The 57,671-nt window shown below is 46.7% G+C and carries 39 protein-coding genes (1 of these 39 running past the window's edge); 15 read left to right on the top strand and 24 right to left on the bottom strand.

The annotated features are described in order from the left end of the window. Positions 1 to 95 precede the first annotated feature (95 nt). Both ACO08K_RS15455 and ACO08K_RS15450 read left to right on the top strand, forming a co-directional pair. Positions 96 to 1,193, top strand: a complete 1,098-nt coding sequence (locus ACO08K_RS15455; protein WP_421797303.1) for an aminopeptidase — start codon at positions 96 to 98, stop codon at positions 1,191 to 1,193. Between the two features lie 271 nt (positions 1,194 to 1,464). Beyond that, the gene (locus ACO08K_RS15450) at positions 1,465 to 2,187 is read left to right on the top strand and encodes a hypothetical protein (protein ID WP_320030138.1); all 723 of its coding nucleotides are present in this window, start codon (positions 1,465 to 1,467) and stop codon (positions 2,185 to 2,187) included. Between the two features lie 111 nt (positions 2,188 to 2,298). On the opposite strand, the gene ACO08K_RS15445 is transcribed toward ACO08K_RS15450, so the two are convergent. Continuing rightward, complete coding sequence (locus ACO08K_RS15445; protein ID WP_421797302.1) at positions 2,299 to 3,285, bottom strand: D-alanine--D-alanine ligase; 987 nt, start codon at positions 3,283 to 3,285, stop codon at positions 2,299 to 2,301. 61 nt (positions 3,286 to 3,346) lie between these two features. Next, positions 3,347 to 4,633: a serine hydroxymethyltransferase gene (gene glyA, locus ACO08K_RS15440; RefSeq protein WP_421797301.1), complete on the bottom strand. Its 1,287-nt coding sequence runs from the start codon at positions 4,631 to 4,633 to the stop codon at positions 3,347 to 3,349. Between the two features lie 194 nt (positions 4,634 to 4,827). On the opposite strand from glyA, the gene ACO08K_RS15435 reads away from it, so the two are divergent. The 6 genes from ACO08K_RS15435 to ACO08K_RS15410 all read left to right on the top strand — a co-directional run bounded on the left by ACO08K_RS15435 (position 4,828) and on the right by ACO08K_RS15410 (position 12,054). After that, positions 4,828 to 6,408: a fibronectin type III domain-containing protein gene (locus tag ACO08K_RS15435; RefSeq protein ID WP_421797300.1), complete on the top strand. Its 1,581-nt coding sequence runs from the start codon at positions 4,828 to 4,830 to the stop codon at positions 6,406 to 6,408. A 677-nt stretch (positions 6,409 to 7,085) separates the two neighbouring features. After that, positions 7,086 to 7,682: an adenylyl-sulfate kinase gene (gene cysC, locus ACO08K_RS15430; protein ID WP_421797299.1), complete on the top strand. Its 597-nt coding sequence runs from the start codon at positions 7,086 to 7,088 to the stop codon at positions 7,680 to 7,682. 133 nt (positions 7,683 to 7,815) lie between these two features. Continuing rightward, entirely contained in the window at positions 7,816 to 8,724 is a 909-nt protein-coding gene (gene cysD / locus ACO08K_RS15425) for a sulfate adenylyltransferase subunit CysD (protein WP_421797298.1), read from the top strand. Positions 8,725 to 8,854: 130 nt separating this feature from the next. Further along, on the top strand, positions 8,855 to 10,111 hold the full coding sequence (gene cysN, locus ACO08K_RS15420) for a sulfate adenylyltransferase subunit CysN (RefSeq protein ID WP_421797297.1): 1,257 nt from the start codon (positions 8,855 to 8,857) through the stop codon (positions 10,109 to 10,111). A gap of 133 nt (positions 10,112 to 10,244) precedes the next feature. Next, entirely contained in the window at positions 10,245 to 11,156 is a 912-nt protein-coding gene (locus ACO08K_RS15415; protein ID WP_421798316.1) for a pseudouridine-5'-phosphate glycosidase, read from the top strand. 37 nt (positions 11,157 to 11,193) lie between these two features. After that, positions 11,194 to 12,054: an ABC transporter permease gene (locus ACO08K_RS15410; RefSeq protein WP_421797296.1), complete on the top strand. Its 861-nt coding sequence runs from the start codon at positions 11,194 to 11,196 to the stop codon at positions 12,052 to 12,054. Positions 12,055 to 12,231: 177 nt separating this feature from the next. Here the strand turns inward: ACO08K_RS15410 and ACO08K_RS15405 are convergent, their stop codons facing one another. The 4 genes from ACO08K_RS15405 to ACO08K_RS15390 all read right to left on the bottom strand — a co-directional run bounded on the left by ACO08K_RS15405 (position 12,232) and on the right by ACO08K_RS15390 (position 16,301). Beyond that, positions 12,232 to 13,230 carry an META domain-containing protein gene (locus ACO08K_RS15405; RefSeq protein WP_421797295.1) on the bottom strand — a complete coding sequence of 333 codons (999 nt, stop codon included), beginning with the start codon at positions 13,228 to 13,230 and terminating at the stop codon, positions 12,232 to 12,234. A gap of 51 nt (positions 13,231 to 13,281) precedes the next feature. Beyond that, a complete protein-coding gene (locus ACO08K_RS15400) occupies positions 13,282 to 14,214 on the bottom strand; it encodes a universal stress protein (protein WP_421797294.1) in 933 nt (310 codons plus the stop codon). Between the two features lie 257 nt (positions 14,215 to 14,471). Further along, complete coding sequence (locus ACO08K_RS15395; RefSeq protein WP_421797293.1) at positions 14,472 to 15,374, bottom strand: TraB/GumN family protein; 903 nt, start codon at positions 15,372 to 15,374, stop codon at positions 14,472 to 14,474. Then, positions 15,375 to 16,301 carry a DUF3137 domain-containing protein gene (locus tag ACO08K_RS15390; protein ID WP_421797292.1) on the bottom strand — a complete coding sequence of 309 codons (927 nt, stop codon included), beginning with the start codon at positions 16,299 to 16,301 and terminating at the stop codon, positions 15,375 to 15,377. A gap of 109 nt (positions 16,302 to 16,410) precedes the next feature. Between ACO08K_RS15390 and ACO08K_RS15385 the strand changes: the two genes are divergently transcribed. Continuing rightward, a complete protein-coding gene (locus ACO08K_RS15385; protein WP_421797291.1) occupies positions 16,411 to 18,330 on the top strand; it encodes a serine hydrolase domain-containing protein in 1,920 nt (639 codons plus the stop codon). Between the two features lie 69 nt (positions 18,331 to 18,399). Here ACO08K_RS15385 and ACO08K_RS15380 read toward each other — a convergent pair whose 3' ends face one another. After that, positions 18,400 to 19,896: an OmpP1/FadL family transporter gene (locus ACO08K_RS15380; protein ID WP_421797290.1), complete on the bottom strand. Its 1,497-nt coding sequence runs from the start codon at positions 19,894 to 19,896 to the stop codon at positions 18,400 to 18,402. Positions 19,897 to 20,018: 122 nt separating this feature from the next. Then, positions 20,019 to 21,482 (bottom strand): hypothetical protein, encoded by a 1,464-nt coding sequence (locus tag ACO08K_RS15375; RefSeq protein ID WP_421797289.1) that lies wholly within the window; start codon positions 21,480 to 21,482, stop codon positions 20,019 to 20,021. A 177-nt stretch (positions 21,483 to 21,659) separates the two neighbouring features. Between ACO08K_RS15375 and proS the strand changes: the two genes are divergently transcribed. Continuing rightward, positions 21,660 to 23,129, top strand: coding sequence for a proline--tRNA ligase (proS, locus tag ACO08K_RS15370; protein WP_421797288.1), 1,470 nt, complete (start codon positions 21,660 to 21,662; stop codon positions 23,127 to 23,129). A 101-nt stretch (positions 23,130 to 23,230) separates the two neighbouring features. Here proS and ACO08K_RS15365 read toward each other — a convergent pair whose 3' ends face one another. The 6 genes from ACO08K_RS15365 to ACO08K_RS15340 form a co-directional block, all read right to left on the bottom strand. Further along, positions 23,231 to 24,280: a phosphotransferase enzyme family protein gene (locus ACO08K_RS15365; protein WP_421797287.1), complete on the bottom strand. Its 1,050-nt coding sequence runs from the start codon at positions 24,278 to 24,280 to the stop codon at positions 23,231 to 23,233. Positions 24,281 to 24,301: 21 nt separating this feature from the next. Next, the gene (locus ACO08K_RS15360; protein WP_421797286.1) at positions 24,302 to 25,204 is read right to left on the bottom strand and encodes a nucleotidyltransferase family protein; all 903 of its coding nucleotides are present in this window, start codon (positions 25,202 to 25,204) and stop codon (positions 24,302 to 24,304) included. Between the two features lie 69 nt (positions 25,205 to 25,273). After that, the gene (gene bcp / locus ACO08K_RS15355; protein ID WP_421797285.1) at positions 25,274 to 25,729 is read right to left on the bottom strand and encodes a thioredoxin-dependent thiol peroxidase; all 456 of its coding nucleotides are present in this window, start codon (positions 25,727 to 25,729) and stop codon (positions 25,274 to 25,276) included. Positions 25,730 to 25,821: 92 nt separating this feature from the next. Continuing rightward, positions 25,822 to 27,540, bottom strand: coding sequence for a M23 family metallopeptidase (locus ACO08K_RS15350; protein ID WP_421797284.1), 1,719 nt, complete (start codon positions 27,538 to 27,540; stop codon positions 25,822 to 25,824). Between the two features lie 133 nt (positions 27,541 to 27,673). Continuing rightward, positions 27,674 to 28,372, bottom strand: coding sequence for a leucyl/phenylalanyl-tRNA--protein transferase (aat, locus tag ACO08K_RS15345; protein WP_421797283.1), 699 nt, complete (start codon positions 28,370 to 28,372; stop codon positions 27,674 to 27,676). Positions 28,373 to 28,424: 52 nt separating this feature from the next. Then, positions 28,425 to 29,513, bottom strand: a complete 1,089-nt coding sequence (locus ACO08K_RS15340; RefSeq protein WP_421797282.1) for a COX15/CtaA family protein — start codon at positions 29,511 to 29,513, stop codon at positions 28,425 to 28,427. A gap of 570 nt (positions 29,514 to 30,083) precedes the next feature. Here ACO08K_RS15340 and ACO08K_RS15335 point away from each other — a divergent pair. Further along, positions 30,084 to 30,746: an SOS response-associated peptidase gene (locus ACO08K_RS15335; protein ID WP_421797281.1), complete on the top strand. Its 663-nt coding sequence runs from the start codon at positions 30,084 to 30,086 to the stop codon at positions 30,744 to 30,746. 185 nt (positions 30,747 to 30,931) lie between these two features. On the opposite strand, the gene ACO08K_RS15330 is transcribed toward ACO08K_RS15335, so the two are convergent. From ACO08K_RS15330 to ACO08K_RS15320, 3 genes are all read right to left on the bottom strand, one after another. Continuing rightward, the gene (locus ACO08K_RS15330; protein WP_421797280.1) at positions 30,932 to 32,185 is read right to left on the bottom strand and encodes an aminotransferase class I/II-fold pyridoxal phosphate-dependent enzyme; all 1,254 of its coding nucleotides are present in this window, start codon (positions 32,183 to 32,185) and stop codon (positions 30,932 to 30,934) included. Between the two features lie 242 nt (positions 32,186 to 32,427). Then, positions 32,428 to 33,528 carry a diphosphomevalonate/mevalonate 3,5-bisphosphate decarboxylase family protein gene (locus ACO08K_RS15325; protein WP_421797279.1) on the bottom strand — a complete coding sequence of 367 codons (1,101 nt, stop codon included), beginning with the start codon at positions 33,526 to 33,528 and terminating at the stop codon, positions 32,428 to 32,430. 178 nt (positions 33,529 to 33,706) lie between these two features. Then, entirely contained in the window at positions 33,707 to 36,070 is a 2,364-nt protein-coding gene (locus ACO08K_RS15320; protein WP_421797278.1) for a M1 family metallopeptidase, read from the bottom strand. A 328-nt stretch (positions 36,071 to 36,398) separates the two neighbouring features. On the opposite strand from ACO08K_RS15320, the gene tnpA reads away from it, so the two are divergent. Further along, a complete protein-coding gene (gene tnpA, locus ACO08K_RS15315; protein ID WP_421797277.1) occupies positions 36,399 to 36,845 on the top strand; it encodes an IS200/IS605 family transposase in 447 nt (148 codons plus the stop codon). Between the two features lie 193 nt (positions 36,846 to 37,038). Here the strand turns inward: tnpA and thrC are convergent, their stop codons facing one another. The 5 genes from thrC to ACO08K_RS15290 form a co-directional block, all read right to left on the bottom strand. Next, positions 37,039 to 38,355 carry a threonine synthase gene (gene thrC / locus ACO08K_RS15310; RefSeq protein ID WP_421797276.1) on the bottom strand — a complete coding sequence of 439 codons (1,317 nt, stop codon included), beginning with the start codon at positions 38,353 to 38,355 and terminating at the stop codon, positions 37,039 to 37,041. A 32-nt stretch (positions 38,356 to 38,387) separates the two neighbouring features. Continuing rightward, positions 38,388 to 39,317: a homoserine kinase gene (locus ACO08K_RS15305; RefSeq protein ID WP_421797275.1), complete on the bottom strand. Its 930-nt coding sequence runs from the start codon at positions 39,315 to 39,317 to the stop codon at positions 38,388 to 38,390. Positions 39,318 to 39,374: 57 nt separating this feature from the next. After that, a complete protein-coding gene (thrA, locus tag ACO08K_RS15300; protein ID WP_421797274.1) occupies positions 39,375 to 41,831 on the bottom strand; it encodes a bifunctional aspartate kinase/homoserine dehydrogenase I in 2,457 nt (818 codons plus the stop codon). 296 nt (positions 41,832 to 42,127) lie between these two features. Then, on the bottom strand, positions 42,128 to 43,381 hold the full coding sequence (locus ACO08K_RS15295; protein WP_421797273.1) for a serpin family protein: 1,254 nt from the start codon (positions 43,379 to 43,381) through the stop codon (positions 42,128 to 42,130). A 245-nt stretch (positions 43,382 to 43,626) separates the two neighbouring features. After that, positions 43,627 to 45,861, bottom strand: coding sequence for a DUF5682 family protein (locus ACO08K_RS15290; protein WP_421797272.1), 2,235 nt, complete (start codon positions 45,859 to 45,861; stop codon positions 43,627 to 43,629). Between the two features lie 71 nt (positions 45,862 to 45,932). Here ACO08K_RS15290 and ACO08K_RS15285 point away from each other — a divergent pair, with 71 nt between their 5' ends. The 3 genes from ACO08K_RS15285 to ACO08K_RS15275 all read left to right on the top strand — a co-directional run bounded on the left by ACO08K_RS15285 (position 45,933) and on the right by ACO08K_RS15275 (position 52,255). Beyond that, a complete protein-coding gene (locus ACO08K_RS15285; RefSeq protein ID WP_421797271.1) occupies positions 45,933 to 46,511 on the top strand; it encodes a hypothetical protein in 579 nt (192 codons plus the stop codon). A 192-nt stretch (positions 46,512 to 46,703) separates the two neighbouring features. Beyond that, the gene (locus ACO08K_RS15280) at positions 46,704 to 51,302 is read left to right on the top strand and encodes a DUF4062 domain-containing protein (protein ID WP_421797270.1); all 4,599 of its coding nucleotides are present in this window, start codon (positions 46,704 to 46,706) and stop codon (positions 51,300 to 51,302) included. 143 nt (positions 51,303 to 51,445) lie between these two features. Then, entirely contained in the window at positions 51,446 to 52,255 is an 810-nt protein-coding gene (locus ACO08K_RS15275) for a DUF3298 domain-containing protein (RefSeq protein WP_421797269.1), read from the top strand. Between the two features lie 47 nt (positions 52,256 to 52,302). Here ACO08K_RS15275 and ACO08K_RS15270 read toward each other — a convergent pair whose 3' ends face one another. Together ACO08K_RS15270 and ACO08K_RS15265 are read right to left on the bottom strand one after the other, a co-directional pair. Next, positions 52,303 to 54,960 carry a CHAT domain-containing protein gene (locus ACO08K_RS15270; protein ID WP_421797268.1) on the bottom strand — a complete coding sequence of 886 codons (2,658 nt, stop codon included), beginning with the start codon at positions 54,958 to 54,960 and terminating at the stop codon, positions 52,303 to 52,305. Positions 54,961 to 55,178: 218 nt separating this feature from the next. Further along, positions 55,179 to 57,671: the 3' portion of a tetratricopeptide repeat protein gene (locus tag ACO08K_RS15265; protein WP_421797267.1), read on the bottom strand. Its footprint extends 1,533 nt past the window's final position; the window shows 2,493 of its 4,026 coding nt (coding positions 1,534-4,026); the start codon falls outside the window, past its right edge — the gene reads right to left on this strand; the stop codon is at positions 55,179 to 55,181.

Genomic DNA, 57,671 nt, shown 5'->3' with positions numbered 1-57,671 from the left:
CAAATTTTTTGAGTTGATTAATGTCTTTGTAAGAAGAAGCCAGGGATTTGTATATTGTACTCAGCGAAAACTCTTAAAAAAACGTTAAGGAAAACATGAAGACGATTTTGGAAAAATATGCTGACCTACTGGTGCACTATTGTATGGAGATCAAGCCCGGCGACAAACTATTCATCAAGACCACCATTTTGGCGGAACCACTGGTGCGGGAAGTTTTTCGTTCGGCAATCCGGGCGGGCGCTACGGTGGATACTGAGTTGGAATTTCGGGAGCAAAACCGCATTTTTTTCCAGGAAGCCCAACCTGCACAGTTGAGCCGGGTTTCGCCCTTGTACCAATTGGCGATGGAAACTTATGACGCCTATCTGCACATTCGCGCCCCTTTTAACCTGGGTGAAAGCAACGGCAGTACCACCGAAAAAAACCAAATCTACCAACAGGCCTACCAAAAAGCCTCCGATGCATACTTCCGGCGCACGGCTACTCGCGAGCTCAAACGCAACCTTTGCCAATTCCCTACCCAGGCTAGCGCCCAAAAAGCGGGCTTATCCCTGGAAGAATATGAGCATTTTGTGTTCAACGCCTGTAAACTAAACGATCCCGATCCCATCGAAAGTTGGATCAAGGTGCGCCAAAATCAACAACGCATTGTGGATCACCTGAACAAAAGTTCGGAGATACATTATAAAGGTGATGGCATTGATTTGACCTTTTCTTGTCGTGGCCGCACCTGGATGAATTCGGACGGACAAACCAATATGCCCTCCGGTGAGGTCTATACTTCGCCAGTTGAAGATTCTGTTAACGGAATGGTACGGTTTTCGCTACCTGCTTTGTATGGCAACGATGAAGTGGAAGGTGCTACCCTTTACGTCAAAGATGGGTACATTGAAAAGTGGGAGGCTAGCAAAGGTATTGAAGTCCTAGATCGGGTCTTCAAAATTGAGGGAACCCGGCGTTTTGGGGAAGCAGCCATTGGCACCAATTACGATATCGACCGAATGACCAAAAATATTCTTTTTGATGAAAAAATCGGAGGGACAGTACATTTGGCTATCGGGCAGTCTTATTTACAAACAGGGGGTAAAAACCAATCCGCTGTGCACTGGGACATGATTACCGATATGCGCAAAGGGGGGGAGATTTTCACCGACGGGGAAAAAATTTACGAGAATGGGCACTTCACAATTTAAATGGAATTTTATCTTTGCCTTCCCAATGGGGGCGTCAAAAAATAAGTGCTCATTTTGTCAAAGGATTAGATAAACAAACGGTTCATTTTAAGTTTTCTATCTAATCCTTTGACTCAGGAAAAATGAGCACTTATTTTTGCCCCACTATATAGCAACTTTTCTGCTATTTTAGAGGTTATTTTGTAGCATGTTCGAACACTATCATCCATTTTGGAAACCATAACGCTGAAAAACATCATTCGAGATCACTTAACAAACTTAAACTGAAACCGTGAACAGAAGTATAGCATTCCTAGAACTAAAGTATGGCAACATCTATGGGGGTTATCCTAACTTTTACGCTATTAGCGAAATCGCACTACTGGTATTTGAGACAGGTACCAACAAGATTTTTCTAGAGAGTTGGATGAATGGAGCCCACGTAGACATCGTAAACGTCTATTCCAAAACAAACGAACTGGGCCATACAATAGGCCGCGCGAAAGAGGTGATCAACATGAAAACCAAACGTCGCAAGCCTTACGATGAAGAGTTTAAACTGGACGAAGAGCAGCTGAAAGATGAGTTCAAAAAGCTCCGCCCTTCCAAACTACCGATTAAGAACTTTTTGATTAAAAACTTCCGGAAGTACAAATTCCGCGATGTCATCGTTTTTGATGGCCGTCGGGATGTATTCCTGTGCGAGCGTTCAGGAGCCAATTTCTCTCGCTACAACGTAGTTGACATTCAAAAGGACCTTAATAAAGAAACAGATTACCTGTTTTCATTGAACAAACTTGCAGTGGTTTGTAACTTTGAAATGGATCAATCGTACCTACGCACCAACAACCTTGAATACTGGTTACACCCGATCGCTGCTCGCCAGATTGTCCCCAAATCCGCCGCATTTGATGCTGCGCGTTTGATGATGATTCACAATGAGTATATGTTCCACCATAGTGACTTTTTGATCAAAGCACAATTGGTGCTCAACCGTATTCAAACCACGAAGTAATTTTTGATTCTTGAATGATAGTGTTATCGAGGAGCCTCCCGCAGTGCACTGCGGGGGGCTTTCTTATTGGTGGGTTGGTTCGATCAAACAACCGAAGAGCAGGAAGGTTTTTTAACTATGGGTGGCATTAATAAATCGTCGTGCCAGCGCCTCATTCACCGCCGCATCCAACAACTCCGTGATACTCCACCCATGTGCCCGCGCCTGTTGGGGCACGATACTCTGTTCGGACATGCCCGGGATGGTATTCGCTTCCAGGAAAAAGAAGGTTTCGCCTACCTGGATGTAATCAAAACGGCAGATGCCCCGACAACCCAGTGCTTCGTAAATCAATTTGGTTTGGCTTTGTACCAGTGCAGTTTGTTCTGCGGTAAGCCGGGCTGGAGTGATCTCCTGGCTTTGGTTTTCGTATTTGGCTTTGAAGTCAAAAAACTCGTTGTGGGGTACAATTTCAGTGATGGGCAACACCACAACCTCGCCGTCGCGGCGCAACACCCCATTGGAGAACTCATTTCCCTTTAAAAAACCTTCCACCACAACCTCGTCATCGTATACAAAGGCGTGGTCAATGGCTCCGGCCAATTGATCGGGTGCACTGACCTTGGAAGCGCCGTAACTGCTGCCATTTTTATTGGGTTTCACAAAAACCGGTATACCCATAGCTTCCAGCTCAGCCCAATTGATGGCTTCCCCCTTGCGCAATACTTTTGAAGGCGCCATGGGAATGTTATGGCTGCGCAAAAAGTCCTTACAAGCTTGTTTGTTGAAGGTAATGGCACTGGCCATCACATCACAACCCGTATAGGGAATCCCCAACACCTCGAAATAACCTTGCAAACAGCCATCTTCAGCCGGGTGCCCGTGCAACATTTGGTACACCAAATCAAATTTGATGCTTCCATTCGGAGTAGGCAAACTAAAGTCGTTGAGATTAACTACCGCACCAGTCTGCTGCTCGCTAAATACGGTTCCATTCAACTCGATCACGTACTTTTCGTACTTCTGAGCATCAAGGTGTTTGAATACCGTTTGGGCACTTTTGAGGGAGACACTGCGCTCGGCGACATTGCCGCCAGTGAGGATGGCTACTTTTAGCATATTTTTTGGGTTCAGGGTTTTGGAGGCTTCAATATATGTTTTGAAGCCTCCAAAACGAAGATTAGGCAATCACACCTTGCTCAGCGTACAATGGGAAGTTCTCCATGTAAGCATTGATCTCATTGCGGGTAGCGCTAATGAGTGCTTCGTTTTTATAGTCGGTCAAAATCGCATCGATCCAATCGATAACTTTCAGACAGTCTGCTTCTTTAAAACCACGAGTCGTGATGGCGGCAGTACCTACCCGGATTCCGGAGGTTACCATCGGTGATTGGGTATCGAAAGGCACCATGTTTTTGTTCACCGTGATATCCGCACGAACCAGTGCGTTTTCTGCATCTTTACCGGTTACATTTTTAGAACGCAAATCCAGCAACATCAAGTGGTTGTCGGTTCCTCCGGAAATGACTTTGTAGCCTTTTTGCACAAAAGCAGCCGCCATAGCCTGGGCGTTTTTCATCACTTGTTGGCCGTATTCTTTAAATTCTGGTTGGAGTGCCTCCTGGAATGCAATGGCCTTAGCCGCAATGACGTGCTCCAATGGGCCGCCCTGCATGCCTGGGAATACTCCACTATTCAGAATGGCGGACATTTTGATTTTTTCACCCTTTTGGGTTGTGCGTCCCCAAGGGTTATCAAAGTTTTTACCCATCATGATGATGCCACCACGTGGACCACGCAGGGTTTTGTGGGTAGTTGACGTAACGATGTGGCAATGGTCCATTGGGTTGTTCAACAAACCAGCTGCGATCAACCCTGCTGGGTGTGCAATATCCGCCAGCAGCAATGCTCCTACCTTATCGGCAATGGCGCGGAAGCGGGCATAATCCCAATCCCGGGCATAAGCGGAAGCACCACAAACAATCAGCTTAGGTTGTACTTCCAGGGCGGTAGCTTCTACCTTGTCCATGTCGATCAAACCCGTCTCTTGCTCAACGCCGTAGAAATGAGCTTCATAAACCTTACCGGAATAATTGACCGGAGAACCATGAGAAAGGTGACCACCATGCGCCAGGTTGAAACCCAGAACCCGGTCACCAGGGCTCAAACAAGCCAAAAACACTGCTGCGTTGGCTTGTGCACCAGAGTGTGGCTGCACGTTGGCGTATTCGGCACCAAACAAACTGCACAAACGGTCGATGGCAATTTGTTCAATTTTGTCCACCACTTCACAACCGCCGTAATAGCGTTTGCCGGGGTAACCTTCGGCATACTTGTTGGTTAAGCAAGTGCCCATTGCATCCAGCACAGCCTGGCTGGTGAAGTTTTCGGAGGCAATAAGCTCTATGCCTTTCCGCTGGCGATCCAACTCATCATGAATCAGATCAAAAATTACCGTATCCTTCATGGTTATTGGCGGTTGTGATTGTTGGAAAGCGCACTGGAATCAGAGCTGGTCGGATTTTTCCAAAAACGCATCCAAAAATCAAATTCCATATAAATTGAATGCAAGAAATTGTCACATTGAATATTCAGCCGCAAAAGTACAATATCTTCGCTTTTGATTGCGATGAAATGTAGTGCAGATTTAAATTATTGTTTATGACCCGATTGGTTGTTTGTATTTGTATCCTGGTAAATGCTATTTCCCTGGAAGCTAAAGCCCTTCGTTTTCGTGCCATGTGGCGGGATGACCCTGCTACCTCTATGGTAATTGGCTGGGATCAGGTAAGTGGAAACGCCCCGATGATTCATTACGATGAAGTGGACAATGGCCTCAAAGCAGAAGCCTATCGAATCAAACGCAAGCCAGATCAGGTCGTGGTAGCGCGGGGTCTCAACAATCATTTTGCCCGTCTCTCTGGCCTCAAACCCAATACCAATTATTATTTCCTGATCAAAGACAGTGAAGGGCTAAGCCGGAGGTACACCTTCCGCACTGCGCCGAATGTACCGACCGAGCGCCTGGCCATCATTTCAGGTGGTGATTCGCGCAACAATCGGGAAGCACGCATCAGTGCCAATACCCTTGTGGCTAAAATTCGGCCTACTTTTATATTGTTCAACGGGGACATGACTGCTACTGATACAGGTCCTGAATGGGCACTTTGGCTCGACGATTGGCAACACACCATCGGCAGCGATGGGCGGATTTTTCCGGTTGTGGTGGCCCGGGGCAACCATGAGTTAGACAATCGTAGCCTCCAGGAAGTTTTTGACATCCCCTATCCCGAAGCTTATTACGCCTTTAGTTTTGGGGGAAATCTGTTGCGTCTACTTACCCTCAACTCCATGAGTGCCAGTGGTGGGGATCAAAAAACCTGGTTGGAACGCGAATTAACTGGAGCCAAGGGTTTCACCTGGCGCTTTGCTCAATACCACCACGCCATGCGCCCCCATACCACTGGAAAATCTGAAAGGGATGATTTGGTACAAAACTGGGCACCCCTGTTTTTGTATCATCAAGTGCAATTGGCCATGGAATCGGACACACACGTAGCCAAATGGACTTACCCCATTCGGGTATCACGGGAGGCGGGCAGTGATGAAAATTTCATTCGGGATGATGAACGGGGTACGGTTTATATAGGAGAGGGTTGCTGGGGTGCTCCCTTACGCGCCAGCGACGACAATAAAAAATGGACCCGCAATAGTGGGAGTTTCAACCACTTTAACCTGATTTATGTGGATCAGGAAAAAGTAGAAGTGCGGATGGTCATCACCGATCAGTTCCAGGGTGTGCAAGAAAGCAAAAGCCCTTTTGTTTTACCAGTAGGCATCAAACTTTGGGAGCCCAGCAATGGAAATGTGTTGACCATTTTGAATAAAAAAGCCAATTTATTACAAACTACCGCTGGCAATCGCCCTGCTGTCCCAGCCCTGAGCCCAGCCGAAGCCGCTGAGTCTGCCACCAATGACAAAGAGTGGGCAAAACTAGCTGCTTGCAGTGTTGATCCATTCAGCAATGAAGTCGCCATTCCTTTTACCTTGCCTAAAGCTGGCGAAGCACAAATCTGTGTGTACAATACCCTCAAAAAAGAAGTGGACAAACAAGTTTTTGCCAATCTACCCGCAGGGAAAACCACCAAAAAACTCAATTTAAATCAACTTAATGCTGGTCGTTACCTGATAGTCGTGCGTTCAGGAGGCCAATCTGTAGTATTTTACCAGTTTGTGAGGTAGTGCGTTTCGTAACATTTTCTGCTTTTCATCAAAAAAACAACCACTGATAATCAATTAAATATAGATTTTTTTATTGCGTTTTTTATATTTTTTAAAGTTACAAATGAAGTATTTTTTTTAAGCGAAAAAATTGCCATGTGTTGCACCTTTGTATCAAGAGGAAAACAGCATTGAAAATTCTTGTGAAGCCCGCACTATGCAAACACAGTCTACTAATCGAAACCTTCAACGGTTCCTCGTAAGGGTGATTACCGTTGACACGACAGTCATTTGATTGTCCAAGGGGGGGTCTTTGTGACCAAACCCAACCGGTCTTTCGCAAAAAGAGTTTTTGAGCAGGCAAATTTGATGAGATTTTGATTTATTATATTTTGGTGTGTTTCTAATTTCAAGCGGTTGAAAGTACGCCGGGGCTATTCCCCGGCTCACTTCTTTCTCATTTTTTATCCAATTCTCTACCTCTCCAATCTACTTTAACGAAAATTTTACAGCCTTTTTTACTGTCCCTTCGCACGGCCATTGTGTATAACTGCCACAAAATCCACAACTTAACAGTTTCTCTTTCAAGAATAAATGAATGAATGTCAATATGTTATCGCATAAAATTGTGGAAATTTCGCACAGAGTATATTATCTTCGCGCCGTTATTTACCCAAACGAATTGAAAATAATAGTCCTTGGCAGAGCATATTCATCCAATTTTTGATCAACTGCTCCAACGTTCGGAGCGGGAAGAACGCCTGCAACAACGCAGCAAGGTACTTTGGCTAACCGGATTGTCGGGCTCTGGCAAAAGTACAGTGGCCAAATACCTCGAAAGGGTGCTTTTTGCTGAAGGGTATCTCCCTCAGGTATTGGACGGTGACAACATCCGTTTTGGCATCAACAGCAACCTGAGTTTCAGCCCCGAAGATCGCCTGGAGAACATTCGGCGCATTGCCGAAATTTCCAAACTCTACCTCCACAGCGGCATCATTTGTATCAATTCCTTCATTAGCCCTACCCGTGAAATGCGCGACCTGGCCCGCAGTATTGTTGGCTCGGAAGATTTTATTGAAATATACATCAATGCACCCATTGAGGTTTGTGAAGCCCGCGATGTAAAAGGGTTGTACCAAAAAGCCCGTGCTGGCCTCATCAAGGGGTTCACGGGTATTGATGATCCTTACGAAGCCCCCGAAAAGCCTGAACTCGAAATTCGCACCGATCAAATGAGTATAGAAGACTCAGCACAGCGGATTGTAGAGTATTTGCGACCATTAGTGACTTATTAGAATGGTTGAGAAGTTGAGGGGTTGAGAAGTTGAGGCTACCGCAGAAACCTTACACAAGGATGATGTCAAAATCGCTGCGGTAGCCTCAACTTCTCAACTTCTCAACTCCTCAACTCCTCAACTCAAATAGAATATGGACTTTAACTACAACCTGAACCACCTCAAAGAACTGGAAGCAGAGTCGATTTTTGTGCTTCGCGAGGTGGCAGCTCAGTTTGAAAATCCAGTGTTGTTGTTTTCGGGAGGAAAAGACTCTATCCTGGTGACTTATCTGGCGATGAAGGCTTTTTACCCGGCGCGCATTCCCTTCCCTTTGTTGCACATCGACACCGGGCACAACTTCCAGGAAACCATTGATTACCGCGATCAGCTGGTTGAAAGAATTGGAGCTCGCCTCATTGTGGGCTCAGTACAAGATGCCATCGATCAAGGGAAAGTGGTAGAGGAAAAAGGTTACAATGCTAGCCGCAACTTCCTGCAGACTGCCGTTTTGCTGGAATCGCTGGAAAATGGCAAGTACGATGCGGCCATCGGTGGAGCCCGTCGGGATGAAGAAAAAGCCCGTGCCAAGGAGCGTTTTTTCTCTCACCGCGACGAATTTGGGCAATGGGACCCCAAAAATCAGCGCCCCGAGTTGTGGAATTTGTTCAACGGGAAAAAACATATTGGCGAGCATTTCCGGGTTTTCCCCATCTCCAACTGGACCGAATTGGACGTGTGGCAATACCTCTCCATGGAGGGGGTAGAATTACCAAGCATCTATTTCGCTCACGAGCGTGAGGTGTTTGAGCGCGATGGTTCACTTTTGGCGGCCTCTGAATTCATCCAACGCCGCCCAACGGAAATTCCTTTCACAACCACGGTGCGTTTCCGTACCATTGGTGACATCACCTGTACCGGGGCCGTACGTTCCCATGCCAGCAATCTTGACGAAGTAATTGATGAAATTGCCGCTTCCCGCGTAACTGAACGAGGCACCCGCGCCGACGACAAACGTTCAGAAACTGCAATGGAAGACCGCAAAAAACAAGGCTACTTTTAATAAAGTTTAGGAGTTTAGAAGTTGAGGAGTTGAGGTTACCGCCGTTGCCTGGACTTTGACCTTGTCCGGTTCGCTACTGTAGCCTCAACTTCTCAACTTCTAAACTTCTAAACCCCTCAACTCTATATCTATGGATTTCAAACACTCCGAATTGCTGCGCTTCACAACAGCCGGCAATGTAGATGATGGAAAAAGTACGCTCATTGGGCGTTTGTTATACGATTCCAAGTCGATTTTTGAAGATCAGCTCGAAGCGGTGCAAAAAGCCAGCGAACGCCGGGGAGAAGGAGAGGTCAATCTTGCCCTCCTGACCGACGGGCTAAAGGCCGAGCGCGAGCAAGGCATCACCATTGATGTGGCTTACCGGTATTTTTCTACCCCCAAGCGCAAGTTCATCATTGCCGACACTCCCGGGCATACCCAGTATACCCGCAACATGGTCACCGGAGCTTCTACAGCCAACGTGGCCCTGATCCTGGTGGATGCACGGACGGGCGTAGTGGAACAAACCCGCCGCCACTCCTTTATTGCTTCCTTGCTACAGATTCCTCACCTGGTGGTGTGCATCAACAAAATGGACCTCGTGGATTACAGCGAGGAGGTGTACAACAACATCAAGGAAGAATTTGAGAAGTTTTCGTACAAACTGGATGTCAAGGATGTACACTTCATTCCAATTTCGGCGCTGAAAGGCGACAACATCGTTGACCGTTCTCAAAATATGCCCTGGTATGGTGGCTCTACACTGCTGTACTACCTGGAAAATGTACACATCGGTAGCGATCACAACTTTATTGATGCCCGTTTCCCGGTGCAGTTTGTGATTCGCCCTAACAACGACGAATTTCACGATTACCGTGGCTATGCCGGACGGGTGGCTGCTGGTATTTTGAAAAAAGGAGACGATGTAACTTTGTTGCCATCAGGCTTTACCACCAAAATTGCCAAAATCGACTCCCATGCTGGTGAAGTAGCGGAAGCCTTCCCCCCTATGTCGGTTACGATACTTTTGGAAGATGACTACGACCTGAGCCGGGGCGACATGATCGTGCGCACCCACAACCAACCAACAGTTGCACAGGATTTGGAGGTGATGATTTGTTGGTTCAACGAACGCCCACTACAACTCAATGGCAAATATGCCATTTTGCATACTACCCAACAGGCGCGCTGTGTGGTCAAAGACATTCGTTACCGCCTGGATGTCAACAGCTTGCACCGTGACGTGGATGATAAAAACATCCGCATGAACGATATAGCCCGCATTGTTTTGCGTACCACTAAGCCGCTATTTTTTGACCCTTATCGCCGCAACCGGAATACGGGTAGCATTATTTTGGTGGATGAAGGTACGAACGAAACAGTAGCCGCTGGGATGATTATTTAATGTGCCAATAGGGTTAATTTGCGGATAAGTGTATGGGTTGTATTAATAAATCGACTCATTACCCCATTAGCAAATTAACCCTATTACACTTAGTTTGGAATATTGTTACTTTTGTTGCCAAACTAGTGTACCGATTATGATTCCGTACCTCGATCTATCGCCTGAAGTCTCTTCCGCCCTACGCTCCAAGCAGCCCGTGGTTGCACTGGAGAGTACCATCATCTCGCACGGGATGCCTTACCCGCGCAATGTGGAGACGGCATTGAAGGTGGAAGAAGTTGTACGCAAACACGGTGCCATTCCTGCCACCATCGCCGTGATCAATGGCCGGATGAAAGCTGGCCTGAATAAACAAGAAATCAATAAGTTGGGCCAAATGGGAACCGATGTGCTGAAAGTCAGCCGCCGGGATCTACCCGTTGTGATTGCCCAGGGCTTCAATGGTGCTACTACCGTGGCTGCCACCATGATTATTGCTGATTTAGCTGGCATTGCGATATTTGCTACCGGAGGCATCGGTGGGGTACACCGGGGCGCATCCGAAAGTATGGATGTATCCGCCGACTTACAAGAACTGGCTCGAACCAATGTTGCAGTGGTCTGTGCTGGCGCTAAATCTATTCTCGATCTGGGCCTTACCCTCGAATACCTGGAAACGCAAGGGGTGCCTGTTCTAGGCTACCGCACCCAGGAATTCCCTGCTTTTTATACCCGCAACAGTGGTTTCAAAGTAGATCAATCACTGGAAACAGCCAAAGAGTTGGCCAATATCCTGACCATTAAATGGCAATTGGGTATGAAAGGTGGTGCCGTCATAGCTAATCCCATCCCTGAAAAATTTCAGCTGGAATACGCGCCGATGGAACAGGCCATTCAAATAGCTTTAGACCTGGCGCAGAAAAAAAACATCAAAGGCAAAGAAATCACCCCTTTTTTGCTGGCTACCATTGAGGAAATCACCGGAGGCAAAAGCCTTGACGCGAATATTGAACTGGTGCTGAACAATGCGAAGTTAGCTGCAAAAATTGCGAAACATTTAAGGTAAATACAATTTGAAGACCAACTAAAAGGTTAATGGGCTTATGGACACCTCTACTACTACTACTGACCACTGGGACATTGTCATTACCCCAAAAAAATCAATCTTCGAGCTAAACCTGCTCGAGGTATGGAATTATCGGGATTTGCTTACCCTGTTTGTGCGGCGAGACATTGTGGCCCAGTACAAACAAACCATTCTGGGGCCCCTCTGGTATTTCATTCAGCCGATGCTGACTACCATTATGTTTACCGTAGTGTTTGGCAATTTGGCAGGTATCTCTACTGATGGTATTCCACCCATGTTGTTTTATCTGGCGGGCATTACCAACTGGAATTATTTTGCTGAATGTCTCAATAAAACGAGTACTACCTTTCGCGACAATCAAAACCTATTTGGTAAAGTATATTTTCCCCGTCTGGTCGTACCCTTGAGTATCGTGGTGTCCAATTTGGTGCGCTATGGCATTCAAATGATCTTGTTTGTGGCTTTTTACCTGTACTTCCTCTGGCAAGGCAAAGGCATTGCGCCCAATTCAGCGGCTTTCTTGTTTCCCTTTCTGGTTATATTGCTGGCAGGCTTGGGCCTGGGTTTCGGCCTGATCATTACTGCATTGACAACCAAATACCGCGACCTGGTATTTTTGGTGCAATTCGGTGTACAGCTTGCCATGTATGCCACTCCGGTGATTTATCCACTCAGTAAAATCCCGGCAGATTACCAGTGGATTGCACTCGCCAATCCGATGACTTCATTGATCGAAACCTTTAAATACGGCTTGCTCGGGCAGGGTACTTTTTCCTGGTGGGGATTGGGATACAGCACGGTTTTCACGGTGGTAGTGATGCTGTTGGGCACGGCAATTTTTAATCGGACGGAGCGGACCTTTATGGACACTGTGTAAAACACATCAAATTTTTAGGATACTACCAAAGCAACATATTTTTAGCACAAAGGAAAAAAAGAGGACACAAAGAACACAAAGTTAGACGTTGACGACGCTTCGCTTTGTGTCCTTTGTGTCCTCTCTTTTTTTCCTTTGTGCTATTTAAATTCAAGATGGCTGAAGCCTGTGCTACTCTTACCTCAAATTCGCCATAGGATAATCCTCTGGCTTCAACTTCGTCCCCAAGGAAGGTTGAAAGGAACCATCCGCTGCCTGTACAAATACCCGCAATACATCCTGGGCAATCCCCCCTTGTGGCGCACTGATTTGGCGTACAATCACCTCAATTTTTCCGTCGTTGTTCAGGTCTTTAAGCCAGGCATCCTGCTGGATGTTGACCGATGGTTCGTCGTTGGCCAGGGCGAGGGGCATTTCAACCATCATTTTACCTTCTCTCAGCCGGTACATGGTGATGGAATTTGAGCCTTTATTCCCGGGAACCCGGAGGATGTACAAATCACCTATTTTGCCAATGGCGTAGGCGCCGAGACGATAGGCTTGCTGGAATACTGAGGCACTGGTGGGGTCAAACAGGTTGTACATGTTGAACTCAACCGTCTCGCCAATAAAAGGATAAGCATCAATATTTGTTCCCTTTAAAATGCTGAACAAGTGCATTTGGTTGGGTGCCAGGTTGGGAAACAAACGGAGCAATTGATCCATATCAGCCGTTTCCTGGTTCTGAATATCGGCAATGCTGGCGATGGTTTTCTTTTCGAAATGCAATTTGATGCCATTTTTGCAATTAATGGTCAGCAACTCGCCAGCTACCTCACATTCGTTAGCCTGTTTGACCGCACTCACAAAGCGGGCATCCCAATTTTCATTGTCGCAATATTTTTCGGTTGCCACCACATCACCTACGGTAAGTTTGCCGTCATCGAGGGTATAGGGCGCCGAGTAGGAATTACAGGAAGCATTGCCGGTCAACTTACCTTCCAAAAAGGCCAAGTTGATTTTTAACCCAGGAGGGGTGGTTTCTTTTTTCCCAGACTGTTCGATCATGTAAAACTCCCAGTCCGTTCCATCCAGGTCAACCTGGGTTATCGCCGCTTTGGATTTTTCGTTTTTACAAGCTACGCTTGAAAAAATCAGCATCAACAAACCAAGCGTGTACAAAAATATAGGGCGCATAGCGTCAATTTTTGACACAAATGTAGAGCTTAGGAGGGAAACCCCCAAACGCTATTTAACCACTAGAGTTGGAATGTTTTGATTCAGCATCAGCAGTTTTTCGGTCACACTGCCCAAAAGTAACAACTCAACTTTGGAATGTCCTTTGGCACCCAATACGATCAAATCTGCCTTTTTGTCTTCGCAATACTGGAGCAAGTAAGCGCCAACATTGCCATAACCTTGTTCAATCAGGTCAATTTCAATCGCCTCATCTTTGGCATAGGTGTTGATAAAATCCTGAAAAGCAGCTTTGCGATCCTCTTCCATCACCACCTTGAGCGCTTCGTAAGAATTGCGCACTTTGTACGAGAATACGGCTGGCAACTCAAATACATTCACACAAATGATTTTGGCTTTTTCCACGAGTTGTTTATTGAGTGCAATTGCTGCTTTCAATGCCCGTAAGGAGTAGGGTGAAAAATCGACCGGGACTACAATGGTTTTGAGTTGAGCTTTACTTTGCTCAGGTACGATTAGGGAATTACCAGTGGATTTCCGCACCAAATTACGCGCCAGAATGCCGTGATTCCCTGTTCCAGATCGCTGGCCTACTACCAGCAAATCGGCACCGGAAAGCCGGGCTTCCTGGAGTACTTCTTCCAGTGGATTTCCTTGCCGGGTGGAGTAATGCACTTTGGGGCCATCGTTTTCATCCAGGTATTTGAGCACTTCTTGTTCCATGTTTTTTTGCACCTCATCCTGGTGCTGAAAATTGTCAAACAAGTGCTTCATGTTTTGATTGAGGTCGGTCACATACAAATCTACTTTGGGCAGTACATGCACAAAGGTGAGTGCCTTGAGGGGCAATGCTTGCGCCATGAATTGCATATAACGCAATACACTTTCATCCGCTTTGCCCATTTCCAAAGCGGCCAGCAAATAATTGAGTTCAAAAGCGCTGTTTGCTGATTGTACACTTTCTACGGCAGTGGTAGTAGACATGGCTGCGTGTTTTAAGGAACCTGAACTGGTTTCAAGCTCCAAATTACCCGCAGAAAAAAAATCGGGCATTGAGTGATGTCAAACCTTAGCTTGATTTTTCTCAGTACTACACACCAAAATCGGAGAAAGATTGATCAGTTTTAGATTTGGCAGGAGAATCTGGCGCGGTAGAGACGCACGGCCGTGCTTTTTTGACATAAAATCCGATTCAGAGTGCACGGCCGTGCTCGTATAGAGAGACGCACGGCCGTGCGTCTCTACTTGACCGGTTCCACGGTATACCCAGCGGCCCTCAGCAGTGCAATTACCCCTTGAGCGCCCCCTAGATGCCCGGCACCCACCGCAAAAAAAGTGGCTTTGTCCTGCATCATTTTTTCCATAACGGGTATCCATTTTCGATTGCGGTTGACGAGGAGGAGGTCATTGTAGTTGTTGGTAGCATCATCTTCCCCCATCATGGTTTGCATGGATTGGATGTCCTGTTTTTTGTACAAATCGACCAATTGGTCAAATTGCGTGTCGCTGGCATCCGAACCGGATTTGATGCTCTCCAACAACATTTGTGCCTGGGCCCGATAAGGAATGCTGTCGAACATACTCATTTGAAAAGCGGCCGTTTCGAGTCCCTCTACTGGCTTTTTTTGAGACTGTGCCATCTCCAAAAACTCCATTTCGTAGGAAACAATGTCTTCTTTTTTTCCACCATCTCCCCCCGTCATGGCGCTGGGATCCAGAGCCGAAAGAAACATGGGTTTGATGCGGTTCAAAAATAACATGGGCAAACCAGCTTTATCAAAATGGTCTTTAACCAGTTCATATTCCTCCTTGCTGAATAAGTCTTGCAGTGTAGTATCGTTTTTCATAAACGATTGCATCAGCAGAGGTAACAGCGACATAATGTCACTCATTTCTTCCATGTCGATTTCAAACGCTACCTGTTTGGCCCGGTCAAAAGACTTTTTGGTACCATCGGTGAGAAAAAAATCCTTTTTGCCAATCATGTGAATGGTGCCGTACAAAAAGGAGGCCTGATTCAAGCCTTTACCTTTGATCTCCCAAATCAGGGATTTTTCCTGAGGGATCAGTTCCATATTTTTTTGGGCATATCCCGACAGGATCAAACCCAAAACCAAAACAACAGCGGTGAATATTCTTTTCATTTAATGCGTTTTATCAAAATCTTCAACTATTGCCAATAAGAGGGACACATCCTCCAAAAAACTACGGATTAGCTCAAAACTTAAGTTGGAGCGAAAAATGTAAGGTTCCATCACGTTGCGGGGCTCCGTAACCGCAAGAAAAATGTGTTTACCCAAAAATGAAAAATACAACTCTTTGCCGGTGGCCTGACAGTAGGCAACAATGGCTTCCTGCATGGGTTCGGAAAGAATGCCCGCCACATGGGTATTGAGTGAGGCATAGGTCACAAACATTTCCTGGAAGGGCTCATACAGAATTTCATCATCCATGTTATGGGCGTTCAACCAAGTAAATTCTTTAATTGAACGCAAAAAGTAATGCTTTAAATGCCTGGGCCAACAGGCCACTTGCCCGTAGGTCTCCTCCGGAAAAATGGCGTGTAAAAAAATTCCTTTGAATACGTTTTGTAAGCCCGTTCCAATGGTCGCATTTTCCTCCACCAACAATTCACACATTTCAAAATCCATTTCACCCACCCGTCCTTCGATGAAATCTTCTCCCTCAAAAACTACTGGTGTACAGGCAAAAAGTTTACTCGCAAAAAACGTTCCCTTGTCCAGTGATTTTTCCGGTTCGTAGGTCAACTGGCCAATATTGGGCTCTTCTTGCAAAAAGTTGAGCACCAATTTCATCACGTGCGGTTTGAAAGTCTGTAAAAATTTACGAATCCGATAACTCAAAAAAATCAGGTAGAACACAATGGGAATGGCCAGCACCATGGTGAACAGCAAAATATTGACATAGAACTCAAACAACACTACGGCAAGCAGCAATATCCCCGAAAAAATCAACAAACGCAAGAGGCGAACCCGCTTGCGCTCCATACGCATGAGTTCGGGGTGAATGGTATGATTGTAATAAATCCGAAATTTATCAAGTTGTCGCATACAAAATAAACAAGCTCCAAAATACCAAAGCTAATTAAAAACCCACAACTTCTCAAGCCCTCTTCTTCTCAAGTCTTTTGTACTTTTGCCTTCAAAACCCAAACGAACAATGCACTACCTTCATTATTTCCCTAAAATCGCCTTCCTGATTTGTTGGATTGTGCTGAGCTCCTTGCAAAGCCATGCACAGTTGCGGCTCTTTGGCAGAGACAGTAGCCTGTTTTATCGCCTGGATACGGTGATCGAACAACAACGCAGCGAACAAGAGATCATCGGTATGGCCGTCACGGTGGTAAAGGATGAAAAAATTATTTACAATAAAGGTTTTGGTTACTCCGATTGGGAAAACCTCAAGCCAGTTACCAGTGAATCTGTTTTTCGTTGGGCTTCCATGTCTAAATCCCTCACGGCTTTGCTGGCTTTTAAACTCCAGGAAGAAAAACTGGTAGACCTGGAAAGTTCTGTCTCCACCTATTTGCCGGAGTACCCTTATCCCATGGTCAAACTCAAATACTTGCTGCAAAACCGCAGTGGCCTCGGGCATTACACCGAAATGACTCGTTTGTATCCTGACTGGAGCAAACGATTGTTGAATTATCCCTCTCGCGACACCTTTAATGCCAAAGCAACCGTCGACATTTTCCGGGAAGCGCCGCTGGATTTTCAGCCAGGTGAACGTTTTTTATACTCTACTTTTGGATTTATCCTGGCGGGCGCCACTTTGGATCAAATTGGCCGCAACAGTTTGGGTGTTGGGTACCTGGGCCTGGTCAATGAATTGATTCGCAAGCCCTTTGGAATGACTACGCTGGAGCCTGATTACATCTTCAACAACAATCCCAACGAGGTTTCAGGCTATTACCTGGATGGCGATTGTGACATCCAAACCCGTAAGGACGACGATGTGAGCTGGAAATTGTCGGGGGGTGGTTTTCAATCTACCATTGGCGATTTGGGCAATTACATCATTGCATTGATGCAGCGTAAACTGCTGAAAAAAGAAAGCTATGAACTCTTGTGGAGCAAACAACCCGATGCGGATTATGCCTATGGTTTTGATGTACGCGGTGAAGGTAAAGACCTGCGGGTAGGCCATGCGGGCAGCCAAAACAAAACCCGGACCATCTTCATCATGTACCCTGAAAAAAAGATTGGTGTAGGGGTTATGTGCAATTCCGAATGGGCCGAACCCGAACTCATCGCACTAAAAGTGCTCAAAGAAATGGGCATCGAGCCTGAAGAGGAAAAAGAATATGTGCGCAATTGCAATACCAAAAACAAGTCGAACTACCGCTACCTCGGCATCTGGCAAGAAGGCCCAAAACACCAAATGGTTCGAAAAGGGTACGGCTCGCGCCAGTTTCAAGCCGAAGTCAAACACCTCAGTAAATATGGCTACAACCTGGTGGATGCCGACGCCTACCTCGACAAAAAAAATGTACGGCGTTGGGATGCCATTTTCCAACAACACGTCCCTACCTCCCAATTTATCGCCCATCAAAACCTCGACAGTTTTCAGCTAAAAGTCAATGCTTTCGCCAAAACGGGATGGCACCTGATTGACCTAGAAACCTACATCGCCAGCAATCAACGCTTATGGTCAGGCGTCGTGACCCAAAACGAAAACAAAGCAACCCTGGTAACTGAACTAGAAGCCGAAGCTTTTCAGAAAAAATACGAAGAGCTGAATCGAAAAAACCTGCGCTTGATTGATTTTAAAACCTACTGGACTGGTCAAAAACGACTTTGGGCTGGGGTGTTTACCCCCGGTTTTGATAGTCACGCTTTTTTCCGCTCCCTTTCGCAGGATGCCTTTTTTACCAAAAATGCGGAGTTGAATAAGCAAGGTTTGCAATTAGCCGACATCGAAATTTACACCCTAAACGGGCGGGAATACTGGTCGGGCGTATGGCGGCAAGAAAAAGAACTTTTTGAAATCCTGAGAGACACCAATTACTGCACCCAAGAGCGCAAGGGCAAAGCTGTTGCCAAAAAGGGGATGGAATTGGTAGATTGGGAAAGGTATTGAGAAAAAGTTGAGAAGGTTGAGAAGTCGCTCGCGGTAGCCTCAACTTTCTCAACCTTCTCAACAAAAAAATTAAAACTTCACGCCCAAGGTAAACACCACGTTGCCTATAGTATACTTATTCTCCACTTCCTGCAAGGGCGCATTTGTGGTGATGTATGGGTAATAAGTCTCCGTAATGGTGCTGTGCCGATAAGCCATATCCAGGAAAAACTCATCTTTGCGGTAACCAATCCCGGCGCTGATCACCGTACTCCGGGTATCATCATTCTGGAAAACCGAAGGCAAAATGCCATAACCTGCCCGGAAGCGCAGTGCATCAAACACCAGCTCGCCACCAATGCGCACATTGGTCACGGGGCGGAGTTGTCCTCGAATTTTATCGTTGATTTCGTCCTGTGCTTCGGGGTACTCATCATAGCCAAATTTGTTGTTGGCATAATCGACGTGTTCCACTTCGGTGCTGATGAAACCTCTTTTACCCACTATCAACCCAGCCCCCAAAAAGATTCGCCAAGGTGTAGATTGGGTATATTCAAAAGTCCCTTCCCTAGTGGCTTCAGATCCTAAAAAAGCCCCTTGTTCCCGACGGTCTTCGTAATAATTGTTTTCCAGATTGTTGGTATAATCGTCGTTGAAGGCATAAACCGTTGGGGTATGCAAGGCTGCTGACAAGCGTAATACTTGGTTGGGTTTGATCAAGATCCCAATCTTGCCATTGATGCCCGTACCTGAGGTTCTCAACTGCTCACTGTATCTCAAGTCGCTGAAATAAGGTATCGCCCCACCCGCAGCGGTGCTATCGTCCCGCTCGGTGTAAATTTTTTCTACAGAGTAATTTGCCATGGGAACTCCTAATGAGATACCAAAGGCAAATTTATCGTTGTAGTTTCCCGCAAATGAAAAGCTGACCTCGGACAAAGAACCCCGACTGAACATGGTCTGCCCCCGACTCAAATTTGCTTTAGGATTTAAGTCGTAATCTACATCGTAAATGCCATCTGCTGGATCGAAGTCATAAATCGAACTGACCTCATTGGCCAATCCTGTTTCAAAACCATCTACTCCTTCTCCACCGTTGGCCAATTCTTGAAAACGTTGGGACAAAGACCCTTGGGAACGGCCTTGAAAAGTAAAGGCCCGGTTAAAGTTAGCCAGGTGATTGACGGCAATGCCAAAATTGAGGTTGGTCCAATTGGCAGATAAAGGCTTGGTTGCAAAAACAACACCGAAATTGTGCAAGTTAAATGCAGTCCGGGTATCTGACAAAGCAGCATTACCTTTGCCACTCAACAACCTTGAGCTGGTGTTGGTAGACAAAACGGCGGGAGTTATGGTGTATTCCGAACGCCGGAACATAGCCAACCCTGCCGGGTTACTCACCAAAGCCGACATGTCTGCCCCAATGGAACCCATGGTGTTGCCTACCCCGACATTGCGTGCAGTGCCTCCTACTTCAAATTGGGAATAACGAACTGCATCGCCTACGTTTTGAGCGAAGAGCCCAGTGGTCATTAGCGAAAAGATCACACTCCACGCTACATTGCGGGTTTGCGAATTACATTTCATACATCTCTTTTTTAAAAACGAGGATAAAAAAAGGTGGACACCAGCTAACCCGATCTCCACCTCCATATTATAAGGTGTACCTGAACCAATTTCTAGTGGTTCAATACTTCTTTAGGTTTGTATCAATTTTGGCGACCTCCCGAAGAAGAACTCCGACCTCCCGAAGAAGAGGAACCAGAAGAACCAGAGCTACTTGGGCTTGGGTTGGAACCACCAGCACTTGGCCGACTACCACCGCCATCAAAGCTGCGTGGGGCAGAGCTAGAGCCAGAATTGTTGAACCCACTGGAGCGACCAGAGTCATAGCTAGGTCTTGAGTAACCACTACCACTGTTTGAAGGGCTGCTGTTCCGTGGAGCACTGTAGGTGTCGGTACTGCGGCTGCGCTCATAAGAACGATCCGGGGTGTAAGTCCGCGAACGCTCCAAAGAGCTGTTGTCCGTTGAACGTGGAGCAGGCTCGTATGAACGTGGCCGGCTATTGTATGGATCCTGCGTAGTGTTTGGGCGCAGGTTCTGGCGATCGTCCGTGTAAGTACGAGCACCGTTGTTGCCGTTATCGATCCGACGGCCACCGCTGAATGGATCAGCTGTTTCTGGGCGACGGGTTTCGTTGCTCGGGCGGTTGAGGTTTTCGCGGGCATCGCGGTAACGATCGGTGGTGTTTGGTGTACCAAGGACTTCACGGTTTGGATCCGTATTCACTCTTGGGTTCCCATTACCAGGTACCGTACGATCACGATCGTAGCTAGGAGCTTCATCCAATTTGCGGCCACCGCTATAGTCTGGGCGAACTGTTCCAGGATTCGACTTGATGTCTGAATCGGTGAAACGAGGTGAACGACCATTTGGATTGTCGATGCCTGGTTGGGTACCAACCCCGCCGCCGCCTGTACGGGGGCCGTAATAAACGTTGCGGTTGTTGTCGTTGTTCTGATTGTTGGTGTAATAGTTGATGTTGTTGTAATAGTAGTTGTTGCCCCAGGTAGGCGTATTGAACCAGCTATTACCCCAATAAGAACCACCAAAACCATTGCCGAAAGAGTTCCAATTGTTGAAACCAAAGCTGTTCCAACGACCGAAGCCAAAGGACAAACCAGGGTTACTCCACATGCAATATGGGTCGTAATTCCCCCAGGAGTTCCAACTGTTAAAGCGATTGAACCGGTTCCAGCCACCATAAGCCCAACCGTTCCAGCGGTTGAATCGGTTGAAACGATTGAATCCGTAATACCCAAATGGATCATCGTAAATCAAGACCGTTACACCAGGACGTGCAAATGCATCGTAATAGTAGGCATCTACATAGATGGGGTCAAAATAATTGAACCCAGCATAAGGCCGGTGAAAACGGCGGATACGGGACGTGTAGTAGTAATCATATTCCTCGTCGTCGTAGTTCTCATCATAAGTGTACTCCTCGGTTTGAGCGGGAGTAGTTTTGGGTTGAACCTGACGACGTTCTGTGTAGGTGCGGTTGTTGTTTCGTTCAGGATCATAGTACACATCGTCGTATTGAGCGAGTGCAGCAGTAGCGCTAACCCCAAAGAGTAACAGCAACATGGTAAGTTTCATCAGCAATTTCATATTTAAAAGTTTTGCTTGCGGAATTATTGATGTCATAGTCACGTTATTTACAACATCGAAATTATTACTTTTGCGCCACACTTGTTGTTAAAAGAATGATAAAGTGTAGCTTGCACGGCGTTAAAGTTTATTTTTTGACGCTTTAACAAGTGTTAAGATACAAATTTTTGGCAAAATATGGCAAAAGAGATTACTTCCAGGGCTGAGAATTATTCCGACTGGTACATCGACATCGTAAAACGAGCCAATCTGGCCGACAATTCAGCGGTTCGCGGCTGTATGGTCATCAAGCCTCATGGCTTTGCAATTTGGGAAAACATTCGGGATCAACTGGACAAAATGTTCAAAGAAACCGGACACGTCAATGCTTATTTTCCCTTGTTCATCCCCAAAAGTTTTTTGAGTAAAGAAGCCCAACACGTGGATGGCTTTGCTAAAGAATGTGCAGTCGTAACCCACCACCGCCTCATGAATGCGCCGGATGGCAGCGGTGTAGTGGTAGACCCTACGGCCAAATTGGAAGAAGAGCTGATTGTACGCCCTACTTCTGAAACCATCATTTGGGATACTTACCGCACCTGGATCAACTCTTACCGCGACCTGCCCTTGCTGATCAACCAATGGGCCAACGTGGTGCGTTGGGAAATGCGGACCCGCTTGTTTTTGCGGACCACCGAATTTTTATGGCAAGAAGGGCATACCGCACATGCCACCAAAGCGGAAGCCGAAGAAGAGACACTGCGCATCCTGGACATCTACGCCACTTTCGCCGAGGAGTACATGGCAATGCCAGTGATTCGGGGCATCAAAACCGCCAACGAACGTTTTGCCGGAGCAGAAGAAACCTACTGCATCGAGGCTTTGATGCAAGATGGTAAGGCTCTGCAAGCAGGTACTTCCCACTTCTTGGGTCAGAATTTTGCCAAGGCATTTGATGTCAAATTCTCGAATGAAAACAACCAACAGGAATTTGTTTGGGCTACTTCCTGGGGGGTATCAACTCGTCTGATGGGGGGCTTGATCATGACGCACTCCGACGACGATGGCTTAGTGATCCCACCAAAACTTGCACCTACGCAGGTGGTGATCATCCCAATCCCTAAACCTACTCCTGCCATCGATGAGGTGGCTAAAAAAGTAATGGCGGGTTTGAAAGCCAAAGGCGTTCGGGTCAAATACGATACTGACTTAAAAACACGCCCAGGCTTTAAGTTTGCAGAGCATGAATTGCATGGTATTCCGATTCGTTTGGCTATTGGCGAACGCGATTTGGCCAATGGACAGGTCGAAGTAGCCCGCCGCGATACCAAGGAAAAAATGCAACAGCCACTGGAAGGCATTGAGCAGTACATTGAAGATCTGTTGGTGGAAATTCAGGCCAATCTTTTCAATCGTGCCAAAGCCATGCGGGATGCCAATATCACCAGAGTTGAGACCTTCGAAGAGTTTGAAGCTGTTATCAACCGCGATATTCCAGGGTTCATTTCTGCGCACTGGGACGGTACTACCGAAACGGAAGAAAAAATCAAAGAATTGACCAAAGCAACCATCCGTTGTATTCCATTGGATGCTGTAGCTGAAGATGGCGTCTGTGTTTTGACAGGCAAGCCTTCACAGCGGCGGGTATTGTTTGCCAAGGCTTATTAAGATAAACCCGAAAGGGTCAAATTATTTTGCCACAAAGGCACTAAGACTCCATGGGGCTTAGTGCCTTTGTTTTTTTGTGGCTATTCTTTACGAATCGTGGTTTAGCAATACCGCTTCAAAATCGCCTGCAATTCATCCTCTCGCTTTTGGATAGACTGGTACAAAGCCTGTTGATTCCGCGCCCGCACCAAATTGTGCTCGGCGTAACGCACCTTGTAATACACATCCCCGTTGAGGTAATCACCTAAAAAGCGCATCATTTGTTCGAGGATGATCCAAAAAGCGCCTTGCAAAAGATGGTCTTTTTCAACCGGGGTCAAGGCGGATTGAATTTTGGGCACAAAACCACTCGCCAAACCTTCAAACAAAGGCAAAACCACTTCCACTTTATTCACATCCGCTTCGTCTTCCGAAAAAGTAGGCGTCATACTGCGCACCATATCTCCAAAATCCGACAAAATGCTACCCGCCTGGATAGTATCCCAATCAATCACTGCTATGGCCTCGCCACTATGGGCATCAAAAAGCACATTGGCAATTTTGGGGTCATTGTGTACAACCCTTAAGGGCAAACCCAGATCATGAATGTGTTGAAAAACCCTCGCTTCTTTTTGCACAAAGGCTACCTCATCGCGCACTTCAGCAAGGCGCCCCGCCGCATCTTGTTCAACTGCTTTTTGGAACTGTTGAAAGCGGCTCAAGCTATCATGAAACCCAGGTAGGGTATCCTGCACCAATTGTGGATCGAGGTCGGCCAGGCCATTTAAAAAGGTGCCCACTGCAGCCGCCGCTTGTTGGGCTTGTTGGGGATTTTCGGCATGTTCGACTGCAACACTGCCCGCCAAATAATCCACAGCACGCCAACAGTTTCCTTCTTCGTCAAATAAATAGCCCTGCCCATCAATGCCGGGAAGCAAACCTGGCAATTCCAGATTGAGATTTTTGCTGCGCAAATGCGCCAAAACCACCCGGTAATTGTGCATTATCCGATCCGGATAGGGAAAAACGATGGTATTGATGCGTTGCAACACCAGTTTTTCACCTTGCACTGAAGTACCAAGCCAAGTGTCATTGATGTTGCCGCTGCCGAGTGGCGCGAGTTGAAGGCCCTCCGGAAAACCGAAGTAGTCAAAAACGGTGGAGAATGGCATGTTGCGATCGATTGGATGGGCCTACGCCCACAATTGTTCTGGATAACGCCCTTCGGCAATAAATTGCTGGAAGGCTCGGGATACGGTACCTCGATCTTCCTGATAGGTTACTCCGTACCAAAGGTCTTGGCTTGGCAGTAAACTGACCTTCAGCCCCTGGTGGTTCATCATGTTGTTGACCGCGGTGGGAATGTAAAATTCAGCCTTGGGTTTTTCCCAATTGTCCTGGACAAACTGCACAAAATCCTTGCGCAACGATTCAAATATGCTGGGATGAAAGCCCCAAAAATTCATGGATACATAGGTCTCGTCCGGCAAGGCTACTTTTTGACCTGCTTCTTCATAGCAGATTTGTCCATCTGCTTCCCGGCCAATCTTGGTGCGCTCCGTTACGCTCAACAATTTGAAATTGGCGTCTACTTCACAAACACCCCGAGACACAAAGCCATTTTCGGAAAGGGTATTGGCCAATACATAACCAATCATGCAAAAATGTTCGGGCGCACAGTCACTGGTCAAAAAACGCGCCATGGAACGGAAACCATCAACCCCGTAGTAATCATCGGCGTTGATCACGGCGAAAGGTTCCTTGATGGTTTCGTAAGCAACCAAAATAGCGTGGCCGGTTCCCCATGGTTTTTCCCGCGCGGGGAATGCATCCACTCCTGTGATGGGCGTATCGTATTCCTGGTACACAAAATCAATCTCGGCTACCTCGGCAATTTTGTTGCCAATTTTTTCCATAAATGCCGCCTCAATGTCTTTGCGGATCACAAATACGATTTTGCCAAACCCGGCTTGCAAGGCATCATAAATGGAATATTCCAGAAGTATTTCATCGTTTGGGCCTACGCCATCGATTTGTTTGAGTCCACCGTATCGACTGCCCATGCCCGCAGCCAGTATCAGAAGTGTTGGCTTCATGTGTTTTGTTTTAGCCAACCCGTAAAGGGAAGCGGCTAGGAGAATTGTTGAATGCGGGCAAAATTACATTTATTCCCCTGCTCCTAGTATTTGTTCGGCATGGTTTTTAGTGACAACTTTGTCAATTACCCGTTCAATCACCCCTTTTTCGTCAATGATGAACGTGCTACGCAAAACGCCATCATAGGTTTTCCCATACATTTGTTTTTCGCCCCAGGCGCCAAAAGCTTTGATCACCTCATTATCTGTGTCGGCAATCAAGGGAAAAGGCAGGTTAAACTTTTGAATAAAATTCTGTTGCTTTTTAGTTGAATCCGGGCTAACTCCAAGTAAAGTGTAACCTTTTGCTTTCAACTCACTGTAGCCATCGCGCAAGCTGCAATTTTCAGCTGTACAACTGGGCGTATTGGATGCGGGATAAATGAACAGGATTAATTTTTTGCCCAAATAATCCTTTGATGAAATGGTTTCGCCAGTTTGAATCACAGCAGTGAAATCCGGTGCTTGGTCTCCAACTTTTAACATGCTCTCTCTTTTTTGGTGGTTTTATATAGAGACGCACGGCCGTGCGTCTCTACTTGCACCAGAACAAAAAAGCCCAGTCTAGGTTCAACCCATCAGCGGGTAAAATTTTTCTCCCAAATCCGTTTATTTCCCATCCCATCCGACACTTCCAGGTGAAAAACATGAGCGCCAGGTGTTACCCTCGGCGTAAAGCGATAGGTAATGCGATCGTATTTTTCATCATAATCCATCAACACCCATTGTCCATCAATTTCAGCACGGTAAGTCAAACCTGGCATGCTACCGGCATTGCCAAAATTGTCGTTAATCCGAAATGAGATGGAGTTCACTTTGGACAATACTGGCGTAAATCGCTCAGGGGTAATGGTTGGTGGAACCGTGTCAATTTTGATACAAAACTCTCCAAGGGTACGTACGTCAGCCTTGAGGCTACCATCCGCTTGCCATTTCCCTCCGTAATTGGTTACCCGACCATTGCTGTTGCAATAGGCCACAAAGGCTTTGTGCCGAAGTGAATCTGGCAATTTGATGGGTTTGAGCGCTATGCTGTAAAAACTGTGCACGGGGGTACGGGTGTTGTGGAGAATATGGACTTTGGAAAAAACGTTGGCCGAGCGTTCCGGCACTACGCTGTATTGGAGGTAACAATCTTCGTAAAAAATCTTTTCCGGAAAATGGATTTTCACATCGCTGGTTTGAATGGCACTCGGTAAGTTGTATGGCAAAAGGTAGTTGTATTGACGGGCGGTGGCTTTCACCAACGCAGTGTCCAATTTGACCCAAAACTGAGTACGTGCAGTATTGCCAGCTACATCTTTGACGACGATGTTCACTTTGCGGGTTTGTTTCTCCGCAATGTTGAATTTGCCATTTTCCAGCACCTGATTGTACATAGATAAACCATTGCCGGGCAATAAGAAACAACGATGGAAATAAGAATTGCGCGATACCCTTTCTTCATAATCAACATGGGCATTGATGTAGCGGGTTTCTGAAAAATCAAGTTTTTCCACCGCAAAATGATAAACAGGTTTGTCGTCAACCAGCAGGTCAAGTGTATAAATGCCATTCCAGTTGTTCACGCCATCCATGTGGTCGTAGGCTTTGATGGCCAGGCCCACTTGTTTGGTTTTGACTTTAAGGGTATCGCCAGTTACGCCGTATTGGGTGTTTTTGAACAGCAGGGGAACCCGGCGGGTTTCGGCCAATTGGTTGTTTTCGGCAATTTGGTAAATTTTCAGTTCGTGCACCCGGGGCGGGGTGTTGTCCAGTACCTGTAATCCAAACAACAATGGATTGATGGATCGGTCGGTCGCGGTTTCCCGAATTTCAAAATGGAGGTGTGGACCAAAGGAATGGCCAGTATTGCCCATTTTGGCAATCAGCTGGCCTTTTTTAACCGGAAAGCGCCCCGTTTCGGGGTACAATTCGACAGCGAACTGCTGCGCTGCATACTGCTTGTCTTCAATGTATTTGGCCAACTCCGGTGAAAAGCCACTCAAATGGGCGTACAGGGTGGTATACCCATTGGGGTGCCGAAGGTACATCACGCTACCATATCCTCCAGGGTTGATTTTGATGCAGTACACCTCGCCGTCACCCGCAGCATAGATGGGCACGCCTAAGCCCCCCTTGATGTCGATACCAGAATGAAAATGGTCTGGTCGTAATTCACCAAAAGTACCTGAAAGTCGCAATGGGCCACTCACTGGCGCGGCAAAAAAATCCTTGGGGTAAATACCTTCAGTACTGGGCACTACAAAAGCCAGCAACAACAGCGGAAGTAAAAGCGAGAGCAGTCGAATCAGCATAGCGTTTCGGAATCTTTTAGTTACAACGTTAAATTGTTTACAGAATCTATTGCATCATTTAGCCTTTGGGAGAGGATAGGTTCTAAACGTAGCGAGTTGATGAGAAGCTTTGAGTTTCTGAGGCTAAAATAAATTATTCTGCGAGAACTTGTGTCCAAGAGCCTGTTAAAGTCTTCAGCTTTTTATTTTCCTGTAGGTAATTCAAAAAAGATTTGCGGCTAATTGGCTTGGCTCCGAGGCTGCCCAGGTGTTGGGTTTGTTGTTGACAATCAATCAGGGTAAAACCTTTTTCACGTAGTTTTTGTACCAGGGTGATGAAGCCAAACTTGGAAGCGTTACTCACCCGGGCAAACATCGATTCTCCAAAAAAGATTTTCCCCAGGGATATCCCGTACAAACCACCCACGAGATTTCCCTCCTGCCACACTTCCACAGAATGGGCATAGCCCAGTTGGTGGACTTGAACATAAGCCTGGATCATATCTTCTGTTATCCAGGTGTCTCCCGATTGACCATTTCGATTGGATTGCTGGCAGCCGCGCATGACTCCTTCGAAATCCTGGTCGAAACTGACCTGAAATTTCTTTTGATTGAAATAGGGCCGCATACTTTTAGACACTACCAATTCATCGGGAAACAAAACAAAACGAGGATCCGGTGACCACCACAAAATAGGATCACCTTCATTGAACCAAGGAAAGATACCCCCGGCATAAGCCTCCAATAAACGCGCTGGAGACAAATCACCACCCACCGCCAGAATTCCTTCAGGGGTAGCTAGTTCTGGTGCTGGAAATTCCAAGGATTGATCATCCAACCAAAAAACGGGCATCTTCGCAAATAATTAACATTAAAAAAAGTTTTCCACAAAGTTTTCCACATTTTCACTTTTTTGCGTCCAGGCGCAGGTGATAATTAAGGAAAAGGATAATTGTAAGGAGTACTAAGGCTCCAGCTTGGTGGAAAACACCGAGGCCAACAGGCACCGTTCCCTTACAGTACAACAAGGTAAAAATTCCCAACAAAACTTGTATAAAAATCATTGTGGGAAGTAGAGGAAGAGCTCTCCGGAAGGGGCCTTGGGGCGCATTGGTCATGGCTTTGTAAAAATACCATAAAACAATGATAACCAGCGCATAAGCCAAGCTCCTGTGCATGAGTTGTACCAAGGCTGACATGAAGGGGCCACGGTCGTAGTGTATGAAATTGAGGCTGTTCCATTCACTACCTTGCAAGACCACGGAGGGGATCCATTCACCGTTCATTTGAGGCCAGGTTGGGTAAAAAAGCCCCGCTTTCATCCCCGACATAATGCCTCCTAATACAATTTGTACACCTAGTAGGATTGCTATCCACAATCCCCACTTTTTTAACAAAACCGTGTGGATAACTTGTGGATAACTGGTGAAAGTTGTCAACAAAGTCCAGAATAAGGTACTGTATACCGCCAATGCAATGGACAAATGTAAAGTTAACTTGTAGGCATTTACCCAGGGGCGATTGACTAAACCACTGGCAACCATGATCCAACCGAAGGAAGCTGCCAACGCTGCAAGTAAAACCACGACACCTAGACGCCGGAGCAAGGCGCGGTCAATCCAGCCTTTGAAATAAAAAAACAAAAAGGGGATCAAAAAGACAAAACCCATTGAGCGAGCCCACAGCCGGTGGAAATATTCCCAGAAGTAGATGAACTTGAATTCACTCATGCTCATGCCTTCGTTGATTTTTTGGTACTGGGGCGTTGCTTGGTATTCTTCAAATTCTTCTTGCCATTGTGCCGCGTTCAACGGTGGTAAAGTGCCAGTTACAATTTCCCACTTGGTGATCGAAAGCCCGGAGCCCGTAAGGCGGGTCACACCACCAATCACCACTTGCATAAACACCATAAAAACCCCAATCATTAGCCAAACCTGAACGGCTTTGGGATAAATAAATGCAGCAGACTTTGAGGAAGCAGTTGCGCTTGACATTCTTTTGTTTTTTTTCTCGAACAAAGATAAGCGCTTTTTTTTGGCAAATTTTTTCAGCCGAAGCCGCCCTATGATTAAATAAAATGATTTTAAATTAAAAGACTAATCAGGTTCATCATCAGCAGTGTTAGTATGTGGAGAAAAAAATGGGTTAACTAGAGGTTATCTCATTGTTAAGATTTTGATTACGCTTATACACAACAAACCAACAGGCGAAAGTGAGCCTAATCAAGTAGTTCGGACTTTTGTCCACAATGCCCCGAATACTTGTTAACGGAATAACTTTTTTTGACGAGATTGTGAACGAGCCGTTGGTGGGCAACTCATTTTCGGGCATAGCGTAAGGAAAACGCTGTAGAGAATGGGGATAACTTTATTTCTAAAGACCAGATGTTAACGAGTGTGCATAAGTAGGGGCTAAACTGACGCTTTTCCACTAAATTGAGGTGGAAAACGTTTTGAACTAAAATGCATTCTATCAAGGTTTTAGGGCAAAACCTAAAAAAGCCCTTGTTGGTAACTTTTTTGATTTATTTTTCCACAGCTCAACAATCACCAAACTGCATCGGTATGTGCGGACGCTATTCTTTTTCCACATCCAAAGCCAAACTGGAGGCTGAACTGGGTACTACACTAGAGATAGAAGACGATGAACTCCAGTACAACTACAATATTGCCCCTACCCAACGAGCATATATTGTCAGCAACCAGGCACCGGGAGCATTACAATTGTTCCAATGGGGACTGATTCCCTCCTGGTCCAAAGACCCCAAAATGGGCGGCAAGATGATCAATGCCAGGGCTGAAACGGTGCTAGAAAAACCGGCTTTTCGCAATGCTATTCGTCAAAGGCGTTGTTTGGTGTTGGCGGATAGTTTTTATGAGTGGAAAAAGGAGGGCAAAGACAAAACGCCTTTTCGGATTCTTCCAGCGCAAGGCGAGTTACTGGTCATGGGCGGAATTTGGGAAACCTGGCGTGGCGAAGGAAAAGTTATCCACAGTTTTTCCATCATTACGACTGGTCCTAATGCGGAGATGATGCCGATTCATGATCGGATGCCACTGGTGCTGCCTGATCGGGAGTCACGACAATTGTGGCTGGAAGAACGAAACCCGGCGCTGATTGAGGAGATGTTGCATGTGCCTGCTGATGGGCTGTTGAAGATGTATCAAGTGTCGGATACGGTGAATTCGGTGCGGAATAATGGGGAGGAGTTGCATGAGGGCTTATAGCTAAGGTGACATCTATAGTGTCTGTGGTTTCTTAGGTGGTGAAAAAAGTGTTCTTTAACACCTAAGAGAAACCGCAGGCACCATAAGAATTGCCTCAGATGCTACTGCCGAAGGTCAAAAAACAAAACCCCTGGAACAAGCGAACTTACCCCAGGGGTTATTGATCATATCATTCAAAAAGCCAATTACCGCATATCCGCAATTGCCTCCAATTTTTGTACATAAGCACCTGCCTCCAATTTCTCTTTGATGTCTTTGAAAGCCGCCAGCGTCAGATCTACATCTTCATCGGTATGTGCAGCAGTAGGAATCAAACGCAGCAGGATCATGCCCTTCGGAATCATCGGGAACATCACCACTGAGCAGAAGATGCCGTGGTTTTCACGCAGGTCTTTTACCAGGTTACCCGTTTCATCCACGGAACACTTGAGGTACACGGGAGTAACGCAGCTGTTGGTGGTACCCAGGTCGTGGCCCATGGCGCGCAGACCACCTTGCAGGCGATTTACGATGTGCCAGAGTTGTTCACGCAGCTCGGGACGGGTACGCAGCAGTTCCAAACGCTTCAATGCGCCAATCACGATGGGCATCGGTAGGGACTTGGCAAAAATCTGCGAACGCATGTTGTAGCGCAGGTAGTCGATGATGTCTTTGTCTCCAGCCACAAAACCACCGATGGAAGCCATCGATTTGGCAAAGGTACTGAAGTAAAGGTCAACGTCGTCGGTGACACCTTGTGCTTCAACAGCACCAGCTCCCGTTTTACCCAGCATGCCAAAACCGTGAGCGTCGTCTACAAAGAAACGGAAACCGTATTCTTTTTTCATGGAAGCAATTTCCTTCAGGATACCCTGATTGCCACGCATGCCGAATACACCTTCAGAAATCACGAGGATACCCCCGCCAGTTTCTTTGACGTGTTCCTGTGCGCGTTCGAGTTGCTTCTTGAAACTTTCGAAGTCGTTGTGTTCAAAAGGAAAACGTTTGCCGATGTGCAAACGAACCCCATCGTAAATACAGCCGTGGCTGTCTTTGTCGTATACGACCGCATCGTGGCGGCTGAGTACAGAATCAATGATAGAGACTACGGCCTGGTAGCCGAAGTTGATCAGCAAGCCGCGCTCCTTTCCAACGAAGGTGGCCAGCTCTTGCTCCAATTGTTCGTGGTAAGGCGTTTCACCCGACATGATGCGTGCCCCCATCGGGTACGCCATCCCCCACTCCGCGGCGGCTTCGGCGTCTGCCTTCCGAACTTCCGGATGGTTGGCCAAGCCCAGGTAATTGTTCAAGCTCCAAACAATGCGCTCTTTCCCTTGAAAGATCATGCGGCTACCGATTTCACCCGAAAGCTTGGGGAATGCATAATAGCCGTGCGCCAAGGCTGCATATTGTCCCAATGGACCGCGGTTGTCTAATAATTTCTGAAAAAGATCCGCCATTACAAATTAGTTTTAAATTTGGTTCGAACTCTTTACCGAATTCAGTGGGCAAAGATATATACTTTATCGCTTTTTGCACAAATTCCGACAAAAGTCATTCGTAATCAATTAGCGAGGAAAAACGAAATCCAAAGAATGGTTGAGGAGTTGAGGGGTTGAGAAGTTGAGGCTATCGCAGCGGCTTAGACAAGGTCTTCGTTAAAAACGCTGCGGTAGCCTAAACTTCTCAACTCCTAAACTTCTCAACTAAATTTTATCGGTCCATTACCCACCCGATCCCGAATCATTTTCCCTTCCTCACAGAGTGGCAATAGTTCCGACTCTATAAACGGAGCAACTTGCTCGGCAATTTCAGCAGGATACAACAAATGTAAGTTGGGACCGGCATCAAGGGTGAAGTAGAGTGGCTGGTTGGTGTCGTTGCGGTACTCCCGGATTTTTTCAATCATCGCCAGAGAGTTGGGTTTCATCAACAGGTAGGGTGGCTGTGAACTCATCATCAGCGCATGGAGGGTGAGTGCTTCGAGTTCAGCGATTTCACCGAAGGCATGTACATCTCCGGCTTTAAGCACATCGACCAATTTGGCCATGTTGTCGTTGGCCTGTTGGTAACGGGCTGCGGCGTATGGGTTGCCTTCCATCAGCTGATGGCCGGCACGGCTGGATACACTTTTTTCACCTTTGCTCACAATCAGGATATCGTCGTGGTAAGTGTGGAAAACGGGGTGAACCCAATCGGCACAAGGGCTGGCCCAGAGGTCGGTGCTGCCTGCGAGTTTTTCCAGGGTGCCCCATTCGCCCATTACGGGATACAAAGAGCGGCAAGCACTACCCGAACCCAAACGGGCGAGGTAAGATGCTTTGCGGAAAAATTCAGCAGGGCTATTCAAGGTGCCAAACAATTCCTGCTCCATCGTACACAGGCACAAGGCCAGCGCACTCATGCTGGAAGCGGAGGAGGCAATGCCCGCTGAGTGGGGAAAGGAATTGGAAGAATGAATGCTCAATTGAAACTGGGTTAAAAAAGGCATGATTTCACTGGCTGCCAATTCACTCAAAAACTTGTTGATCTTTTGGGCAAAGGCAGGCTGGGCCTGGCCTTCAAAATAAAAATCCAATGCAATGTCACCACCCTCCTGAGTACGCGGGCTGTAGCTCAGTTCGGTTTCGGTATAGGCAGCCTGTAAGGTAAAACTGATCGAGGCATTGCGGGGGAGTTGTTGTCCGTGTTTGCCCCAATATTTGACAATGGCAATATTGGACGGACTCTGCCAATGGATGTCGCCCGAAAAAGCATAGTCTGGTGCCATGCGCAGGAGTGGATTGCGATAGTGGTTTTGCATTGTTGAAGGGTTGATGGGAGGTAGAACACAACAAGTAGGGGAGTGTTCAAACTTTTGACAAAGGTAGATAAAATGTGGTCTAGCAGTATAGGTAAATCAATAAGTGTATATATTGTTTTTAATTTAATGCAAAAAAGAGAGTACAGGGTATTCCCAATACTCTCTTACTTGGATTTATTTAGTTTGATCCATTGCTTTTCCCTTGCATCTTCTTCGCTTTCTGCATTGGATTTTCCCCAGCTTCCATAAATGGCAAACGCCCACCAGCACCTTTGAACAACTCAAAACGGCTCATTTGTGGCTTGGCTGGAAAGTAGTTGTTTTCCATGTCCACATCCGAAGTTTCGAGGTAAGGATCGAGGGAGATTTGTACTGCCTCTTTTTCGGTGGTGAACACCTTAGTGACTTCCTCGTTGTTGAGGCGCCAGATTTCTACTGGGATGCGGAACTCTTTAAAAGTCCCATCAGCAAAATCAAAACGCAGGATGAGTGGCATGACCAATCCTCCCTTGTTTTTGAATTTGATCTCGTAGTAATTTTTATTGGCGCTGAGGATTTTTTTCTCCTCCTCACTCAGGCTGTTGAAGTATTTCTGGTAATCTTCCTTGTCGAGAATGGTCACCTGGAGTGGGTCATAAGAAGAGTAAAAATCCTTCAAACTTGGATCGATGTCTTCCTGGGTTTTGACGATTTCTTTTTCGTTGCGGATGCTGCTGATGTTACGTGGTTGCTTCTCTTGTTCTTTGCGCGCCAGGGTCTTTTCTACCTCGGGATTTTTGCTGTCGGGGCGGTACCATTTTACATCCTCCAGGGCAATGTCCACATTGTCGCAGGTATAGAACCAGCCACTCCAGAACCAGTCGAGGTCGATGCCACTCGCATCTTCCATGGTGCGGAAGAAATCGGAAGGCGCGGGGTGTTTGAACTTCCAACGGTTGGAGTACATCTTAAAGGCGTAGTCGAAGAGTTCTCGACCCAATACAGTTTCACGCAGGATGTTCAATGCAGCGGCGGGTTTTCCGTAGGCATTGTTGCCGAGTTGGGAAACCTGTTCGGAGTTGGTCATGATGGGCTCCAACATTTTTTTGTCCATCTTCATGTAAGGCACAATGCTGTTGGCAGGTCCGCGGCGAGAAGGGTAGTCCCGCTCCCATTGTTGCTCGGCCAGAAACTGAAGAAAAGAGTTGAGCCCTTCGTCCATCCAGGTCCATTGGCGTTCATCGGAGTTGACAATCATCGGGAAGTAGTTGTGGCCTACTTCGTGGATGATTACACTGATCATGCCATATTTGGTTCTTTCGGAGTAGGTGCCGTCTTTATCGGGGCGACCGCCGTTGAAGCAAATCATTGGATATTCCATCCCGATCTGATCGGTGTGGATGGACCAGGCTGCTGGATAAGGATAATCAAAAGTATAGTTGGAATACCACTTGAGGGTGTGGGCTACAGCTTTGGTGGAATATTGTCCCCAAAGTGGGTTGCCTTCTTTGGGGTAAGCGGACATGGCGAGGACACTGCTTCCATTGGCTTGCTTAACCGACATAGCATCCCAGATGAATTTACGGGAAGTAGCAAAAGCAAAGTCGCGTACATTGTCGGCTTTGAAACGCCAGGTTTTTTCTCCTTTGCCTTTTTCTTTTTCGTTCTCGCGGGCTTCCGCTTCGGTCACAATAATTACTGGATGGGTATACTCAGTTTTGGCTTTTTCAAAGCGCGCCATTTGCTCTTTGCTCAAAACATCTTTGGCGTTTTGTAGTGTACCAGTAGCGGCTACGATATGGTCATCGGGCACAGTCAGGCTGACATCATAGTTGCCGAACACCAGGGTGAATTCACCACCACCCAGGAACTGCTTGTTTTGCCAACCCTCAATGTCATCGTATACACACATGCGGGGAAAGAACTGGGCAATGGTGTAGAGGTAGTTTTTGTCTTCGGCGAAGTATTCATAACCAGAACGACCGCCTAGTTTTAAACGATCAACTACATTGAACCACCACTTGATCTTGAAGGTGTATTTTCCTCCAGGCAGGATAGGAGAGGCTGGATCAATGCGCATCATGGTTTTGACCACGGCATGTTTGAGGTCTTTACCAGTGGCATCTTTTACATAATCAAGTTTAAAACCACCGTCAAAAGTAGGGGTGAATCCATCCAGTTGACGCAAAGTCATGCGCTCACTCATGGTGCTTTGACGGGTGGAATAGGTGTCAGATTCTTCGTCGAACAGGTTTTGGTCCAACTGCAACCAAAGATATTCCAATACATCCGGAGAGTTGTTGGTATAGGTGATGGTTTCTTCGCCGTAGATGCGTTGCTTCTCATCGTCGAGTTTGATGTTCATTATATAGTCGGCCTGTTGCTGATAATAGCGTTGGCCGGGCCCACCAGCACCGTTGCGGTAGAGGGTAGGAGTGGGTAGCTCTTCGTGGAGCTGTTTGAATTTGTCTTTTTTGTCGGGCGTTTGTTGTCCCCAGCTTGGAGCAACACACCATGCCAAAGCCAAAAGCAGAAGTGTGATTTTGGTGGTATTTGGTTTCATCGAGTGTGTGGTTTTGAAAGAATAAATGATGAAGATTGTGATGCTTAAAGATACGAAAGAGGTGGATTAAAAAAAGGGGGATGTTCCACGTGGAACATTATGGGGCTTTGGTTTTTTCTACTTCCCACGAACTCTCCACGAATAAATTCGTGGGTTGAGGCGGTGGGGTGGCCTCCCACGGATAAATCCGTGGGTTGGCGTTGCGTTTTTAAGGGGAAGGGTGTATATTTGGAGTGCTTTTATTTATGATATGCCTTTCTGTTAAAGCTATTTTTTTGCACATCCTTTCGAATTGGTATAGTTTCTTAATCTAAAATGCTGTTGTTTTATGGCTCATTCTAAAGTAAGGATGTGGGTGCATGTCGTCTTTTGCACCAAGTATCGGAGGTCTTTTATCTCGCCTGATATCAAGCCTAAAATGTATGAATTGCTCCGCAAAGAACTGCGGAAAAAGAAATGTACTGTGGACGTGATCAATGGAATGCCCGATCATGTGCATATACTTTTGCAGTTGGATGCATCCAAAAGTATTGCGACTTTACTCCATCAATGTAAGGGTGGAAGTTCAAGTACGATCAACAAGGAGGGTTGGTTTGATCGTGAATTCAAGTGGTCGGTAGGTTACGGCGCTTTTTCGGTAAGCCAATCCTTAGTTGATAAAGTTCGAACCTATATCCTCAACCAGGAAAAACACCACGAAAGAATCAAATTCAAAGAAGAATACAACCGACTCCTCAAACTCCACGGCCTAGAGCCGGATGATCTTGATGATTGAAAATCTGCTTTTTTAAGCTTAGTTTCTAGTTTTAAGCTTCTCCGCCAACCCACGGATTTATCCGTGGGAGGCCACCCCACTGCCTCAACCCACGAATTTATTCGTGGGGAAAGAGTAGGGAGATGGCCACAAAAAAGGCGATGTTCCACGTGGAACATCGCCTCTCCTTTTCTTCAAACCTTCTCCTTTTTTCCTAACTATTCCTCTCCAGCCACCCCTTCAATTCCCCATACTCCGCCTCCAATCGATCCGCCTTTTTTTCCTTATCCGCCAACTCAGCCAACCTTTGCGGCACCTCAATCTGATGCCCCAATATCTCTTCCACATCATCCAAAAACTTCGCCGGATGCGCCGTCTCTAAAATTATCCCCCTGGTGTTGGGGTGTTCTTGCTGGTATTCCTCCAATGCCAAATAGCCCACTGCGCCATGAGGATCCAGTGTATATCCATACTTTTGATCCACCATTCGCATGATTTTAGCGGTTTTTGCGTCGTCAAAAGCATAACCACTAATCTGTTTTTTGAGATTGTTCCACGTGGAACTTTCATCCGAGCCCAAATACAAATCGAGCATTCGGGCAAAATTGGATGGATTACCTACGTCCATCGCATTGGATAAAGTGCGTACAGAAGGGCGAGCTTTATAACTCCCAGTTTCAATATAAGCTGGGACCACATCATTCGCATTGGTTGCAGCGATGAAATGATGTACAGGTAAACCCATTTTTGCGGCCAGCAACCCAGCGGTAATGTTGCCGAAATTGCCACTTGGTACACAGAATACAATAGGGTCGCCCTCCTTTGAAAGCTGCTTGAATGCCTCGAAATAATAAAAAGACTGTGGAATCAGACGGGCAATATTGATCGAATTGGCTGAACTTAGGCGCAACTTTTTATTCAACTCTACATCCAAAAAGGCCTGTTTGACCATCGCCTGGCAATCATCAAAAGTGCCGTTGATTTCCAGCGCACTTACATTGTGGCCAAGAGTAGTCAGTTGCTTTTCCTGGAGCATACTCACTTTGCCACTAGGGTAGAGGATGACCACCCGGATACCCGGAGTTTTATAAAAACCCGCAGCAACAGCACCACCTGTATCCCCGGAAGTAGCAACCAAAATGGTCAACTCACGATCATTTCCCCGATTAAAATAGCTCATCAGTTGCGCCATAAAACGGGCACCAAAATCTTTAAAGGCCAAAGATGGGCCATGAAAAAGCTCCAGAACGTACTTCTGCTCATCCAGTTTTACCACCGGAGCTGGAAAGTCCATCGAGTTTTTCAGGATGTTTTTTAGATCGGCAAGTGGAATTGTTTCTCCAAAAAGGGTAGTACAAACCTCTTGCGCAATCTCTAAAAAACTATATTGACTCAGGTTTTGAATAAATTTTGGATCAAGCTGGGGGATATACTCCGGCATGTATAGACCATTGTCATCGGGCAATCCTTTCATTACTGCTTCCTGCAGACTGGCCTGGTTGTTTTTATTTTTGGTGCTGTATAAAAGCATGGGTTGAATTTTTGATGATTCGGCTTTCGTTTTTACAAACGAATTGCCCCTTGTTGGTTGATAGAGGAGACGAACAATTGACAATTGATCTTTTCCTCAACATAAATTTTTTCCATTGCTGCACCTACATTTTCGGCAACAGCCTGGCTTGAGCTCAAGGCAAAAATGGATGGCCCCGCCCCGGAAATACTACAACCCAAGGCCCCTGCATTGAGGGCTGCAGCTTTGGTGGCATAAAAATGCGGGATCAATTGTGCACGCTGTGGTTCGATGATGACGTCGTGCAAAGAGCGAGAAAGTAGTCCAAAATCACTGTTGTACAATCCCACCATAAACCCAGCGAGGTTGCCACATTGCTCAATGGTAGCACTTAGTGAAACCTCTTTTTTTAGAATAGCTCTGGCTTCCCGTGTCAATACTTCCACCTCAGGATAAAGCACACTGGCATAAAGCCCATTGGGCACAGGGATATTGTGCACGTCCAAGTCCCGATTGCTACGAATGAGCACAATACCACCGAATAGGGAAGGGGCTACATTGTCGGCGTGGTAAGCCCCATCTGCCAATTGTTCCCCCAATACTGCAAAGTGCAATATTTCTCTTTTACTCAAACGCCCACCCAGCAGTTCATTCACCGCCATGACGCCCCCCACTGCACTGGCTGCACTGGAACCGAGCCCACTGCCAAAAGGCATTTTTTTATGGATTTCCATTTCAATGCCCCACTCGTTTTCGCCCAGGTGTTCGAGTAATTTATGGGCTGAAAAACTGGCCGTATTCTTTAATGGATCCATCGACAACTTGCCTCCATCTCCGGTGATACGGGAGATGCGGATTCCTGGCTTATCTGAAAAACGTGCTACTATTTCATCACCTGGTTTGTCCAGTGCAAAGCCCAGGATGTCGAAACCCACTGCTACATTGGCTACCGAGGCTGGCGCAAAAACGCTTACAGAATTCATGTTTTGTTTGGGTATTTAAATCAAAACCCCAGTATGCAGTCATACCAGGGTTTTGATTTAGTTGAGGTAATTTCCAATTTTGATGATCTCCGAGAAAATACCGGCAGCGGTTACTTCCGCTCCGGCTCCTGGTCCACGTACTACTAGAGGACGATCTTTGTATCGTTCGCTGGTAAATACAATCATGTTGTCGCTGCCGCTGAGTTGATAAAACGGATGTGTGGCATCTACACTTTGCAGGCCAATACTTGCAACTCCACTCTCCAGGGATGCCACCATCCGGAGTACTTTTCCTTCTGCTGCGGCTACTTCGGCCAATTGGGTGAAGTAATCATCTGCCTTTTTCAATTCTTCAAAAAAGGCAGGAACGTCCGCCGCATTCCGACAGGCTTCCGGCAAGACTGGATGGATTAGTACATCTTCAGATTCAAGGGCTAAACCCGTTTCCCGAGCCAGAATGATCAACTTACGGCGTACATCAATTCCGTTCAAATCTATCCGTGGATCTGGTTCCGTGAAGCCACGTTTTTGCGCTTCGCCCACGATGGAGCTGAACGAGATGCCAGGTTTGAACGTATTGAAGATAAAAGACAACGACCCCGAGAGCACCGCTTCAATTTTCAGGATGCGGTCACCACTGACGATCAAATCATTCAGCGTAGAAATCACAGGGAGGCCTGCTCCAACATTGGTTTCATACAAAAACAAAATGCCCCGTTTTTTGGCCGTTTTTTTCAACTGCAAATATTGCTCGTAAGCCGATGAAGTGGCAATTTTATTCGGAGTCGAAATAGAGATACTCGCGTCTAGTACCTCGTTGTAGTGCTTGGCAATTTGTTCGTTGGCCGTATTGTCTACGAAGATGGAACTGCTCAGGTTCATCGACTTCATTTTCTCCACAAAATTGTTGATTTTCATGGGCGTTTCGGAACTGCTGAGCTGGTCCCGCCAATTGTCCAAATCGATGCCATTTTCGTTAAAAAGCATCCGTTTGCTATTGGCCAGGCCGACGACCTTGACTTCCAGGCTGTGTTCCTTTTTCAAAAACTCAGCATGTGCCTTGATTTGTTTTAACAGTGTGCTTCCGATAAGTCCAACCCCCACCATAAATACATTGACAAAAGCAGTATCCGAAAGGAAAAATGCTTCGTGCAGCGCATTCAAAGCTTTGGATTCATCGGCGCGATTGATGACTACCGAAATGTTGAGCTCGGAAGAACCTTGAGCGATGGCCACCACGTTGATCCCGTTTTGGCCCAAAGCCTGGAACAAACGGCCCGAAATACCCGGCAGGTACCGCATGTGTTCCCCGATGATGGCAACTACGGCCAGGTCGTTCTCCATCCGCACCGGGTCGACCAAACCCGACTGGATTTCGTATTCAAATTCTTTTTCAACCTGCTTGCGGGCCTTACCAGCTTTGTCTGGTTGTACTGCAAAACTGATCGAATGCTCGGAAGAGCCCTGAGTGATCAAAATAACATTGATGCCTGCGCTGGCTAGTGAACCAAACAAACGCGCTGCAATACCCGGTACACCGAACAAACCGCTACCTTGAAGGGTAAGCAGAGCGATATTGCCAATGGAAGAAATACCTTTAACTGGCGTTCGCGAATCATCCTCTTTGTCGGAGACCAGAGTCCCTGGATGGCTGGGATTGAAGGTGTTTTTGATCCACATTGGGATCTTTTTGGCCAGTACAGGTTGGATGGTTGGCGGATAAATGACTTTGGCCCCAAAGTGGGACATTTCCATCGCTTCGGCGTAAGTCATCTCCGGAATGGAAAAGGCTTTTTTCACCCGGCGTGGATCTGCGGTCAGTACTCCATCAACATCTGTCCAAATCTCCAGCGAACCAGCATCCAAACCAGCTGCAATCAAGGCTGCGGTATAATCCGAACCTCCCCGACCCAGGGTTGTGGTTAAACCACCTTTGGCTGCAGCAATAAATCCGGTAACGATTTGAATATCTGTATTCTTCTTGTAGTGTTTTTTGATTTTTTCGTAAGTCAGCGCCAAATCAACTTTCGCGTTTCCGAAATTTTTATCGGTGACGATGATCTTGCGAGCATCCAGGTACGAGGCATTGAGCCCAGCTTGCTGGAGCGCATGAGCAATGATGAAAGCCGAGTTCCGCTCACCAAAACTGATCACATAATCCATGGTACGAGTCGAGGCCTCACGGACCAAAAAGACACCATAAAGCAGGTTTTTCAATACCTCATGGTTGTTTTCCAAACCCGCCAATACCTCACCCAAATAGGGCTCAGGCAATAGATCTCTGGCTGCATCGGTATGTCTTTTGCTAAAGGCCAGGAATTGCTCATAATACGATTCATCTCCCTTGGCGGCCAGGCTGCTCATGTTGATCAAGGCATCGGTGACTCCTCCAAAGGCTGAAAAAACCACGGTGAAATGATCCCCGCGCTCAGCATAACTTTTTAAGATGTCGACAATTCCACGAATCCGATCAGGAGTACCCACGGAGGAGCCTCCAAACTTCAGTACTTTCATAACTCAATGCATTTGCAATTACAGATGTATGATGTTTGATTCACACACTATTTACACGATAATGTGGTGGTATTTGGTTGGCAGGCTAAATCATTGGGCAACAAAGGTATGAAAAAGGTGTATTCTCACTTAGTAGTGCGACAAAATGAACACTTATTTTTTTATCAACCTTAGGAACGGAAAGTAAATAAGTTGCACAAAAAAAGACGGCCCACCGAAGCGAGCCGTCCAAAATTATTACGGTTTACTAGTTGTCTAAAAGAAGTGCTCAAAAAGAGCGGTATATTCAAGAGACATTATTTGTTCAAGGTCGGATTCATCATTTTGCCAATAAACAAGGCCTGGTTGCTTCGGCTCTCGCTGATGACAAAAATGAAAGGTTGATTCACAATGAACTGGGGGTTATCGGGAATCGAGGTAACCACAATTTCAACTGAAGTAGCCGCCGCCGCTTTTGTTCCGGCTTCGTCAACTTCAATGAATGATTTGTGCTTTACGTTTGAAATAGAGAGTTCTGCACCTGTTGCAATTCCCGAAAAATCTGCACGCCCAGGCATAAATGCAGTGGGCATACCTAGTGCTTCGAGACTGGCATTCAGGCTATTTTCATAGCGCATGCTGAACTTTGGTAGGGCAAAAAATATTTCTTCGGATGAATAGGCCTTATTCCAGGCATTCCAATTTGTTAGTGTAAGTTCTGATAATATGTCTTTTACAGTGAATCCTTCTTTGGGTAAAATTACCGTCATGGAATAAACTGAATCTGCGTAAGGCAATTTGACGGCGTGTAATTTTTCATTGCTAAAATAAGGTAATTTTGTCAAACCAGTGCCATATGACATCATTTTTACTGGAACTTGTTTGCTGTTTGTCACAAAGAAGTCACTATCATAGGTCTTTTTGCTGTCAAATTGCTTGCGCCAGGTGCCTTTGAAATAAATGGCATTGATCAAAAACATTACCGAGTTGTCCTGAATCTGGTCAATGATGCTGGGAATCAACTTATTCGTCTTGTCACTCACCCATTTATTGATGATGTCCTTGGCCTCTGGTTTGGTGAAATCGAGTGGGCGAACTTCGCTGTTGTAGTAAGTAGTGTTGGTGTTCAAAAAGGCAGAATTCACATTGAAGCCCTGCCGATACCAGATGGAGTTGGCGATGCCCAAGTTTACTTTAGGATCCAAGTTTGGTAGTTCTTTCAGTAAGGTTTGGTAGGATTGATTGAGTTCATTCAGATTGATTTTTCCGGCACCCAATACTTTGAGCATTTCCTCCTTGGTTTGGCCATCGGCACCATTGAGGGTCATACTCAGAGCAGAACTGATGCTGAGGGGAGAAATGAAGAGGTTGTCGTCGGGCTTTTCAGCTTCCAGCTTTTTGAAAATATCAAAACCAAATTGATTGGTGGCTTCGCCCAATTTGCAAACATTGGGGTTGTTCGCGCAACTTAAGGTACTGCTGCTGGGATTGGGTTCATCACCTGCGTCACATTGGAATAGGAAAAAGCTCAGTGCCGCACAAAGTGCAAGTAAGAGAGAGTGGCTTTTCATTGGAAATCGGATTTTAACTATTTAGACGCAGAAGCAAGGAAAAAGGTTGGAGAATAAGGCTTGTTTATTGCTTCACTACTTTGCTCAAAAAAATAACCGACTGCAAGATTGGGAGTCCTGGAGCCGGTATCGAAAGCGACTTTAGATTGCAGGAAAGATTTGCTTCTTTGATGTTGCAAAGAAAGACCTGTAAGATGAATTCTGGATTAAGAAGAGGTTAAGATCAGCTTAATTTTTGGCCTTGATTAGCCTAACAATTGCTGCAAGATGGGATTGACCAGTTGGGCGCGCTGAGGATCAAAAGTGGATTGTACTGTCTTTTTTGCAACCCCATCCCCCTTGGCAAAATTCAGGATTTCCTGGCGCTCCGGTGGTGTGAATTTGGAAAAAGTGCGTCGCAAAACGGGCAGTGCTTCCCGAAACACCTCGTAAGCCAATGTTCCCAACCACTCGTTCAACAATCCCCACAATGCCGGGGTATGCAGCAGGAGCTGTCCGCTGCCGTGCAAAAATCCTTCCAACCAGAGGGCGGCGTCATTCACCTCGGCGGCTCGGGACAAAGCAGCCGACAATTCGGTGCCCGCCTGCTCGGGGTCGAGCATTTTTTTGTCCAACAAAATCCGCGTCGCGATCCCTGCCAACAAGGGATGGCTGCCATTGCCGAGCATCACACCCACCAAAGCTTCATTCCACAAATTGCTGGCCTCTTTTTCATTCAACAAAGCTACCGCTCGATTGCCTTCCAGCACCAAGCGGAAAAACTCGCGGGCTGGTTCTTCATCCAATTGCCGGCAAGCGGCAGGCAAACCAATACAAACCCTGGGCAAGAGTTGGTCCAATAACTCCCGCACAGCCAGTGCATCGGTTTGACGGGTATTGCCGTAACGCAGGATGTTGGCCAGGGGCGCCAGTGCTTCCAGCAGCCCCATCACATCGCGGGTTTGCGCGCCCAGTTCTTGCAAACGTTTGGTCATGGGACCAACGGCCAGGGGTAAGTCTGCTTTTAAGACTTCGCCAAAACGCTGTAAGAGCAAGGATAGGTTATCCTCCTGTTGAACCAGGTGCAGGATATAATGCAGGGAAGCCTCCTCCAAGGTGTTGCCCCACATGCCCATTTCGATCAGGCGAATGATGAACTCGGGCGTCCAGTCCACAAAACGCCACAACTCGTGAAAACTACCTTTGACTTTATCAGAAACGGGCACTGGGCTGGCCCAGGCAATGCCCAAAATTTGTAAACGGTGGAGTAAGTGGCTGGCTTTGAGGTTGGAAGGCGTGCGCAAATCCAGTTTTTTAGGCTCCTCCTCAGCAGAACCACTGCGGTACAACTTGTTCAACCCCGCACTTTTGATGCAGGCTTCAAAATCTTCTTGCAAGGGAATGCCGCTCACTTGCGCCGGTACATTCCCCCTGATTTTGCCAATAACCAATTCTTGCTGGATGAGTTGAAGCGGTGCCGCGTCACCTTGCCCAAAAACTGCCAGTGCCGCCTCTTCTAATTCGCCAATTCCGGTGGTGCTGCGGTTGCGCAGGGCGGCCAGGGCATCGGCCAAACGCACCGCCTCTTGCACATGGGCAGCCGAGGCATCCAGGTGTTTTTGGCGCAGCAATTGAGCGACCCGGATCAACCAGCGTACCCCTTGTTCTTCTGGGTGCAAAAAAAGCAACTCGTACCAGGCGGGCGAGAGCACTCCAGCGGCGTAGCCCGATTGAAAAGCTAGTCGGTCGTAACTCCAGGGAACCCAGGTGCAACGGGTTTTGACTTTTTTGAGGCCCCGCAACAGCGCATTGTCGTTTTTGGCCGGGTATAGGTTTAGTGCGTGAAGGGCGGGTGAGTGCCAGGCACCACACACCACGGCAATTTTTTGAAAGCCTTCTTTTTCGGCCTGGCGGATGGTTTTGCGCATGAAGGCTTCGCGCAGCAGGGTTTCGGTGCTTTCCATCCGCAGCCCTTCTTGCCGCAGTGCCGTCATCATCTCCAGGATGGCATCAAAAACGGCATTATCGTCGCTGTAGGTTTCAAAGGTATGTTCCCACCAACGCTCGCTGTCGTCGTAACCCGCCAGGGTAGCGAGGTAGTGCATGGGGTCACGCAGCATTTGGACCAGTTCGGGGTCGGGTGCTTCGCCTAGTTGTAGTTGGGGCAAATTGCTGGCGGAGTCGCGCAAGGCAAAGGTATGGGCCATGGGCAAATCCATCGGGCGAGCGGGAATGCCCACGCGATGCGCATAATGTAAGGCTTGCCACTCGGGGGAAAATACGGCAAAGGGCAGGAAACTGGCTTGTTGCAAGTGCTGTGGGTTGTACAGCAGCAAAGCGACCGGAACCTCCAGCTCCGCATGGCTGATCCACTTCAGGGCGGACTGGCAATCTTCGGGCAATTCGATGAGCACACAATCGGGCTGCCACTGCTCCAGGGCGCGGAGGAGGCGTTGGGCGGAGCCGGGACCGTGGTGGCGAATGCCGAAGATTTTGTGCATTGAGTTATGTCGTCTGGATTAAAAAAGGGTTCATTTTGGTTAGAGTCAGTATTTTTGCTAAAATAGTTAAAATGGAAGAAGGAAAATTAAACTTATCTGTCGAAGGTAAAAATCATTTCTGCATAAAAAATGCTTCTACTAAAGATATTATAGCGGCCGTTAATGCGGATTTTTCGGAAGCATTTGTGTTTGAGCCTGACTTTGATTGGGCATTTTTATACGGAGAGGAAGAAAGTAAAGAGAAACGCTTCTTGCTGTTACCTTCAAATGAAAATTGGACTTACTTAATATGGAATGTTCAGGATTTTAAAGAAAATAGCTTAATGGCCACTTCTTTGTCCAAAAAGATTGATTGCGAAATCTGCTACATTTTTATTGACCCATGGATTGCGACATGTGGTTGGACCATTGCAGATAGAGGTGAAACTACAAGATCGTACTATGAAAGTCATGGTCAGGTGCTTGTTGATGAAGGTAATTCTGAAATTGAAAATACAATAAGGAATCAAATTAAGGCCGTGGATGGAGACAATGAATGGTGGGAGGATAAATTCTGGAAATTATATAAAGAACTGACTGTGCCTATTTCGCAATTGAATGCCTATCAAAGTATTGAGGCTATTAAGGGGAATTTGGTTGGTCTACTCTAAAGGCATAAATCTAAATCAAAAAGCTAGAAACAATACAGGAGTTTTGCTGGAAAACAAGGTAGTCTGTGTACTAATTTTGCAGTTTTAAATGGATTAAACAACATCTGAGGATAAAAGTCTTTTGGAGTGAATGTGCCAATGCGGTCAAGACTTAAATTTTTACTTTTGCACAAACCCATTACCTAAAATCATATGCAACAACCTGAAAATCGAATCGTCCGTGTGTTTATTTCTTCGACTTTTCGGGATATGCATGCTGAGCGGGACTATTTGGTAAAAAAGCTGTTTCCTGAATTGCGGGAACTCCTCCGGATGTATAGGTTAGAGGTGGATGAAATAGATCTACGTTGGGGGATTACTGAAGAACAAGCAGATGATGGCCAAATACTAGAGCTTTGTTTGCGGCAAATAGAGGAGTGTACCTATTTTGTAGGAATCTTGGGGCAGCGATATGGTAGTACAGTTTCTGGGCTACCTGATCATAAAGGAGCGGGAAATTCCTTTTTGAAAGGGGAATATTACAGCATTACGGAAATTGAAATTCGGTATGCCCTCCAAAGGAGGACACAAAACCTGAAGGCTTGTTTCTTCTTCTTTAGGGCGGAAAAGGGGCTGGAAAGGGTCCCTACGGAAAAGCTTGGGACCTTCATCGATGATAGCGAATATAGCCGCAATCGCCTGATGGAATTGAAGCAATTGATCCGAAGTACCCAGCCGGTTTTACCCATATTCGATTATCAGACAACTTGGGAGCCTCAGGCTTATGATCGACCTTCCGAGGCGCTTGGGCGTTTAGGTGGCCTGGAAGGATTTGGACAAGATATTCTGGAACAACTATGGTTGTCGATAAAGCAAGATTTTCAACTCGACCAGGACCTTCCTACACAATTAAACGAATCGGAGCAGGAGAACCTCATGCATCTCCAATTTTTGGATAATCGGGTACGCGGGGTATCTACCAACGTAAGGACAGACATTCGAGCCAAGATAGAAGCCTATTTTACACAGGAGGTTGATGCTATGGATAAAGCTCGGCCTTTGATGATCGCCGGGGTGCCTGGAAGTGGAAAATCAACTATACTTTCCCTTTTTGCCAAAGAGTTACTTCAAAAACCGGAGGGTGAATGGGCAACCTTCATCCACTTTACAGGTGCTTCTCCCCGTTCCAACTCCTTGGGGCAGCTGCTTGCTCGCTTGCTTAAAGAAGTCAGCAAGGTGACAGATTTTAGCTATGTAGAGAATCGGCCCCTAGTTGATCTCGTTAGAGACTTGAGGTATTATCTCCTCAAGGGATCGGAACAAATAAAGCTGGCGATTATCATTGATGGGATTGAGCAGCTGGAAAAGGATATTCAAGTCCAGCTTTTTGATTGGATTCCACTATTTATTCCTAAAAATGTACGCATACTTTTTAGCATCAGTAGTGTGCCGTCCGATGATCGGGTAGTGGAGCTCTTGGATGCGGCAAAAAAAAAGCATTTTCAAGTGTTATCAATTGCCCCCTTATCACTGGAGGAGTGCAAACAGGTAGCCTACGACGTTCCTGCGCTAGCCGCAAAATCCCTTAGTAACAAACAACTAGAGCTACTGCTGTCCAATCCAGCCGTTCGGAATCCGCTATTTTTAAGGGTCGCTTTGGAGGAATTAAGAGGGTTCAGTTCCTATGAACATCTCGATGAGCGAATTGCTTCCTTTCCAACAGCCGATGCCAGCGATGCCCCTATTCATGCGATCTTTCGACAGGTGATTGATCGTCTGGAAATAGATTTTAATCCTTCCTTAGTCAAGACGACGCTGTGCTATTTGGCGAGTGCGAGGGGTGGGTTAAAGGATAAGGACTTGGTGCAATTGACAAAGTTGATCGACAATAATGACCTCTTCCCGATAATCCGGCAACTACGGCCATACTTAAAAGGAGGTAGTGAAGGCTGGGCCTTTTTTCATCAATCCTTACTACAAGCGGTTCGATCAAAGTACTTGAGTGATAGTCAGGCTAGCTCCTTCTTTCATCGCCAACTTGGCGACTTCTACGGCGCCCAGGAAGCATATATCCAACAAGGAAACTCAAGAGTTCCTAATCGACGGCGAGCGGAAGAAGTCTGTTGGCAATATGCCCAGGCCGGCTTGGTGACAAAAGCCGCCGAACTCTTATGCGAACCTAATTTTTTACAGACAAAAATTGATTCCGGTCTTATCATGGACCTGATAAATGATATTGCTTATTGTATTGTACATTCGGCACCAAATGATCTAAATAATCCGGTAGAATTGCAGGCTGATTTTCCAGCAATTCGAAAAGCCTTACAGCAGAATACCGCCTTTTTAACGAATCATCCTCAGCTCCTTTTTCAGGTTCTATGGAATCACATTAGCCCTTTTAGCCTTACAGAAAACGAAGCCAAACGGTTTTCGAAGCTCCCTTACACAGGGCTTCATGCTCCTGATTGGTTACAGAAATGGCGATTTGATCCTTCAGTTTATAAGCGGCCTGAATCCTGGATCCGCCTGCATCGCCCCTTTCAATCGAAAACGATATCTGCCATCAAAGTAGAAAATCTCTATATCGAGACGGTTTGGTCTCCTGACAGTAATCACCTCTATATCAGGGAGAAAAAACGGCTTTACATCTGGTCTGTCAAGAACCAAGAACGCCCAATCGTAGAAATTCCGCTGGGAGAAATGGCAGAGTATTCGGGTGCTATCCGGTGGTCACCGACCAGTGATGCATTGATCATTGAGGTGGTAATACCGGATGATAGTGGGAAAATGAGCAATGAAATTAATGTTTTCACCTGGTCCACTATTGCACCGGAAGAAAACACTTTTGTTTTCGAAATCAAGGAGCAGAATGTGTTCCGGATCGCCCTGGAGTGGGATCTGACAGGCGTTTATATTTTCAGTGTGCTAAAGATATTGAAAGACAACGAGACCTATTACCTAATGATCGTAATGGATCGGCTTGGAAATCAATGGGCCTCCATTGTTCTGACGAATTATGTTGCCTATGCTTTTAATTTCTATGAAAAGGATCTTTATCCCGGGACGAATTATGCTGCTTGTATTCTCAACGAGCGTGAAGTCCATCTTTGGCAGCCTTTCGAAGAAGAGGTGTCCTATGTCTGTCTAATGCAGGGTGACAATAAGATTGAACGTCTGGACTGGTCTCCGGATGGCTTGTACTTAGCCTGTTTTTACAATACATTTTCCGTTACTATCTGGGATATGAAGCAGCTGGACAACCCTTTATTTGACGGTGGCCCGGAGGCAATTCAATTTTACCGGACCTATTGGAAAAAGCCATACCGTAATCAAAGGGATAAAAGCCGTTGGATCCATCGCACCCCCTGGTTCGAATGGCCAAATAAGGTCGAATCTGAATCCATTCCTTCGCCAAAACGTTTTTCACCGATTGCTTATTTGAAAGGAATATTTTCGAAGGAGGATACAGATCTGTCCGATTTTGACCAATACAGCATTTTGATCGATAATAATGGCAAGGAATGGAAAGTGGAGGGGAATTCCCTTGGAGAGCTCAAAGTATCCGATCCGATTAGGGGAGAACAGCGAGTTATCAAAGCACATGAAGCCGGAATCGTAGATTTATGCTGGTCTCCAGATGGGACCGCCTTAGTTAGTCATGACAATTGGAGTAACCTGTTCCTCTGGGATCGGCAACAATTATTCCAGGAGGAATTTTCACTAAAAAGCTATCCCCCAACTAAACTGTCCCGTGGGAAATGGGATCCTCTTGGAAAGTATTTTGCGGGACTTCATGATGAATGGGAAAGTCGGAACCTTGAGCAAACGGGCCGTATTCTAATTTGGTCTGCTGCATCGGGGACGCTCCTAAAAGAGATCGAATTAGAGTTGGAGTATTGTGATGACTTTGCCTGGTCTCCAGATGGAAATGAGCTAGCGATCATTCTCAGGCCGCGCAATAGTTCCTACGAAAAGACACCTGTCATATGGCTCTATAATCTTGAGGAGCAGAACTTTTCAATCCTATATCTGCCGCATACCTTTAGCCAGATGCGCTTGTTGTATGCGCCTAATGGAAAAAAAATTGCGGTTATCTCCTGGTATTCTGAGGTAGATATTTTAGAAGTGAAAAGGAAGGTGAGCATGGTACGGGGAGGTAAAGCAAGATGGTATGATGGTATGAGACGGTATATTTCTCTGGAAAAAACCCGGTCTTTCGGGAAGCAACTATTTTATATTAGAAAAAGTCAAACGCAAAAAATTACCCCATACGTTCGCTTCATTGATTTGAGTTGGTCCACCGATGGTTCAAAGCTTGCCCTTTTTACGGAAGAAGGATTTATCTTCATTTTAAGTGACGGTCGGATTGAAAAAATACCAAAAAGGCTGGAAATTCCAGCTGATATTTATTCTTATTACACAGATAGGGATAGTGCAGGCTATAAAGCTTTGGTTAGTTGGGGTGACGTTGAGCTATACTGGGATGCAAACAATGAAGAGCATTTACACCTGCGCTTTTATGATTACCTGCTTACCTTTGATGTCATTAGTGAGCAGGTAATTTCCAGTAAAAAAATTGCACCCAACTATGATCGGACGCAGCATGGAAAAGCATACCGTGCGATAATAAGCGAGCCATCTGACCTATCCTCTGCTTATGGTTTATGTGTTGAAGATTCCAATAAACAAAAAGCGCTGGGATATTTAAAAGAAAGACCGGACTCCATTTTCCCCAATCCCGCGAATAGTCGAATTTGGGCAGTCGGGATTGACAACCAGGCGCTATTTTTTACGCTTGAAGATAAGGATTAGCGGAGAGCTATTATTGGGAGAAAGGTAAGGTAGTTTTGTGGGGGAATCTTCTGGTTAGGGGTGTACAATGGTGGAACCTATTCGACATCTGCCAACTTTTCGTCTGGCTTTTTAAACTCGTCACCAAATCCTTTTAACATAATATGAGAATTCAGAATTTCCACAAAATCTTTTTCCTGGCTAGCCTCATCAGTATTGTGGCCTGCCAAAACAGTAAAAATGGCACCCAGGAAGAAACCACTACAACACCCAGTGTTGAGCAGAAAGTATTCCGCAAAGAACAGGGCGCTGATTGTGACAAGGCGGCGGATGATGAAACCCGCACCGACTGCGCCAGAATAGACCTCTTGTACCCAGTGGTTACCAAAGGTGAAAAAGCGCTGCAAGATGCAGTTGCTGCCTGGACGAACAATTACCTCTTTAGCATATTGGAAGCAGAACAAACGCCAAAATCCTCTACACTTGATGGAGCAGCCAAGGCTTTTTTCAGAATACACGATGAGACCAAAAAAGAAGGCGGAGCTTCGGCCATGACTGGTGGCTTTGAAGTAAGTACCGGCTCGGAAGTTGTGTTCAACAATGGAAAATACCTCACCCTGGCCATCAATGGCAATGCTTACATGGGCGGTGCGCACGGCAGTCCAACCGAGGCATTGAATACTTTTGACGCAAAATCGGGCAAAATCCTGACTTGGGACGACCTCGTGACGGATAAAGCCGCAGTCCAGGCTTTGGCCGAGAAAAAAGTGCGGAAAGAAAGAGCGGATGTGTTCAAAGAAGGGTTCGACTTCGACGATACCTTCAATTTTGTGCTTCCCGTCAACTATGGCTTGACTGAGGAGGGGATTTTTCTGTATTACCAACATTATGAGATCATGCCCTATGCCTTGGGCGCCACAGAAGTTACCCTTACTTTCGAGGAACTAGGGCCATTGGCGAAAATCAAGCTTTAGAAAGCGGATTGGGAATTGTAGTTTTTCAGGAGATGAAGCAGCATGCCTCATCTCCTGAAAAATTGATCCCAGCGGCGAAAATAAACCGCCAAGCCCCCAATCACCAAAACCATTCCAAAGATCACATACCATTTCATGGCAGGGTTTCCCATCTGCACCACACTATCCTCTCCTACATAGGTCAGCGCCGCCCAATAATAAGGTGTCTTTTGAAAAGCGGGAATTTCAGGATCATCCAAATAATCCAGCTTAGCCGAGTGCAGCGCCTGTGCCTTGCTTTCACCTTTCCGTAAATGTTGATAAAAAGAGAGGAACAAGGTAGAACTCGACACTTCGTTCACCGACCACAAAGTAGCCACCAGTCCTTTCGCGCCCGCATACGCAAAAGCCCGGGCCAGGCTCATCACCCCCTCGCCCTGCTTCCATTCCCCCAGGCCACTTTCACAAGCGCTCAAACAAACCAAGTCGGCGTGGAGGGGGAGGGCATAAATGTCGGACAAAAAAGCCCGGCGCTCAAAAAACTCAATCCCGGCCGTGTTGTGTATACTATCTGCCGAAGCGTGGGTGGCCAGGTGCAGGATGTTGAATTGGGGCGCGTTTTCGGCAAAATGTTCCCAGGTCGCCTGATCCTGGAAGTAGGCCTTTTTTTTGATGCCCTTGATTTGTTCAATTTCCGCTTTGCTGTTGCGCAAGGGGGCCAATCCCCGTTCAGCTTTGTCGAAACCGGGAGCCAGGGCGAGCATGCCTCCGCGACTTTGGGGGCTCAATTCAAGTTGCGACAACAAAACCCCCAGAGAATACCCGTATTGTACTTTGACCTGCCGACACCAATAAGCAACCTGAGGCCAACGGGCAGCGTTTTTTTCGCCCGTCACCAAGGCTTCAAAAGGCAAGGCGCTCAGCCAGGCATCAGGAATCAATACGATGGATTGTGTAGCTCGGGGACGAAAGACTTTTGGAACCAAAGTTTTGAACAACTCCTGGCCCAAAGCCTGATAAGTTTTTAAATCCCCTCCACTTTTGTCCTGAATCATGGTCAAAAGTTGACCTACCTGATTGCGCAAGGTCGGGGAGTCCCCAATGTTGCGCCATTGCATTTTCCCATCGGCGGAGAGTTGGAACAAATAACTCTGTTCAGCGCCAACAAAATATTCCAACGCCACGGCGTCTTTGCTTTGTAAGAGTTTTTGCCGGATTTGTTCGAAATCCAGTTTGTACAATCGCTCCTTCAACTGTGCATAAACCGGGTATTTTTTGGCCAATTCTATTTTCAAGCTGGCCAATTCATCACGGGTCTGATTGGCCTGGCGCTGGTAGTTTTGAATCTGGGTCGAGTTTTGGGTGCCCAGGGCGGCATTTTCCAGCCAGGCGATCCGTTTTTTCAATTTGATCTCTGCCTGCAATAAAGTGTCGCCACTGTTTAATGCTTGTTTCAATCGGTTTTCCTGCACCGCCTCCAGCAAAACAGCCGCCTTGTTTTGCTCCAACATGGTCCAGACCGCCTGAATGGTTTGTTGCTTGGGCTGCCGTTGATACAAGGTATAGGCAATGGCAAAAGCTGCCTCCATCCGTTTGCGGCTATAAGCGAGCAAATTCAGTTTGGAAGACTCAAACTGCAAGGTATTGCGCAAGGAAAGTTCCACCTGCTGCGCCAGCTGGTGACTGGCAAATGCACTATTGAGGTAGCTCAACGCTTGGTTTTGCTGGTACAGTTGGGCGAGTGCTTCCGCTTTGCCGGCGAGCGCTTCGTAAAGGGTATTTTCTTCGTACAAATTTTCTACATTCGGCAGGTCGAGTGGCATTTTGGGTTTAAAACTGGGGACCACGGCTTGTAATGCCGCATCAAAAAAACGTACCGCCTGAGCGGCCTGACCATTTTTCAAAAAAAGCTGCCCTAGTTCTACATTGATTTTGCCGTACTCCCGGTGCTGGGTTCCATATACCTCATGCGCGAGGGCCAGAGCTTTGCGCAGGGATTTTTCAGCGGCGGCATAATTGCTGTTTTGGCGGTACATGACTCCCTGCAATGCATAGGCACCCGCCAGGTAATCCAGCACATCGGCTTCTTTTTGAGGAATACTTTCCAGGGCTTGTAAGGATTGTTGCAAGGCAGTTTCGGCCAAGGCAAATTTGCCCAACTCAAATTGGCTACGTGCAGTACTGAGCAAAAGCAGGCCTTTTTGCGCAGCACTTGTGGATTTGAGTTTTAGCCCTTTTACAAAATATTGGAGCGCTTCGGTATTCCGCCCTTCATTCCAATAGGTCAGCCCCAGGTTGTTGTACAAGCCGGGCAGGCTTTCTGGATCGGCTTCTTTAAAAGCGTTTTCGTACAGTACCCGGGCTTTTTCGTTTTCTCCCAAACGGGTGTAATGCGCAATCAGGGGTTTGTACAAGTATTCTACCATGTCCGCAAAGTGGTAGCGTTGATGCCAGTAGAGGGCGGCTTCATATGCCTGGATGGATTCGAGTACTTTTCCCAATTGAAAAAGGTAATCGGCGCGGCTGAGTTGTACCCAGGTGAGTTCTTCGGCTTCGGAGGCGTTTTTGGGTTGGCGCCAAAGCCGACTCAGGGTTTGATCTAAAATTTTGAGTGCAGTGCTGGGGTTTTCCAGTTCGTTTTGGCGGTCCCAGTTGTAACGCAAGTAGGAAGCGAGTTGATTGCGGGCGCGGAAATGTTGTAAAGAATCTTGACCATGTAAGGACAAAAAACTCAGGATTGTAAGAGTTAAGCTGAATAAAATTGGCTTGAAAAACAAGGTTATGTTGTTTAGGGGCAAAAAAAAATAAATGTTCATTTTGCCAGAGGATTAGATAAGTAAACGGTTCAATTTAAGTGTCTTATCTAACCCTCTGGCTCAGAAAAAATGAACGTTTATTTTGCCCCACTACTTAAGCAATCGTCATTCGTCATTCGAAAAATTCGTCACTCCACCAGGCTCTTCATCAAGGCTTCCTTCCGCGACTGATAAATAAACTTCGGCGTTTGCTCTACCAGTTTGTTGTACATCTCCAGCGCCTTTTGAGTGAGTGCTCGATCCTCTGGATGCAAAAGATGCAGTTCAAAGTACGCGGCAGCCTGTTGATCAGGGCTAAGGGGGCGTTTGAGCAGTTCTTGTACGCCTTGCTCTGCTTCCATAAATTGCCGATACAAGTGCAAACGTTTGGCATTGAGCAAGGCACCTTCGAAGTACAAATCGGGATGATCCAGGTCAATGGCCAATTGTTGAGCTTCTGCTGTGACCTTGTCCAGTTCAGCATGGTTGCCCGTTTCCAGCAGCACCGTACCTTTTTCCGCCAGACTCAAACCCAGTACCAGTTTGTTGCCAATGGCCCGGGTAATTTCAATGGCCCGATTGTAAAAATGGAGCGAGCGTTGGTATTGCTGTAGGTTGTAAAAAATATCCCCGAGGGTGTTGACCGCTTTAGCCAGGCCTTTTTGGTAACCCAGCTCTTCGCAGAGCATCAAGGCTTTTTGCATGTATTCAATGGCTTTGTGGAAATCCCCCTGAATGTTGAGCAATTGACCAATGAAGCCCAAGGCAATCGACTCACCTTGTTTGTCACCCAACTCTTCAGTGAGCGCGAGGTCTTTGACGTACAGCTCCATGGCATCGTTGTACTTGCCCTGGCGTTCGTAAATGAGTCCGATGTTGCCAATGCCTACGGCAGTCAGGTGTTTGTTACCCAATTCAGTCGCCAGATCAAGCCCGGCCTGGAAGTGGAACAAAGCCTCCTCGTAATCCCCTTTTTCTTGCAAAACGATGCCGATGTAAGTATGGATGGTGGCCATGCCCGGCTTGTCGTTGTGGGCCTGACAGTAAGCGAGTTGTTCTTGTTGCTGACGGATCCCTTCGTCGTAATTACCCTGGTTCATGTAGGTGAGGCCGAGGTTTGCGACAATTTGGGAATCAACGATATAGCCCCGTACTTCCTGACCAATTGCGAGGGCATTTTGAAAGTATTTTTTGGCATCCTCGTATTTGCCCTGGCGGAAGTAGAGGTTGCCCAGGTTGCCGTACACTTCGGCAAAACCAAATTTATCATCCACCGACTCAAACAGGAGCACCGACTTTTGGTAATAACGCATGGCCTCGGTGTAATCGCCACGCAACATGACCACCCGGCCCATGCTGTTGTGGGCCCGGCCCAGCAGGATGACATCGCGGTGCTGCTTGGCCAATTCAAGGGCATGTTTGTAGGTCTGTTCACATTCGTCCCATTTGCCAATCAACTCCTGAATTTTCCCTTTTTTGAGCAGGGTTTTGATTTGGCTGGCAATGTCCTGTTCACTGCCCAAAAGGTGCAGCAATTTTTCGTACAAATCCAGTGCCTGCTGGTTTTGAAAGTTGCGGCGGGCGTAGTCCCCGGCTTTGCGCAGGTAAGAACAGGTTTTATCAAATACCCCAGCTTGTTCGTAGTGAAAAGCGAGATCGACAAAACGTTCGTCGATGCGATCAGCGTACAAACGTTCGATGGCTTCAGCAATCAATTTGTGCAGCTGCTGCAAACGCGCCCGCAACTGCATGCTGTACGCCGCCTCTCGCAGCAAGGAGTGGCGGAAAATGTAACGCAACTCGTTCATGGCCCGCCAAATCTGGACTTTTTCAGCCACGCCAATTTGTTCGGTGAGGAGCTCTACATCAGGATTGTTTTTGGAAAACTCCTCATTGTACTTCATCACCTCAGTCAACACCGTCACTTCAAATTCACGTCCAATTACAGCGGCAGCTTTTACGGTTTCTTTGACCAGGGAAGACAAACGGTCGATCCGGGCGGTCAGAATGGAGTTGATCGAACTGGACAACTGGATGTTTTCATCCTTGATGTTCCACAGGCCATTGACCTTATGCATCAGTTGTTGTTCAGAAAAATACTCCAATAATTGCTCCAGGTAAAAGGGATTGCTATTGGCTGCACGTTGCAGCAACTCAAAGAAGGTATCCGAAATAGCCCCCTGCAATTTGATTTCAGCAAACTGGCGCACCGCTTCGGGTTGCAATACATTGAGGTCAATTTCCAGCGGACCACGTACCTGATGGGCTTCCAGCAGGAGTGGGTCCAACAGCATTTGTTTTTGCCCATCATCCCCATAACGGGAAGTCATCAGCAAAAATATGGGATAACGCTTCAGGTAGCGGATCAACTCAACCAGCAATTCCTGCGAGTTTTCATCGATCCAGTGGGTGTCTTCCAGTTCAATCACCACTGGGCGAATCAGCGATTCAGCCAAAAACAAATCGATGATCGATTGAATGGTATTTTGGTAGCGCCCGCGGGCATCCAGTTGCTCCCACAGAGAGTCGAAGTAAACAATTCCAACCTGAGCGGCTAGTACGGATTTGGTGCGGATAAGGTCGTCCCGCAAAGCATGCGCGTCAGAAATGCCTTGAAGTTTATCCAGCAATTGTTGAAAACG

The sequence above is a fragment of the Haliscomenobacter sp. genome (assembly GCF_965225875.1).
In the GTDB taxonomy this organism is placed as follows: domain Bacteria; phylum Bacteroidota; class Bacteroidia; order Chitinophagales; family Saprospiraceae; genus Haliscomenobacter.
Note: the sequence above shows the minus strand (reverse complement) of the source record. Positions and strands in the feature narration are given on the sequence as shown.

Bases quoted from the DNA above. Each gene is read 5' to 3' on its own strand.
- ACO08K_RS15455 (WP_421797303.1), top strand. From the start codon at position 96: ATGAAGACGATTTTGGAAAAATATGCTGACCTACTGGTGCACTATTGT.
- ACO08K_RS15445 (WP_421797302.1), bottom strand. From the start codon at position 3,285: ATGCTAAAAGTAGCCATCCTCACTGGCGGCAATGTCGCCGAGCGCAGT.
- glyA (WP_421797301.1), bottom strand. From the start codon at position 4,633: ATGAAGGATACGGTAATTTTTGATCTGATTCATGATGAGTTGGATCGC.
- ACO08K_RS15435 (WP_421797300.1), top strand. From the start codon at position 4,828: ATGACCCGATTGGTTGTTTGTATTTGTATCCTGGTAAATGCTATTTCC.
- cysD (WP_421797298.1), top strand. From the start codon at position 7,816: ATGGACTTTAACTACAACCTGAACCACCTCAAAGAACTGGAAGCAGAG.
- cysN (WP_421797297.1), top strand. From the start codon at position 8,855: ATGGATTTCAAACACTCCGAATTGCTGCGCTTCACAACAGCCGGCAAT.
- ACO08K_RS15410 (WP_421797296.1), top strand. From the start codon at position 11,194: ATGGACACCTCTACTACTACTACTGACCACTGGGACATTGTCATTACC.
- ACO08K_RS15405 (WP_421797295.1), bottom strand. From the start codon at position 13,230: ATGCGCCCTATATTTTTGTACACGCTTGGTTTGTTGATGCTGATTTTT.
- ACO08K_RS15400 (WP_421797294.1), bottom strand. From the start codon at position 14,214: ATGTCTACTACCACTGCCGTAGAAAGTGTACAATCAGCAAACAGCGCT.
- ACO08K_RS15395 (WP_421797293.1), bottom strand. From the start codon at position 15,374: ATGAAAAGAATATTCACCGCTGTTGTTTTGGTTTTGGGTTTGATCCTG.
- ACO08K_RS15390 (WP_421797292.1), bottom strand. From the start codon at position 16,301: ATGCGACAACTTGATAAATTTCGGATTTATTACAATCATACCATTCAC.
- ACO08K_RS15385 (WP_421797291.1), top strand. From the start codon at position 16,411: ATGCACTACCTTCATTATTTCCCTAAAATCGCCTTCCTGATTTGTTGG.
- ACO08K_RS15380 (WP_421797290.1), bottom strand. From the start codon at position 19,896: ATGAAATGTAATTCGCAAACCCGCAATGTAGCGTGGAGTGTGATCTTT.
- ACO08K_RS15375 (WP_421797289.1), bottom strand. From the start codon at position 21,482: ATGAAATTGCTGATGAAACTTACCATGTTGCTGTTACTCTTTGGGGTT.
- proS (WP_421797288.1), top strand. From the start codon at position 21,660: ATGGCAAAAGAGATTACTTCCAGGGCTGAGAATTATTCCGACTGGTAC.
- ACO08K_RS15365 (WP_421797287.1), bottom strand. From the start codon at position 24,280: ATGCCATTCTCCACCGTTTTTGACTACTTCGGTTTTCCGGAGGGCCTT.
- ACO08K_RS15360 (WP_421797286.1), bottom strand. From the start codon at position 25,204: ATGAAGCCAACACTTCTGATACTGGCTGCGGGCATGGGCAGTCGATAC.
- bcp (WP_421797285.1), bottom strand. From the start codon at position 25,729: ATGTTAAAAGTTGGAGACCAAGCACCGGATTTCACTGCTGTGATTCAA.
- ACO08K_RS15350 (WP_421797284.1), bottom strand. From the start codon at position 27,540: ATGCTGATTCGACTGCTCTCGCTTTTACTTCCGCTGTTGTTGCTGGCT.
- aat (WP_421797283.1), bottom strand. From the start codon at position 28,372: ATGCCCGTTTTTTGGTTGGATGATCAATCCTTGGAATTTCCAGCACCA.
- ACO08K_RS15340 (WP_421797282.1), bottom strand. From the start codon at position 29,513: ATGTCAAGCGCAACTGCTTCCTCAAAGTCTGCTGCATTTATTTATCCC.
- ACO08K_RS15335 (WP_421797281.1), top strand. From the start codon at position 30,084: ATGTGCGGACGCTATTCTTTTTCCACATCCAAAGCCAAACTGGAGGCT.
- ACO08K_RS15330 (WP_421797280.1), bottom strand. From the start codon at position 32,185: ATGGCGGATCTTTTTCAGAAATTATTAGACAACCGCGGTCCATTGGGA.
- ACO08K_RS15325 (WP_421797279.1), bottom strand. From the start codon at position 33,528: ATGCAAAACCACTATCGCAATCCACTCCTGCGCATGGCACCAGACTAT.
- ACO08K_RS15320 (WP_421797278.1), bottom strand. From the start codon at position 36,070: ATGAAACCAAATACCACCAAAATCACACTTCTGCTTTTGGCTTTGGCA.
- tnpA (WP_421797277.1), top strand. From the start codon at position 36,399: ATGGCTCATTCTAAAGTAAGGATGTGGGTGCATGTCGTCTTTTGCACC.
- thrC (WP_421797276.1), bottom strand. From the start codon at position 38,355: ATGCTTTTATACAGCACCAAAAATAAAAACAACCAGGCCAGTCTGCAG.
- ACO08K_RS15305 (WP_421797275.1), bottom strand. From the start codon at position 39,317: ATGAATTCTGTAAGCGTTTTTGCGCCAGCCTCGGTAGCCAATGTAGCA.
- thrA (WP_421797274.1), bottom strand. From the start codon at position 41,831: ATGAAAGTACTGAAGTTTGGAGGCTCCTCCGTGGGTACTCCTGATCGG.
- ACO08K_RS15295 (WP_421797273.1), bottom strand. From the start codon at position 43,381: ATGAAAAGCCACTCTCTCTTACTTGCACTTTGTGCGGCACTGAGCTTT.
- ACO08K_RS15290 (WP_421797272.1), bottom strand. From the start codon at position 45,861: ATGCACAAAATCTTCGGCATTCGCCACCACGGTCCCGGCTCCGCCCAA.
- ACO08K_RS15285 (WP_421797271.1), top strand. From the start codon at position 45,933: ATGGAAGAAGGAAAATTAAACTTATCTGTCGAAGGTAAAAATCATTTC.
- ACO08K_RS15280 (WP_421797270.1), top strand. From the start codon at position 46,704: ATGCAACAACCTGAAAATCGAATCGTCCGTGTGTTTATTTCTTCGACT.
- ACO08K_RS15275 (WP_421797269.1), top strand. From the start codon at position 51,446: ATGAGAATTCAGAATTTCCACAAAATCTTTTTCCTGGCTAGCCTCATC.